Consider the following 56,259-nt stretch of genomic DNA (forward strand, 5'->3'; position numbering starts at 1 on the left):
ATGCCGGACCTTGTGCCCTACGCTGCCGACCGCCTGCGCTCCTGGCAGGACCCTTTTGCCGACCCGCTGGGGGACGGCCACCAGACCATCCAGAGCCTGTACGCCATTGGTTCAGGCGGGGCCACCGGGCTGGGGCTGGGGAACAGCCGCCAGAAGCATCTGTTTGTGCCCGAACCCCAGAACGACTTCATCTTCTCCATCGTCTGCGAGGAACTGGGCTTTGTGGGGGCCTGCGCCGTGGTGCTGCTGTTCGTGCTGCTGCTCTGGCGGGGCATTACCATTGCCGCCCATGCTCCCGACCGCTTTGGGGCGCTGCTGGTGGTGGGCTTTACCGTGCAGGTGGCCCTGCAGGCTGTCCTCAATGTGGCCGTGGTCACCAATACCATCCCCAACACCGGCATCAGCCTGCCCTTTTTCTCCTCCGGAGGAACGAGCTTGATGATGTTGTTGGGAGAGATGGGTATTGTCCTATCCGTATCAAGAGGTGAGACCTGACGGAATAGAAAACATAAAGTTGAATTGCCAAAGGCTCTCCCTTTGGGAGCAACGACGACGACCACCGCCTGCGGCGGAATGAGGGAGGAGTTGTTGGGGCCGCGGCCAGCAGGACGCAAGCGCAAGGGTTTGCGCGAAGCGGATGCTGGGAGCCGCAACCCGGTGCTGGCGCGAAGCGCCTGAGAGGGCGAGGATGCTATAAATTACAAAACAAACTTGTCCGCCTCACACTCCGGCCCTGTTTTGCATACGGTGGGGTATCTTTTGCGGAATGGGGGCACGGACATGGAGGAACGGATCGTGGTGACAGGGGGCCGCCCGCTGAACGGAAGCGTAAAAATTCCGGCAGCAAAAAACAGCGTTCTGCCGCTTTTTGCGGCATCGCTGCTCTGCACGGGGGAGGTGCGGCTCAAGGCTGTGCCCCGCCTTGCGGACGTGGAACACTGCATGGCGCTTTTGCGGGGCGTGGGCTGTTCCGCCCGGTGGGAGGGCAGTGATGCGGTACTCTCCGGTCCGCCTGCCAACAGCACCCTGCCGGGGCAAACAGCGGGACAAATGCGGGCCTCCATCCTGTTCTGCGCGCCGCTGCTGGCAAGGCTGGGCCGCGCCGAGACCAGCCTGCCCGGCGGGTGCCGCATCGGGGCCCGGCCTATCGACCTGCATCTGGCGGGGCTGGCAAAAATGGGGGCGGTGGAGCTGGAAGCAGGGGAGGGGCGGCTGGTGCTGACAGCTCCCTCCGGCCTGCACGGGGCCGAGATCACCCTGCGTTTCCCCAGCGTAGGGGCCACCGAGACGCTTTTGCTGGCCGCTGCCTGTGCCAGAGGCAGGACCATCCTGCGGGGAGCGGCCCGGGAACCGGAGATCGCCGACCTTGCCGCTTTTCTGAACCGGTGCGGCGGCTGCATCGAGGGGGCAGGCAGCTCCACGATCCGCATCGAAGGGCGGCGGGGGCTTTCCGGGTGCTGTTTTTCGCCCCTGCCCGACCGTATTTTTGCTTCCACGCTGGCCTGCGGCTGTGCGGCGGCGGGCGGCCGGGTGGAACTGACCGGCTGCGCCCCTGCGCTCTATGCGCCGGTGCTGGAAATTCTGGGACAAATGGGGTGCCGGGTGGAACCGGCAGGGGATACGGTGCGAATTTCCCGCTTTGGGCGGCTGCACGGGGCAGGCCGGGTGTTCACCGGAGCCTATCCGGCCCTTGCCACCGATGCTGCCCCGCTGCTGGCGGCGGCAATGCTCTGTGCCGACAGCGAGAGCAGCATCGAGGACGTGATCTTTGAGCGCCGGTTCGGCTGTGCCGAGGGTTTTTGCCGCCTGGGCGCACAGGCCGAAACGGCGGGCAGGGTGCTGACCATTGCGCCGGGCGGCCATTTGCGCGGCACCGTGGTGGAGGCCCCCGACCTGCGGGGCGGGGCGGCACTGGTGCTGGCGGGGCTTGCGGCCCGGGGAACCACGGTCATCACCCACCCGGCGCATATCGACCGGGGCTATGCCGGATTTACAGAGATTTTGGCCGGTTTGGGGGCGCAAATTCGGCGGGAATCGGCCACGGGAAACGGGACGGTGAAAAAAACCTCTGCAAAAAAACAAATTTGTCTTGCAATCGGGGCAAAAAGATGATACGATACAGTTATATAAGTATAGTATCGAACTCTTCTTGTGCGAAAAGCGCAGGTTTACGATAACATATCCGATGGAGGACAGAAGTTATGGCACTCATGCTCGACGAAGAAATGGATGAAAACGTTACGACGATCAAGGTCATTGGCGTGGGCGGCGGCGGCGGCAACGCAGTCAACCGCATGGTCAGCGACGGTCTGCAGGGCGTAGAATTTATTGCAATGAACACCGACCAGCAGGCGCTGGCCAAGAACCATGCTGCCACCAAGGTGCAGCTGGGCTCCAAGCTCACCAAGGGCCGCGGCGCGGGCGCTGATCCCGAGATCGGCCAGCGTGCTGCCGAGGAAAGCAAGGACGAGATCGCAAATGCCCTGAAGGGCTCTCAGATGGTCTTTATCACCGCCGGTATGGGCGGCGGCACCGGCACGGGTGCGGCTCCTGTTGTGGCTGAGGTGGCACACGATCTGGGCATCCTGACCGTGGGCATCGTCACCAAGCCCTTCTCCTTTGAGGGCAAGCGCAAGATGGGCCTGGCAGAGCAGGGCATTGCAAACCTGCTCATGCACGTTGACAGCCTGATCGTTATCCCGAATGAGCGCCTGAAGATGATCAGCCAGGAAAAGATCACTCTGATGAACGCCTTCCAGGCCGCCGATAATGTGCTGCGTCAGGGCGTGGAGTCCATCTCTGCTCTGATCAATGTGCCCGCCTTCATCAACCTGGACTTCGCCGACGTGCGCTCCATTATGAAGGATGCCGGTTACGCCCACATGGGCGTGGGCAGCGCCAAGGGCGCGGGTAAGGCAGAGAACGCCGCCAAGGCTGCGATCTCCTCTCCGCTGCTGGAGACCAGCATTGCCGGTGCACACGGCGTGATCATCAACATCACCTCCAGCCCCGATATCGGCCTGGAGGATGTCGAGACCGCTGCCGGCCTCATCACCCAGAGCGCTCACCCCGATGCAAACATCATCTGGGGTACTGCGTTCGATGAGAACCTGTCCGATGAGATGCGCGTTACCGTTGTAGCCACCGGCTTTGACAACAAGGCCGCCGATGGCCTGCGCAGCAGCCTGAACAACGCCGCCGGTGCCGGTGCTTCCACCCCCAGCGCAGTGTTCAGCTCTGATGTGTCCGGCGCGGGTGCCGCAAAGCAGCAGCCTGCTGCCACCGCAAACAGCGCTGCAAAGCCGGTGGAGGAAGAGAGCAGCGACAACCGTTACTACGATGAGCTGCTGGCGATCCTGAATAAGCGCAAGTAAGTTTGTAAGTTACAGTGTGAACCGCCCGGGAGGGGGCGTGGTCTCTTGCGCGCGTGAGCGGGAGGAGCAGAGATGGTACCAAACGACATCTGGCTGCGCACCGAATGGCTGAGCTGCCGCAGGACCAGTGTGCTGCGCTGTGTGGAGCGTTATTGTGCCGCCGCTGCCCGTGAATACCGCCGCGCTCTGCGCAGGGTGCAGGAAGTGGAGGAAACGATGGCGCAGGTCGAACCGGAAACCGGGAGACGGCTCCCGAGCCAGCCCGCTCAGGCGGAGCTGTTGAACCGCCGTCTTGCTGCTGCCAATGCGGAGATCCGCCGTTACCAGACCCGGCTTTACGCCTGTGAGCGGGAGATGGTGGCACTGCGGCAGGAGAACGCTGAGCTGGAAGCTCTGTGTGAGCAGGCGCGGGCAAACAGTTTGCTGCCGCCCGTGCCCCCGCAGCCCAAGGTGCTGGAACAGCCCGGCCTGCCGGTGATCGTGTTCCACCCGGCGGCGGATGCTCCCAAGGCAGAGCAGCTCCAGCCGGATGCTGTACCGGAACAGAGCGCACCGGAGCAGGAGCCTGCCCCGCAGGCCGCACCGCCGGAACCGGAGGAGGAACGCTGCCCCTTTGCGCAGCCGGACTGGAAGCCCACCACGGCGCTCGACCATCAGGCGGTGGATCTGGTACATCAGCTGGAAAGCTTAATGACTGTATAACAAAAAGACGATGCACAAACGCTGTGCATCGTCTTTTTTGCGTCTTGGGGATGTTACCGCACGGCGCTGGTGCGGTGTTCCATGAGGTAGGTGGCCTTCAGGTCGGCAATGTGGAGCTTGACGGCAAGCGGGTATTTGTCGTAAGCCTCCGAGATGGCGAAGCAGCCGCCCTTGGCTGCATCGTCAAAGCCGCCCATGTGCCAGCGGATGGCTACCGCTTCCTCGACCTTCAGCTTCATAAACCGCTCGATCAGGAACACGCTCTTCTCGCCGTGGCCATAGGGGAACAGATCCTCCACGCTGTAGCTGGGGACCTTTTCCCACTGGCCGGTGGCATCGTTCTTTACATTGCGGGTGCCTTTTTTGTAGTAGTTGGCCTTGCACAGATCGTGCAGCAGAGCACAGATAGCATAGCTCTCCTCACTCTCGCCCTCGGTGAAAAAGCCATCGTGGAGGGCATGGTAGACGTTCAGGCTGTGCATGCACAGCCCGCCGTCACAGGCCCCATGGAATCGGGTGGAGGCCGGAGCCGAGAAGAAATCTGTCTTGTTGTCCAGCCAGTCCAGCAGCTTTTCGCTGCCCGGGCGGGAGACATGCTGGTGCCAGATCTGCAAAAACTCCTCGCGGTAGTCCATCTTACAGCTCCAGATCTTCCAGAATGCCCTTGAGGATGGCCAGCTCTTCGCCGCTCAGGGAAATGCCCTTGCCCATGCGGGTACCGTCCGGGGACCAATCACGGATGTCGTACTTGGGTTCGCCGTCGTTCCAGCTGATGAGGTTGAGCTGGCGCTCCCAGCCGCGGGGCCGCTGAGACAGCACTGCAATGCGCTGGACCACTTCGTATTTGATTTCTGCCATGTTTCCTTACCTGCCTTTGCTTTGTTTGTTATCATAATATAAGAACGCGGCGAAGATTTCAACAGGTAATTGGAAAATAATTTGAAAATTTTGAATTTACTTGCAGGAGCCGGATGTGATATCCGCAAAACGGTACATTCTGCCAAGGGCTCCCCTGCGAGGGGCGATGGCGCGCGGAGCGTGACGGAGGGGGTCAACCATAAGGCTCCTCTTCCCGCAGGCGAACCAGTTCTTTTACCGCCTCCGGGTCATCCGGTGCGGGCTGGCGGCTGTTTCGCTTTTGCTCAGTGCTGAACAGCCCGGGGGCATACTGCGCCATTACCCCGGGTGTATTTCCTGCCAGAAATTCCTTGGCGTTTTTCTGCATACAGGCTGCCGGTGTGCCGTCTGTCATGGGGACCGCCTGGATCGGCGGCAGATCCGGTTCCGGCGGCAGCTGCACCTCCGGGCTGTCCGGCTGGCTGGGCAGCGCCCCCAGCGGCGGACTCACCCGGCTGGATGTGGGGCCGACATGCTTTTGCTTGTGGGACATAAGAAACACCTCCGCAAATAATTTTCCCTTTTAAAGGCTTATTATTCTGAAAGGGAAAGCTGTCCCACAACCAGGCTTGCCCTCTCAGTCTGCTTCGCAGCCAGCTCTCCCGAAGGGAGAGCCAAAAGTGCCTTGCCCTTTAGCAGATGCCTGCGGTAAACTCGCCAAAGGCTCCCCCTTTGGGGGAGCTGGCATCGCGACAGCGATGACTGAGAGGGTGAGTCTGCTTCACGTCACGATCTCCACCCAGCTGCCTCCGCTCCGCTCCTTGTGCACGACCACCTGCCGGTCGATGCGGTCCTTCAGGGCGGCGACATGGGAGATGATGCCCACCAGTCGGTCGCCCTCGGTCAGGCCGGAGAGCACCCGGATGGCCTGCTCCAGCGATTCCTCATCCAGCGAGCCGAAGCCCTCATCGAGGAAGAGGGTGTCCAGCCGGATGCCGCCTGCGGTGCTCTGGACTTCATCAGAAAGGCCCAGGGCCAGCGCCAGCGAGGCCTTGAAGCTCTCGCCGCCGGACAGGGTCTTGACACTGCGGCGGGTGCCGTTGTAGTGGTCGATGACTCCCAGGTCAAGGCCCGACTGGCTGCGCTGGTTCTCGGCACCGATGCGCTCCAGCTCGTACTGGCCCGCCGTCATCTGCATCAGGCGGGTGTTGGCGTGGACAAGGATGCGGTCGAGGTAGTTCATCTGGATGTAGGCCTCCAGCCGGATTTTCTGCTTGCTGCTCAGGGTGCCGCCCGCCGTGGAGGCCAGCGCGTTTACCCACTGCCAACGGGCATCCAGCGCGTCCCGCTGGTCGGCAAGCTTCCGGTGATCGGTCAGCGCCCTCCGGTTGGGGAGCAGCCGGGCGTTCAGGTCTTTCTCCTGTGCGGCAAGGGCTTTGCGCCGGGCCAGCAGCTCGTTCTGCTCTGCCTTGAGCGCCGCAATCTTCTGGGGCTGTGCGGTATGCTCCGCAGCCTGCCGGGCTTCCAGTGTCTGCACCGCAGCCTGGGCGGCGGCAGAAGCCTGCTGGGCTGCCGTCACCTGCGCTTCCAGAGCGGTGCGCTGTTCTGCCTGTGCTTTGCGCTGGGCTTCCAGCTCTTTTTTGCGGTGGCAGTCGGTATGGTTTTTGGTCTGGCGCTGCTTCAGGCCAGCCTGTGCGGTGTGCAGAGCATCGTTCTCCTCGGCCAGCGCAGTCTTGAGCAGGCTCACGGTCAGGGGCACCGGCCCCTCGGGCGAAGTGAACCGCTCAGGCAGAAGCGCTTCGGCATCCTTCCGCAGCTGGGCACGGCCCTCCTGCTCCCGCGTCAGCGCTTCCCGTGCGGCGGCACTGGCCTCCTGTGCGGCGCTGTCGGCCTGGGCGGCGGCCTGCTTGGCTTGGTTCACCTGCACTTCGGTGGGGGCGGTGCGGGGCAGGTGGGCTTTGGCCGGGTGGTGGGTGCTGCCACAGACAGGGCAGGCGGCTCCCTCTTCCAGCGTCTGAGCCAGCAGGCCCGCCTGCGCATCCAGAAAGGCCCGTTCCAGCGTGTCCCGGGCAGAATGGGCTTCGGTCTGTCTGCCTGCCGCCTGCCGGTAGGCCTCCTGCGCGGTGCGTGCGGCGGTGTTCCGGTGCTGGCACTCTGTCAGGCTCCGGGCCAGCTCGTTCAGTGCGGTTTCCCGCTGGGCAAGGCGGGCCGCTTCTGCCTCCAACTCTACCCGGCGGGTGTCGGCATCGGCCAGAGCGGCAAGTTCTGCTTCAGAGGCCGTGAGTGCCGCATCCAGTGCTTCCAGCGTTTTGCGCCGGGTGCTGGCCTTGGCGGATTCCAGCTGGGCGGTGCTTCGGGCCTTGGTCAGTTCTCCGGCAACCTCCTGCCGCTGGCGCTCTGCCTGCTCTGCCGCGCCCAATGTGGTCTGTAACGTGCTCAATTGCCTGTCCAGCGCAGCCAGCGCGTTTGCGGCCTGTGCGGCGGCAGCTTCCTGCCGGGCGGTCAGCCCCTCCAGCAGGGTGGCCACTGCATCCGGCGGCATCTGCGCCGAAAGTATCCCCAGTGTTTCGGCCTCCGGGTCTGCGGCATCATACGAGATGCCCGCAAGCACTGCGTCCAGCTTTGCGTTCAGGGCGGCGCGCCGGGCCGTGAGGGCGGAGTTTTCCTCAGCCAGCGCTTCCTGCAGTTTCTGATAGCGCTGGGTGCGGAACAGCTTGCGGAAGATCTTGCTCCGCTCCTCAGTGGTGGCGTTGAGCAGGCGGGTGAACTGCCCCTGCGCGATCATGGCGATCTGGGAAAATTGGTTGTAGTCCAGCCCGATGATATCAATGACAGCGGCAGTCACCTCCTTGGCTTTGGTCACAGGCGGGCGGCCGTCGGCATAGGTCAGGGCGGCATCCGCCTTTTCAGTGGTGAATCCATCGCCCCGGGCCTTGGGGCGCAGATACTCCGGGTTGCGCCGGACGGTGTACCGCTGCCCCCGCACCTCAAATTCCAGCTCCACAAAGGTGGGGGTGCCGGGGTCCGCGTATTTGCTGCGGAGCATGGCCCCATCCCGCACGCCGCCGCTGGAATGATCGTACAGGGCGTAGGTGATGGCATCGAACAGGGTGGTCTTGCCCGCGCCGGTGTCACCGGTGACAAGGTAGAGCCCGCCTCTGCCCAATTGCTCCAGCGGCAGGGTGGTAGTGCCTGCATAGGGGCCAAAGGCCGAGAGGGTCAGCTTGAGCGGTCTCATGCGTTCTCCTCCTTCCAGATGCTTTCAATGAGCTGCTGGCAGAAAGCCGCCTGCTCATCGGTCAGGGGCTGGTTGTTCTGCAGCTGGTAAAAATCTGCAAAGTGCTCCAGCGGTGTTTTCTGTTCGGCCTTTGCAGGGGCATCCAGCTCCTGCCGGGTCTGGGTGCGGCGGTTGTCGTAATCCAGCCGCATCAGGTTGGGGTAGATGACCCGCAGGCGGGCCAGTGCCTCGGGAATGTCCTGCTCATCGGTCAGGGTGATGTGCAGGTAATCATCCACGGCGGTGCCCTCGTAATTGCGGCGGTCGGTCAGCTCCATGTAGCTGCCGCGCAGCTCCCGCAGATCGTGCCGGGGCACCAGCGGTTCGGCGGCAATGGTCACGCTGCCCTTTTCGCCCAGCTCCACAAAGGTCACGCTCTTGTGCTGGCTGGCCTCCGAGAAGGAATACTTCAGCGGCGTTCCGCAGTAGCGCAGGGTGTCCCGGCCCACCTTCTGGGGGCTGTGCAGATGCCCCAGCGCCACATAGTCGAACTTGTCGAACAGGGCGGCATCCACCCAGTCTATGCCGCCCACGCTGGGCTCCTCACTCTCGCAGGAGGCAGCTCCTGCCACGAACTGGTGTGCCACTAGCACACTGCGGTGGACCGGGTCAGGCGAACAGTGATCCAGCACGCAGGCAAGGGCATCGTTGTAGCTCTCAATGGGCGCGTCCGGCCAGACGTGCCGCACCATGGCGGGCTTCAAAAAGGGCAGTAAGTACAGATCGACCGGGCCGTGTGCGTCGGTGAGGGTGATGGGCTCCGGCGGGCCGGAAAACACCGGCGAGACGTAGACCCTGCTTTCGGCCAGCAGGGCAGAGCCAAAGGCCACCCGGTCGGCGGAATCGTGGTTGCCCGAGATGGCGAACACCGGCAGTTCCCGGTGGGAAAGCTCGGTGAGGAACCAGTCCAGCAGGCGGACCGCCTCGGCAGGCGGCACGGGTTTGTCGTACAGGTCACCGGCCAGCAGCACGGCATCCACGGGGTGGGAATCGAGCAGGGATAAGATCTGCTCTAAAATATAGCGCTGGTCATCCAGCATGGAGAACTCGCAGACCCGTTTGCCCAGGTGCAGGTCGGAGAGGTGGAGAAAACGCATGGGGAAAGCCCCCTTTCTAAAAGGATGGCTCTATTATACCACGGAATGTTCTCTTTTGCGTGCCAAAAGAGAACCAGAAAAGCACCCGCTACTTTCGAAGCGCGGGAGGCACGAACTAGGGGCTGCTCGCCCCTAGTAACCCCAAAGCAGAGGGCTCCGAACAAAAATGCTGGAGATTCCCGCCTGTCGGCGTGAAGATCTCTTAACCGCATTTTTGCCCGGAGCCGATTGAAATTTTTAACTAGCGGGGAACAGCTTCTCCCAGGTGGCCTTGCCCACGGCACCGTCAGCGGTCAGGCCGTTGCGGCGCTGGAACCGCTGAACAGCGGCGGCAGTCCGGGAGCCGAACTTTCCGTCCGTGCCGATCTTCTCCCCCAGCGTGTTGAGCTTCTGCTGGATGAGCCGGATGGTGCCGCCGGACATGCCGGTGCGCATCACGATGCCGGGATAGGGTACTGCCAGCCCGTGCTTTGCGGTGTACTTTGCGTAGAGGACGTTCCAGGTGTTTGCCCCGACTTTGCCGTCCATGTTCATATTGTTCCGGAGCTGGAATTCTTTCACGGCGTTTTCGCTCCTGGTGCCAAAGCGGCCGTCTGTGGTCAGTACGGGGTAATAGCTGCACTGGTCACGCACGCCGTTCAGCCAGGTCTGCACCAGGGCTTCGTCCGGGCCGTAGGAGCCCTTTTGGATCAACGAATAATAAGCGGGGATCGCCATTGTGGTCACACTCCTTCCACGACAGCGTATGCAGCGCTGTGGGGAGGTGTGCCATAGCGTTTTTGCCCTCTCCGTCTTTGCTTCGCGCCTGAGAGGGCGAGGCTGTTTCGACCAGCACCTGATCTTCCCGGCTCGCTGTCACCCGCTGCCACCACTCCACACACTTGAACCGCACCACATACCCCCCGCACACCAGATCATTTTCCTCCGGCAGGGCGTAGGTGCCGCAGGCAGAGCGGCACAGCCCCGGGTAGAGCACGCACCACCAGTTTTTGCCGTGGCGGGCGTTGCCGCCCAGGTCGATGCGCAGAGCTAGATACCGCCCGGCGGGCAGGATGCCGGTGGAATAGCGGGTGGTGTCGAAGTACATTTCCACCAGCTGTACCGTAACGGTGGAAAAGATCCCACGCCTTGCCAGCACGGCCCGGGCCGTCAGCTCCAGTGCGGGCAGGTTCTCTGCCGCCCAGAGCAGGGCGGCAGGCTTGTCCTGTGCGGTGCAGTGGACATCGGCGTAGGCCAGAACGGCATCCCGCACGGCGAGCTTGGCGGTCTGGTCGGCAGGGGAATCGCTGTCGGCCCGGATGTGGAAGCGCAGGGTGTCGGCACAGAGGAGGGCCCCGGTGTCCAGCTGTGCCTGCCCCCAGCGCAGGGCAGCAGGCAGGGCGCTCAGAAGCAGCGCAAGGGAAAGCACGGCGCACCCCAGCGCCATCTCACGGCGGGTGAGCGTGCGGGCAAAGAATGGCAGCATAAAAACAGGCCCCTTTTCTGGAAATGATAACCAGAGAATGGGCCTGTTTGACACATTTTATTCTGATACTTGATTTTTGCAGTGAAGCCTGACTGTAATGCCAAGGGCTCCCCCTTCGGGGGAGCTGGCAATGCGAAGCATTGACTGAGAGGGTTGTTCCTTTTAGTTCTTCAGGGACTGCATGGGAGCCGGCAGGCGGCCGCCGCGGTTGATGAACACCGAGGGGTCACGCTGATTGACCGGCATGATGGGGCCATAGCCCAGCAGACCGCCGAAATCCAGGATCTCGCCAGCCTTGCGGCCGATGGCGGGAATGACGCGGACAGCGGTGGTCTTGCTGTTCACCATGCCAATGGCGGCTTCGTCGGCGATCAGGGCGCTGATGACAGCGGGGGTGGTATCGCCGGGGATGATGACCATATCGATGCCCACCGAGCAGACAGCTGTCATGGCTTCCAGCTTTTCGATGGTCAGGCAGCCGCACTCGGCGGCGTGGATCATGCCGTCATCCTCGCTGACGGGGATAAAGGCACCGGAGAGGCCGCCCACATGGTTGGAGGCCATCACGCCGCCCTTCTTCACAGCATCGTTCAGCAGGGCCAGGCAGGCCGTGGTGCCGCAGCAGCCGCAGGTCTCAAGGCCCATTTCTTCCAGAATGTTGGCCACGCTGTCGCCCACAGCAGGGGTGGGGGCCAGCGAAAGGTCGATGATGCCCGCGGGCACGCCCAGAGCCTTGGAGGCCAGATTGGCCACCAGCTGGCCCACGCGGGTGATCTTGAAGGCGGTGCGCTTGACCAGCTCCGCCACCTCGTCGATGGGAGCATCCTTAGGCAGCTTTGCCAGCGCGGCGCGCACAGCGCCGGGGCCGGAAACGCCGACGTGGATCTCACAGTCGGGCTCGCCGGGGCCGTGGAATGCACCGGCCATGAAGGGATTGTCCTCGGGTGCGTTGCAGAACACCACCAGCTTTGCCGCGCCGATGCACTGGCGGTCGGCGGTCAGCTCGCTGGCCTTCTTTACGGCTTCGCCCATCAGCTTGATGGCATCCATGTTCAGGCCCGCCTTGGTGGCACCGATATTCACCGAGCTGCACACGATGTCGGTCTCGGCCAGTGCGCGGGGGATGGACTCGATCAGGCGGCGGTCACCGGCCGAGAAGCCCTTGTGCACAAGGGCGGTGTAGCCGCCCACAAAGTTCACGCCCACCTTTTTGCCTGCGGCATCCAGTGCCTTGGCAAAGTCCACGGGGTCTGCATCGGGGCAGGCACCCAGCAGCATGGCAATGGGGGTGACGCTGATCCGCTTGTTGATGATGGGAATGCCGTACTCGGCGCTGATATGCTCTACGGCGGGCACCAGATCGGCTGCCTTGGTGGTGATCTTATTGTAGATTTTTTCGCAGGCCTTCTTCGGGTCCGGATCAATGCAGTCCAGCAGGCTGATGCCCATGGTGACCGTGCGCACGTCCAGATTGTCCTGCGTGAACATCTCGATGGTCTCGAGGATGTCGCCGGTATTCATCATGCTCATAAGAGTATCCTTTCTGAACCTCTCCGTCATTGCTTCGCAATGCCACCTCTATTAAGGGGGCTGGCGCAAAGCGTCTGAGAGGTCTTGTCTGTTAGATGGTATGCATCGCGTCAAAAACTTCCTGACGGGTCAGATTGATCTGCATCCCCATCTCCTTGGCCAGAGCATCGGTGCGGGCGTGCAGCTCCTCATGGCTGACGCTGCACTTGGAGATGTCCACCAGCATAATCATGGCAAACATGCCCTGCAGAACGCTCTGGGTCACATCCTCAATATTGATGTTCAGCTCGCAGCAAAGGGCGGCCACTTTGGCAACAACGCCCACGGTATCGTGTCCGATGACAGTGATAAACGCTTTCATATTCCTTACCCCCATTGTTTCTGGTAAAAACCCCTCAGGCGCTTCGCGCCAGCCCCCCTAGTAGTGGGGCCTCTGGCGTTGCGTGGAGTTTTGCAAGTTCCCCGTTCCGCACAAACTGTATCATTCTGCCAAGGCCGCCCCTATTAGGGGAGGTGGCAAAGCCGTCAGGCTTTGACGGAAGGGTTTAATTTCAGTATAGCAGATTTGCCGATTTTTGAACACTCTTTTTGGAAAAAAGAGCAGTTTTCAGGCGGAAAAGACATTCTATACCGCTTTGATGTAAAAAACAAGATGCAAAGCGGCGATTCTTGTGCTATACTGAAAAATAACAGCGGGGCGGGTGCGCCCACCCGCGCAAAACAAAGGAGAAACGACCATGGAACAGCTTTTGAAGATTCTGGAAGACAATGCGCGGCTGCCCATTGAGGACATTGCCACCATGCTGAATAAATCCCCCGCCGAGGTGGCGGCTATGATCGACCTGGCCCGGGCGCAGGGCATCATCAAGGGCTACAAGACCCTTGTGGACTGGGAAAAGGCCGGGGTGAACCGGGTGGAAGCAGTCATCGAGCTGAACGTCAGCCCCAAGAAGAGCCGCGGCTTTGATGAGATCGCAGCCACCATTGCCGCCTTTGACGAGGTGGAGAGCGTGCTGCTGATGAGCGGCGGCTATGACCTGCAGCTGGTCATCAAGGGCCAGACTTTCCAGGAAATCGCCCTGTTCGTGGCAAAGCGCCTGAGCCCGCTGGACGATGTGCTGTCCACTGCCACCCATTTTGTCCTGCGCACCTATAAAAAAGAGGGCCGCCTGTATCAGGACGAAGAGATCGATGAAAGAGAGTGCACGGTTCTGTGATGGATTACGATAAACTGATCGCGCCTGCCGCACGGGAGATGCGCCCCTCCGGCATCCGCAAATTCTTTGATCTGGCAGCTGATATGCCCGAGTGCATCAGTCTGGGCGTGGGCGAGCCGGATTTCAAAACACCGTGGGCTGTGCGGGAAGCAGGCATCGAGAGCCTGGAGCATGGCCGCACCCGCTACACCGCCAACGCAGGCCTGAAAGAGCTGCGGGCGGAGATCTGCAGATATCTGGAGCGCCGGATGCACCTGCACTACGACCCCCTGCGGGAGGTGCTGGTGACCGTGGGCGGCAGCGAAGCCATTGATATGTGCATCCGCGCCATTGTGCAGCCCGGGGATGAGGTGATCATCCCGGAGCCCTGCTTTGTCTGCTATGAGCCCATCACCACCCTGTCCGGCGGTGTGCCGGTGCATGTGCCCTGCCGCCAGGAGGATGAGTTCCGCCTCAGGCCCGAGGCCCTGAAAGCCGCCATCACCCCCAAGACCAAGCTCCTTATCATGCCGTTCCCCAACAACCCCACCGGTGCGGTGATGGAGCGGGAGGATCTGGAAGCCATTGCGGAGGTCCTGCGGGATACCAACGTCATGGTGCTTTCGGATGAGATCTACGCCGAGCTGAACTACGGCCTGCGGCCCCATGTCTCCATTGCCACCCTGCCCGGCATGGCCGAGCGGACCATTGTGGTGAATGGTTTTTCCAAGAGTTATGCCATGACCGGCTGGCGCTTGGGCTATGCCTGCGGCCCGGCTCCCATCATCAAAATTATGACCAAGATCCACCAGAGCGCCATTATGAGCGCCCCCACCACCAGCCAGTATGCGGCCATCACCGCCCTGCGGGAGTGCGACGGCGAGATCGACAAGATGCGGGATGAGTACAACATGCGCCGCCGCCTGGTGGTGCACGGCTTTAACTCTATGGGCCTGACCTGCTTTGAGCCGCGGGGCGCGTTCTACGCCTTCCCCTGCATCAAGAGCACCGGTATGACCAGCCAGGAGTTCTGCACAAAGCTGCTGGAGCAGAAGCATGTTGCACTGGTGCCCGGCGATGCCTTTGGCGCATCCGGCGAGGGCTACTGCCGTGTTTCCTATGCTTACAGCGTGGAGCACCTGACCGAGGCCATGAAGCGCATCCGGGAGTTCCTGAAAGAAAACGGCATCAACAGCGGAGAGCAGTGAGGAGGAAGAACGATGGCAAAACTGAACTGCGTGACCGTTCTGGCCCCGGCCAAGCTGAATCTGGCGCTGGATGTGGTGGGCCTGCTGCCCAACGGCTACCATAACCTGGATATGACGATGCAGGCCATCACCCTGTACGAGCGGGTGGTGCTGCGCCGCAGCCAGAACCTGAGCCTGACTCTGCCGGGCAGCCCGGTGGCCGCCAACGATTCCAACACGGCCATCAAGGCGGCGCTGGCCTTCTTCCACTATACCGGCCTGCTGGCGGGTGTAGAGATCACCATTTATAAGAATGTGCCGGTGCGTGCCGGTATGGCAGGCGGCAGCGCCGATGCCGCTGGTGTGCTGGTGGGCCTGAACGTCCTTTACGGCGCAAAGCTCTCCATGAGTGAGCTCTGCGCGCTGGGGGCAAAGATCGGCGCGGATGTGCCCTTTGCCCTGATGGGCGGCACCTGCCGGGTGCAGGGCGTGGGCGATGTGATGAAAGCCCTGCCGCCCTGCCCGGACTGCTGGTTCACGGTGGTCATGCCCGATTACGGCGTTTCCACCCCGGAAGCCTTTGCCGCTTATGACAAAGTGGGCAGCAGCACCCACCCCGACTGCGAAGCCCAGGAAAAGGCGGTCCGCGCCGAGGATCTGGCGGGTGTGTGTGCCGCCGCAGGCAACGCGCTGGAGGAATGCAGCGGAGCCAGAGACAACGAGGCCATCAAGACCGCGCTGAAAGAGAACGGCGCTGTCACTGCCCTGATGACCGGCAGCGGCGCGGCTGTGTTTGGCATCTTTGAGAGCGAAGAAGCTGCCCGAAGCGCTGCCGAGGCTGTCAGGGCGCAGTGGCCGCAGGTGTATGTGGCCCGGCCCGATCGGGGCGGCGCGCGGGTCATCAGCCCGAAGTGGATGCTGTAATATGTATAACCTCCTTTCCAATGGGGAAAACTGCCCAAAGGAAAGGAGGTCTTTTTGTGCAGACCTTTTATAAAGTATGCCTGATCCTGATGATCATTGGCGGCATCAACTGGGGGCTTGTGGGCCTGTTCCAGTTTGACTTTGTGGGCTGGCTGCTGGGCGGCAGCAGTTCAATCTGGTCGCGCATCGTGTTTACGGTGGTGGGCGTGGCCGCTGTCTGCGGCATCCCGGGGCTGTTTGCAGAGGAAACGGAAGAATGAAAAAACGGCTGCTGCACGGAAAATGTGCAGCAGCCGTTTTTGTGGATCATTCAGTTATCCCAACCCACCAGATCGGGCAGGGTAAGGGTCTCGTCCGAGCAGTGGGGGTCTGCGGGGCCGTCGGTGGGGGCGGTGGCCTTTTCCACAGCCCGCACGATCTCGCTGATGGCGGCGCAGTCCTCGGGCAGGTCGGTCTGGCTGCGGCCCGAGTGGGTGAACAGAATCTTGCCCAGGTGGCCCACCACCAGCGTCAGCGGCAGCAGCTGAGGGGCTTTGGTGTCGTAGTGGTAACCGGCATCTCTGGCGGCCTTGTAGATCTTCTGGGCCGCAAAGCTCCAGCTCAACAGGCCGCGGGTCTGCTCTACGCCCAGGTAGCCGTACAGCACGCCGGGGCCGTCGCAGATGACAGGAAAGGGGAAATCTGAGCCGTGGGTGGCTTTTGCCACCGCCTGCGCCGAGGAACGCACCACACAGACAAGCCGTGCCCCCTTGAGCTGGGGCAGCGTTTTTAGGTAGCGGGTGATATATTCGCGGCTGACAGGGTGGTCGAACCCGGGCAGGAAGATCATGCACAGCGGATGCTCCCCCTCGCACAGGGCGTAAAAATCATTGCCCGGCACCGTGGGGGTGTCGTAGGTGAAACGGGGGATGCTCGTCCCCACAAGATGTTCGCTTTTCATACCGCAATGCACATCCTTTCCATCATCACCAAAACCTCTCCGTCATTGCTGCGCAATGCCACCTCCCCTAATAGGGGAGCGGGGGCATCAGTGCCTGAGAGGTCGTCCTATAAAAAAATCCACACACTGGCCTTGTGGCAGGCCAGCGGTGGATGCAATGCTATAAAAAGATCCCGCCCGGTCGTCTGCGGCAATCAAACCTACCCTTACGGACAGGTGGGTGCCCTGTCGCCGGATTCACGCTTCCTCATCGAACCTCCATGGTCGACCCATGGCGGGGAGGTCTGCAATCCGCCGGAGAACTCCGGGCTCCCGTTGAATGATTAGTAGGATCATATAAACCGCAACAAATCGCGCCGGGCAGGAAGTCTTGCCTGGGAATCTGTCTGTGCAGGGAAATTACTCGATCTCGAACTGGTCGCTCAGGCGCTGCTCAAACAGCTTGCTGACTTCCATCAGAGTCTCGTCATCCTCCACAACGTCCAGATATTCGCCCTCGCTGTCCTCGCCCACGCTCAGGATGACCAGCTGTGCGTCCTCGTTGACATCCTCTTCATCCTCTGCGTATTCGACAACTGCAAGGTAATGCACGCCCTTATGGTCCAGTGCATCGATCACTTCAAACGTGACCTCATTGCCGTCCTCATCCTCAAGAGTCATCAGATCGGGCTGATATTCCTCTTCGGTGTTCGGGTTCTTGATCTCTTCTGCCATAAGATACGTTCTCCTGTCTATCCAAACCCAATCAAAGGGATGGTACTCAAATAAAATTACGCACACAGCCCGGGATCTGCTGCGTTCCTGCCGTCCCTTGCTGTGCTTATAGTGTAGCGTTTTTTTGCCTGCTCGTCAAGATGTTTTTCGCACAGAAAATGCACGACAAATTTTCACGCATTTCCCTCTCGCTTCCCGGGCAGAAATATGCTATACTGAATTCTGCGTATCTCCCGCGTGCGGGGGAACTGCTATCAGAATATGAACGGAGGGATCTGTTTATGAATAAGACCCGTGTCCGGCTGGCGGCGCTGCTGCTGGCCGTGAGTTTTGCACTGTCCGGCTGCAGCCTTGTGAAAAACATCGGCGGCAGCAGCGGAGCCGGAACAAAGACCATCACCCGCCCGGCGGTGGAATCGGCCGAGCTGCAGTTCACCCACCCGGCGGCGGGGGAACCCGTGGCGGTGTTCGATACCACGGCAGGTGTGTTCAAGGCCGTGCTCTTCCCGGAGCAGGCCCCGCAGGCCTATGATAACTTTGTGGGTCTGGTGCAGGCGGGCTACTATAACGGCCTGACCGTGACCCGTGTGGAGCAGGACTTTGTGGTGGAGGCCGGTCAGGGTGCTGACGGCAAGGGCACCACCATCTGGAATGGCAGCCGCTACCCGGCTGAGGCCACCGACAAACTCCACCATTATTCCGGTGCCCTCTGCATGGCGGCGGACTCCTCCGGCCAGTGCGCCAGCGTCTTTTATATCATGTCCACTCTGCCCGGCGGGGATTCCATCACCCAGGAACTCACCGACCAGATGAACAGTGCAGGCTACCGCGCTGAGGTCGTCTCGGCCTATCAGACCGCCGGCGGCGCACCCTACCTCGACTACACCGATACTGTGCTGGGCCAGGTGTACGAGGGGATGGACGTGGTGGACACCATCGCTCAGGCCGCCGTGGATGAGAACCAGAAGCCCACGGAACCGATCACCATCAACAGCGTCAGCATTGAAACATATCAGGCGCAGTAACAACTGAAAATGACAAAACCGGCTTTCCTGTGGCTGTGAACCTGCGCAAAGAAAAAAGCGCCCTGATGGTCTCGGTGACCGATCAGGGCAGCTGCATTACCGTGACATTACCCATATAAACGAAAAAGAGGCGCTGAAAAGCGTCTCTTTTTGCTTCCGGTTTACATTTCGCCGGGGTGCTCCTTGCGCCAGGCGAGGTAATCTTCCAGAATGACCGTGGCGCTGACGGAATCCAGAATGGCCTTGCGGTGAGCACCAAAAGTCCCCACCTCGTCCAGGATATCGGCGGCTTCACAGGTGGACTGCCGCTCGTCCCACATCCGCACGGGCAGGCCGCTCCAGATCTGCAGGGTCTTGCCCAGCTTGCGGCTCTTCTCGGCGCGCTCGCCCTCGGTGCCGTCCATGTTGAGCGGCAGGCCCACCACAATGAGCTCTGCCTTCTGCTCCTGGGCAATGCGGCAGACCTCGGCAGCCACCTTGGGCCGGGCCTTCAGGGTGATCTGGGGGGTGATGGGCGTGGTCAGGAACTCGGTGGGGTCGCAGACCGCAAGCCCCGTGCGGCTGGCACCGTAATCAACTGCTAGAATCTTCATGGGGAAGTGCCCCTCCTGTTTTGCTGTTTTTCCTCAGTTTACCACAGAATAGATTTTTCTTCAATTTTGCGGTAGAATAAAGTGGAACTCTGCGAGACTGAGAGGTTTGATTCGTTTATGCTACAACTACTATTAGGCGGTTCCGGCAGCGGAAAAACAATGCTGTTGTACCAGCGTATCCGTGCCCGGGCCGAAAAAGGGGAAAAAAGCATCCTGCTGGTGCCGGAACAATTCACTTCCAGCACCGAGGGCCGCATCTACCGTGAGCTGGGGGATGCCCTGTCCGGCATGGTGGAGAGTTTTTCTTTTACCAGTCTGGCAGAAAAGATCCTTTCCACCGAGGGCGGCGCGGCGGTGCAGACCCTCTCTGATGCAGGCCGTGCCGTGCTGGTGCGCCGGGCGCTGGAGGAACTGCAGGACAATGTCCACTATTATCACCGCCACCGGCGCAGTGCGGCCTTTTGCCAGATGGCGGCTCAGACCATCGACGAGCTGAAGAGCGCGGGCCTTTCCGGCCAGCAGCTGGCACAGCTGGCCGGTGCCTGCGGAGCCGAGAGCGGTAAGCTCAGTGAGCTGGCTCTTATCTTTCAGGGCTACGAGACCCTGCTGGCCCGCAGCGGCATGGACCCCTCTGACCGGCTGGAGCTGGCCGGAGCCCGGCTGGAGGAAGCACTGGCCCGGCACAGCCTGCCGGAGTTTCTGCGGGACCGGGCGGTGTTCATTGATGAATTCGATACCTTCAACGCGCCCAAAAAGCGGCTGCTGGGGGCCATGCTGGCGGCGCTGCCCAGCGTAACGGTGGCCCTCTGCGATGACGGTGCCCCCCTGCTGCCCGGTGACCTGAGCCTGTTCTCCGGGGCCAAGCAGGTGGCGGCGCAGCTGCGCCAGCTGGCCCGGAAAAATGGGGCGGAGGTGGCCGTTCCGCAGCTTTTGCGCAAGGATCTGCGCCACCGGAACGCCCCGGGCCTTGCCGCAGTGGCAGAGCTGCTGGAAACCGGCAGCTGCACCGCGGATGCCCCGGCGGGCGAGGTGCGGCTTTTTGCCGCGCCCAGCCGGGAGGAGGAGGCCCGTGCCGCTGCCGGTGCCATCCGGCGGCTGATGCGGCAGGGCGTGCGGTGCGGAAAGATCGCGGTGGTCTGCCGCGATATCGCCAAGTATCGTGCCGCAGTCCGGTATGAATTCCGGATGGCGGAGATCCCTCTGTACTGCGATGAACCCACTACCCCGGAATTCAGCGCCCCGGCCACGGCGGTGCGGGCCCTGCTGGAGATCGCCCGGGGAGCCGACCTGACCGAGAACCTGACCACCCTTGCCAAGACCGGCCTGTGTGCCCTGAGCGAGGAGCAGGTCTGCGCGCTGGAAAACTATGCCTACACCTGGGCCCCCACAGCGGCGGCCTGGCGGGAGAAGTTTGAGCGCAGCCCCAAGGGCTTTGGGGAACAGGAGCTGACCGAAGAGGACCTCCGCAACCGGGAGCGGGCAGAATATGCCCGTGCCCTGCTCGTGGGGGCGGTGGATGCATTCCGGGCCAAGGTGCGCGGGGTCAACGCCGAAGCCATCAGCCGGGCGGTGTATTTCTGCCTGAAAACGCTGGGAGCTGAGGAACAGCAGGCCGCTCAGGTAAAAGCCATCCGCGCGGGCCGGGGCATCCCGGCGGCGGAGGAAGCCGCCCGGGAGTGGAACGTGGTCATGGGGTTGCTGAACGAGATGGCCCATCTGCTGGGGGAGCAGACCGTTACCGTGGCCGAATACGAGGATCTGTTCGGGCTGCTGCTCCGCTCGTCCGACCTGGGGCACATTCCCCAGACCCTGGATGCGGTGGTGCTGGCCAGCGCAGGCAAGATGCGTCTGGACGCGCCGGACTATGTGTTCGTGCTGGGGCTGGCCGAGGGGGAATTCCCGGCCGCGCCCGGCGAGGTGGGTCTGCTGACCCACGCCGACCGCGATGCCCTGATGGCGCAGGAGATCGACCTGCCCGACTGCTTTGAGAACCGTGTGGTGCGTGAGCAGGTCTGCTTCTACAAGGCCCTGACCGCCCCAGCAAAGGGGCTGTGGCTCAGCTGGCCCAAGGGGCAGGGGCTGACCCTCTGCGCTGCGCTGGAACCCCTCGTGGAAGCGCTGGCCCCCGCTGCTCCGGAGCTGGAACTGACGGACCTTGCGGCCACTCCCGCAGATGGGCTGGACTGTCTGGGCGGCGGCTGGCCCCTGACGGAGACTGAGCGTGCCAGCCTGACAGAAGCCCTGCACACCCCCGGCGAGACCGAGCCGCAGGGCCTTGCCCTGCTGCGCCGGATGGCCGACACGGCCCCCCGGCAGGTGCATGACCTGCCTGCGCTGGAAGCGCTGCTGGGGCGGAAGCTGCGCATTTCGCCCAGTCAGCTGGAAAAATATTATACCTGCCGCTACGGCTACTTTTTGCAGTATGTGCTGGGGCTCAGGCCCCGCCGCCGGGCCGAGCTTTCCGCCGACCAGAGCGGTACCCTGATGCACTGGGTGCTGCAGATGGCGCTGGACCCTCACCCCGGCCCGGACAACCCCATGGCGGCGCTGGAGCCCTTTATGGAGCTGGACGATGAGGCCATGGCGAGCCTTGCCGCGCTGCTGGTGGACGAGTACGCCAAGCGCTATCTGCCCGAGGATACCGCCCGCTTTGCCTATCTGCTCTCCCGCTTGAAAAAGAGCATGACAAGCCTGCTGCTCTACCTGCGGGATGAGCAGCGGCAGTCCAGCTTCAAGCCCGTGGCCTGTGAGCTGAAGATCGGCCGGGGCGAGGATGCCGTGCCTGCCCAGGTGTATCACCTGTCGGACGGGCGCACCGTCCAGCTGGTGGGCACCGTGGACCGTGCCGACGAGTGGGTGGAGGAGGACGGCACCCGCTGGGTGCGGGTGGTGGACTACAAGACCGGCACCAAAAAGCTGGATCTGAAGGAGGTCTACTGCGGTCTGGACTGCCAGATGCTGCTCTACCTGTTCAGCCTGACCCGGGATAAAAGCGGCCGCTTTACAGGGGCAGAACCGGCGGGTGTGCTCTATCTGCTGGCCGACCCGGCCCCTGAGACCACCACCCGCGAAAAGGCGGCTCACAGTGTGGAATACAAACTGGACGGTCTGGTGCGGGACGAGCAGAAGCTGTTCGATGCCATGGATGCCGACGAGACCGGCAGATACCTGCCTTTCTCCTATTACAAAGGCGCGCCCAGCCCCTACCAGAAGGACAAGCGGGCAGACATCGCAAAGATGAACCGCATCCAGCTGCATCTGGATGATCTTGTGACCCGGATGGGCCAGCAGCTCTATGAGGGTCAGATCGCCGCCGAGCCGCTGGTCACGGGCCGGAGCCCCTGCCAGTGGTGTGATTACGGCTTTGTCTGCTGCCACGAGACCGGCATCGGGGAGCGGGCGCTGGAGGCCCCCGCAAAGCCCTTTGAGGCTTCCGGGCAGCCCGAAGAGGGAGAGGAGGAACAGGCATGAGTGAACCCAAGTGGACCCCCGCCCAGCGGGCTGCCATCGAGGACCGGGGCGGCGCGCTGCTGGTGAGCGCGGCGGCGGGCAGCGGCAAAACGGCTGTTCTGACCGAGCGGGCTGTCCGGCTCATCACCGACCCGGAACATCCCGTGGATGCGGACCGTCTGCTCATCGTCACCTTTACCAATGCGGCGGCGGCAGAGCTGCGGGCCCGCATCGGGCAGGCGCTTCTGAAGCGCAGCCAGGCGGAACCCGGCAATGGCGCGCTGCGCCGCCAGCGGATGCTGCTGCAGCGCGCGCCCATCTGCACCATCGATGCCTTCTGTCTGGACCTGCTGCGCAAGCACTTTCAGGCGCTGGATATCCCGCCGGATTTTTCCCCCGCAGACCCCGGCAGTGTGGAGCTCCTGCGGGCCTCTGCCCTGAGCGAGACGCTGGAAAATGCCTACCGCGACCCGGATTTCTGCGCCTTTGCCGACCTCTACGGCAAGGGCCGCACCGACCGTGCGGCGGGCGAGACGATCCTGCATGTCTACGATTTCCTGCGCGCCCTGCCCGATTACGACAAAAAGCTGGACGAATTTCTGGCTCCGTGGCAGGAGGAAAATGGTTTTGCCGCCACCTGCTGGCATGATCTGCTGCTGGCCGAAGCCGCCCGCAGTGCCCGGGCGGCAGGGGAGCTGTTCCGCGCTGCGCTGGCTGACTGCCCGGGCGACCGGGAGCAGGAGCTGGCCGATGCCGAGGAAAAGAAAACGCCCTCTGCCCGGGAAAAGGCAAAGAGTGCCGTGCTGGAAAAATATACCGATGCACAGGAACGGCTGGACAAGGCTGCCGCCCTGCTGGGCAGGGTGGAACAGCTGGCTGTGGCGGGGGAGTGGACTCCGCTTTACGATCTGCTGACCCCCTATGTGCTGGGCATGGAGGAGCTGCCCGGCCTGAAAGGAATGAAAAAGCGGCTGAACGGCGAACACAAAAAAGTCATCCGCACCCGAGCCGATGAGGGCGCGGCCCTGTTTGCGCAGATCCTTGAGCTGATCCCCTGCAGTGAGGAGGAGGCTGAGGCAGACCGCAGGGCCGCAGAGCCCCGCCTGCGGGCGCTGTTTGCGGCGGTGCGGGATTTTGATGCCCGGTTCTCGGCCAAAAAGCGGGACCGGAAGCTGCTGGAGTTCAGTGACTTTGAGCATCAGGCCCTCCGTCTGCTCCGTGACCCGGACGGCACCCCCACCGCGCTGTGCGGGGTCATCCGGCAGAACTACGCCGCCGTGATGGTGGATGAATATCAGGACACCAACGCCCTGCAGGATGCCTTGTACCGGTGCCTTGCATCCCCGGCGGGGGACGACCTCTTTCTGGTGGGAGATCTGAAGCAGAGCATCTACCGCTTCCGGCAGGCAGACCCCAGCATCTTCCGGGAAAAACTGGACAGCTGGTCCGCCCTGCCCGGCAGCGCAGCGCGGCCCCGCCCGGCAGAGGGAGCCCCCGGCACCGATGCCATGCTGGCGCTGGATGCCAACTTCCGCTCGGCTCCGCAGGTGGTGGAAGGGATCAATTTCCTGTTTGAGCGGCTCATGTCCCCGGAACTCGGCGACACGGCCTACGGCGACGGCCAGCGGCTGGTCTGCGGGGCACCCGGGGAATACACGGGCAGCGTGGAGGCGCATTTCCTGCCCGATGACACCGCCGAAACGGACGCGGGCTGGATCGCCCGGCGCATCGAGGAGATGGTGCAGAGCGGTGAGCCGGTGCGGGACGGCAGTGCCACCCGCCCGGTGCAGTACGAGGACTGCTGCATCCTGCTGGCGGCGCGCATTGATTTTCCGGCCTATGTGGAAGCGTTGACCGCCCGGGGGATCCCGGTGTATGCGGATGCCCGCGAAAACCTGCTGGATGCCCCCCACATCCGGCCCCTCATCGCCCTGCTGAAGGTCATTGACAACCCGGCGCAGGATATCTATCTTGCCGCCGCCATGCTGGGCCCGCTGTTCGGTTTCACCGATGACGACCTTGTCCGCCTGCGGGCCAGAGCCGAAGAGATCCAGAAGCAGCAGGGGGAAAACGCCCCCCAGCGCATCAGCCTCTACGGCGCGCTGCTGCTCACCGTGAACAGCGGGGAGGACACCCCTTTTACTGGAAAAGTCCGGGCGTTCTATGCCCGGCTGACCGAACTGCGACGGATGGCCCGCAGTGCCCCGGCAGAACAGCTGCTGGAGGAGATCTTTGCTTCCACCGGCTACCTTGCCGCACTGGGCGTGATGGAAAACGGTGCCCGCCGCCGGGAGGATGCCCGGCGGTTTGCTTCCTTCTGCGCCGGGGCCGGTTCCGGCGGCATCTCGGCGCTGGTGCGGGCCATTGACGCTGCGGCGCTGGCAGGCTCCACGGGGCAGGATATCGTGCCCGGCGGCTCCCGCCCCGGCTGTGTGACCGTGATGACCATCCACCGCTCCAAGGGCCTGCAGTTCCCGGTGGTGTTCGTGGCCGACACGGCCCGGCGCTTCAATGCCGCCGATACCCGCCAGCCGGTGCTCCTGCATCGGATGTATGGGGCGGGCCTGCGCCTGCGCCCCGAGGAGGGCGAGGGTGCATACAAGACAGCGGCCTACACGGCGCTTTCCAATGTCCACGCCGCCGAGATGCGCAGTGAGCAGATGCGCCTGCTCTATGTGGCGCTGACCCGCGCACAGGATAAGCTCATCCTGACCGTGCCGCTGGGCATCGGGAAGACCTCCAACCCCTTTACCAGAGCGGCGGCCTTCCTTGAAGCAGGGGCGGGGCAGACGCTCTGCCGGCAGGCGAACAGCTTTGCCGACTGGCTCCGCGCGGCCCTGCTCGTCCACCCCAACGGCGGCCCGCTGCGCCGGCTGGCCGAGGATCTGGAACTGCCCTTTGCGGATACCGGGAGCACCATCACCCTGACAGTGCAGCAGGCACTGCCCGAGGGCGTGGAGCCGCCCGACCCGGAACTGGAGGAAAGGCCGCTGACCCAGGCAGACCCGGCTCTGACCGAGGCACTGCGGCAGGGCTTTGCCTGGCAGTACCCGGCGGCGGAGCTGGCCCAAGTGCCCGCCAAGGTCAGCGTGACCGGCATCGTCCACAAGGCAGAGCAGACCACGCTGGAGCGACCGGGCTTTCTGGCAAAGGACGGCCTGACCGCCGCCGAGATGGGCACGGCCCTCCACGCCTTCCTGGAGCACGCCGATTTTGCGGCCCTTGCGGCGGCAAAGCAGGCGGGCACGCTGGAAATGGCGATCCCCGCCGAGCGTGACCGGCAGGTGGAAGCAAAGCTCACCGCGTCCGAAATTGCGGAGAAGCTGGATGCAAAGCGCATCCGCCGCTTTGTGGAGAGCGAAGCCTTTGCGCGCATCTGTGCCGCAGATGAGGTGCTGCGGGAGCTGGACTTTATCACGGCCCTGCCTGCCGCCGAGGTGCTGGCCGCTCAGGGCACTGCCCCCGCCGACAGCGCTGCTGTGGCACAGGCAAAGGTGCTGGTGCAGGGCATCGCTGATCTGGTGCTGGTGTTCCCGGACCACCTGGAGCTGCTGGATTACAAGACGGACCGCCGAAAATCCGAAGCGGACTTCCTTGCCGCCTATCGCGCCCAGCTTGACCTCTATGCCCTTGCCATCAGCAAGCGCTTTGCCCCGAAACCGGTGACCTATAAGGGCATCTACTCGCTGGAACTGGGGAAGCTGATCGAGGTCAAGTAATGCTCTGTACGAATATTTTATTGCAAAATCGCGTAAAAGTGCTTGACAGGGCTTTGTGGGTGTGGTAAACTGTTCCGGTAAAGAAAGCAGCTACGGCCTGTGCCGCGCTCGCCTTGTGGGGTCGGAATCCCCGGGCTATACCCAAACACGGTTCGATTCTTTGAACGAACTGCGCTTTTGTGTGAAATTTCGCGCGGCTGTCCTGCAAATGGGCGGCCGCGTTTTCTATGCCAAATATTGCAACACTATGGATTATTGTTTGGAGGTGCATTCATTATCGCTACCGCTGGAAAGTCGAAGGAACTGGAGATCAACGGTCAGATCCGTGATCGTGAAGTTCGCCTGATCGGTGCCGATGGCGAGCAGAAGGGCGTTGTGTCCATTCAGGTGGCCATGCGCGCTGCAGAAGAAGCCGGGCTCGATCTGGTCAAGATCGCACCGCAGGCTACCCCGCCTGTGTGCAAGGTGCTGGATTACGGCAAATACCGTTTTGAACAGCAGAAGAAGGAGAAGGAAGCCAAGAAGAACCAGAAAGTGGTCGAGGTCAAGGAGACCCGCCTTTCGCTCAATATTGACACCAACGACTTCAACACCAAGCTGAACCAGACCGCCAAGTTCCTGGCCGCTGGTCACAAGGTGAAGGCTTCGATCCGCTTCCGCGGCCGTGAGATGGCGCACAGTGCTCTGGGTGCTGACGTGCTGAAACGCTTTGCCGAGGCTCTGCCCCAGGCAAGCATGGATAAGCCGCCGGTGCTCGAGGGCCGCACGATGTCCATTCTGCTGATCCCGAAACCCAATAAGGACTAATTTTAGGAGGAAACTAAAATGGCTAAGATGAAACTGAAGACGCATTCCGGCGCTAAGAAGCGCTTTAAGCTGACCAAGAACGGCAAGATCAAGCGCGGCCACGCATTCCGCAGCCACATCCTGACCAAGAAGACCACCAAGCTGACCCGTGGCTACCGTCAGCCCAACTACGTTGACAAGACCAACGCCGCTACCATCAAGAGCATGCTGCCCTACGCCTAAGTGCGAGCCGCAGGCAAAGACATTCTAAGAGATAACTAAAGGAGATATAAAAAATGGCACGTATCAAGGGCGCAACCATGACTCACAAACGTCGTAAGAAGATGCTGAAGCTGGCTAAGGGCTTCTATGGCTGCAAGAGCAAGCACTTTAAGATGGCCAAGCAGCAGGTCATGAAGAGCGGCAACTACGCTCTGGCTGGCCGCCGCATGAAGAAGCGCCAGTTCCGCAACCTGTGGATCTGCCGCATCAACAATGCAGTTCGTCCCCTGGGCATGAACTACTCCACCTTCATGGCTGGCCTGAAGAAGGCAGGCATCGAGCTGAACCGCAAGATGCTGAGCGAGATGGCCATCAACGATCCTCAGAGCTTTGCTGCTCTGGTCGAGACCGTGAAGAACGCCTGATAAAGACCTGAAAGACGCCCGCGCGTAGTAAAATACGCGGGCGTCCTTTTTGTATATTTTAGTATCTTCTGGAGGACCGCATGGAAAAGATCACCAGCCGGGAAAACGCAAAGATCAAATATGCCTGCCGCCTTGCTTCCAGCGGGGCGTTCCGGCGCAGTGAGGGGAAATTTCTGGCCGAGGGCCGCAAGCTCTGCCCGGAGCTCTGCCGCGGCGCGGCGCTGGAGACCCTGTTCTGCACCGAGGCAGCGCTGGAAAAGTGCCCGGAGCTGGCCGGGCTGCCCGGGGAGCACTATCTGGTGGAGGACCATGTGGCCGATAAGCTGGCCGATGTAGGCACCCATCAGGGCGTGTTCGGCATCTTCCGCACCCCGGTGCACACGCTGGACGAGGCAAAGACCGGCGGGCGGTATCTGGCGCTTGAGCGGGTGCAGGACCCCGGCAACGTGGGCACGCTGCTGCGCTCTGCCGCTGCGTTCGGCTTTGACGGCGTGCTGCTGAGCGATGGCTGTGCCAGCGTGTTTGCCCCCAAGACCCTGCGGGCCTCCATGGGGGCCGCCGTGCGGGTGCCGGTGATGGAGGTGGGGACAATGCCTGCCGCCATTGCTGCCCTGCGGGCAAAGAACATCACCTGCCTTGCGGCGGCACTCTACCAGAGCCAGCCCCTGAGCGCGGCCCGGCCCGGCTACCCGGGCGGTGTCTGCGTAGTCATCGGCAGTGAGGGCCAGGGCCTGACGGAAGAGACCATTGCCGCCTGCAGCGGCACTGTGCGCATCCCCATGACCGACCGGGTGGAAAGCCTGAACGCCGGCATTGCGGGCAGCATCCTGCTGTGGCATTTCCGGGAGGAGAGCCTGTGACCGGGCCCGGCTTCGGCCAGACCAGTCTTTTCCCGCCCGAACCGGCCCCCGACCCGCTGCTCTGCTGGCTCTGGCTGGCAAACACGCTGGGGGCGGGCAGCAGCCATGCAGGCCGGGTGCTGGATGTGTTTGGCGGGGCGCAGGAGGCCTGGGAGAACCGGGATTCCGATGCGTTCCGCAAAGCGGTGGGCAGCCCGGCCTTTGCCCGGGCCAACCTGCCCGACAACACCCCAGCGCATTACCGGGCCTTTGCACGGCGGTGTGCGGCGCGGAATATCCGCATCCTGACTTATGACGACCCGGATTACCCGCTGGCGTTTTCCCGCATTCCCGATATGCCGCTGGTGCTCTACTGCACCGGCGACCCCCTCTGGCTCAATGAGCCGGGGGCTGTGGGGATGGTGGGCAGCCGCAGGCCCACCGAGTACGGCCTGCAGGCGGCGGCAGACCTGGGCAGCGGTCTGGCCAAAAACGGGGCCATCATCGTCAGCGGTCTGGCCGATGGGCTGGACAGCGCCGGGCACCGGGCCGCAGTGAAGGAAAACTGCCCCACCATCGGGGTGCTGGGCGTGCCCATTGACCGCACCTACCCGGCCTCCAACCGGGAGCTGCGGAAAAAGATCGAGCAAAAAGGCTGCGTGATCAGTGAGTACCCGCCCGAGAGCGGCCCCGTTGGCCCCAATGGCTTTTTGCAGCGCAACCGGCTCATTGCGGCGCTGTCCTCGGCGCTGGTGGTGGTGGAAGCGCAGGAAAAGAGCGGCACCATGTCCACAGTCAACCATGCCGAGCGGTATGGCAAGCCGGTGTTCGTGGTGCCGGGCAGCATCTACTCGCCCAACTCGGCGGGCACCAACGCCCTGCTGCGGGAGGGCCGGGCCAAAGCCGTCTGCAAACCCGGCGACCTGTTCGGAGTGCTGGGCCTGCGGGGTGCGGTGGCTCCGGCGGCGGTGCGCTCTGCGCCTGACCCCATGAGCGAGACCGAGCGCAGGGTGCTGGCCTGTATCGGCCCCAAGGCAAAGGGCGTGGAGGAGCTGGGCGCGGCAAGCGGCCTGCCCACCGGCCTGCTGCTGGGCACCCTGATGAAGCTGGAGCTGGCGGGCCGTGTGACCTGCCTGCCCGGCAAGCGGTATATTCTGCGCTGAACTGCGCAATTTAAATTGAAGATATGACCCTCTCCGTCAACGCTGGCGCGTTGCCATCTCTCCCGAAGGGAGAGGCAATTGTGGCTCACGGATAGCTGTTGCTAAGCCTGGGATATGCGTTGGTTCTCCCTCTGGGAGCAACGACGACGACCGCGGCCTGCGGCCGAAACAGGGAGAAGTTGTTGGGGCAGCGGCCAGCAAGACGCGAGTGCCGCCCAAGGCACGAAGCGGATGCTGGGAACCGCAACCCGGTGCTGGCGAGCGAAGCGAGACTGAGAGGGTTTCATATAGATAGTAGGAGAAGAGAACCATGGCAAAACTGGTAATCGTGGAGTCGCCGGCAAAGGCGAAGACCATTGGCAAATATCTGGGCAAGGATTACGAGGTCACGGCCAGCATGGGCCACATCCGGGACCTGCCTAAGTCCCAGCTGGGCATCGACGTGGAACATGACTACGCCCCCCAGTACATCAATATCAAGGATAAATCCAAGCTCATCAAGGAGCTCAAGGCAAAAGCCAAGCAGGCCGACGGCGTTCTGCTGGCAACCGACCCGGACCGTGAGGGCGAAGCCATCAGCTGGCATCTGGCCAATATCCTGGGGCTGGACCCCCACGAGCCCAACCGCGTGACCTTTGACGAGATCACCAAAAAGGGCGTGCAGAAGGGCATGGCCAATCCCCGTGCCATCGATGAGGATCTGTTCAACGCCCAGCAGGCCCGCCGCATCCTCGACCGTCTGGTGGGCTATAAGCTCAGCCCCTTCCTGTGGCGGAAGGTGCGCCGGGGCCTGTCGGCGGGCCGTGTCCAGAGCGTGGCGGTGCGGCTGATCGATGACCGCGAGAAGGAGATCGAGAACTTCAAGCCCGAGGAATACTGGAACGTGGATGCCACGCTGGGCACCGGCCACAAGAGCTTTACCGCCCGCCTGGCCTCCGACAGCACCGGCAAAAAGCTGCTGCCCAAAAACGAGGCAGAGGCCCGTGCCATTGAAAAGGGTCTGGAGGGTGCCGAGTATACCGTGGGCGAACTGAAAAAAGGCAAGCGAGCCAAGCAGCCCACCCCGGCCTTTATCACCAGTACCCTGCAGCAGGAGGCCTCCCGCCGTCTGGGCTTTACGGCTACCCGTACCATGCGTGCCGCCCAGACCCTGTACGAAGGCGTAGACATTGCGGGCCACGGCACCATGGGTCTGATCACCTATATGCGTACCGACAGCCTGCGCATTTCCGATGAGGCGGTCGCCGCTGCAAAGGAGTATATTGCGGACGCTTACGGCGAACAGTATATCTGCCCCTACAAGCGCACCTGGAAGACCAAAAGCGCGACCGCCGCGCAGGATGCCCACGAAGCCATCCGTCCCTCGGTGCCGGGCCTGACCCCTGACGAGGTGGACAAGAGCATCAGCGGCGATACCGCCAAGCTCTACCGGATGATCTGGAGCCGCTTTATGGCCAGCCAGATGGCAGACTGCCAGCAGGATACCGTGAGCGTGACCGTGTATGCGGGGGACTACCGCTTCAAGGCCAGCGGCTACACCGTGACCTTTGATGGTTTTACCGTGCTGTACGAGGAAGCCACCGATGAAAAGGAAAAGAAGGAGACCAGCCTGCCCCCGCTGGAACAGGGCCAGCTGCTCAAGCTCAAGGAGCTGAAGAGTGAGCAGAAATTCACCCAGCCCCCCGCCCGCTACACCGAAGCGACCCTGATCAAGGCGCTGGAGGAAAATGGCATTGGCCGTCCCTCGACCTATGCGCCCATCATCACCACCATCATCGACCGCGGCTATGTGGAGCGGGAGCAGAAAAAGCTCAAGCCCACCCTGCTGGGCCGCGCCGTGGACGGCCTGATGCTGGAGCAGTTCCCCCATATCGTGGACGTGGACTTCTCGGCTGAGATGGAGAAGAACCTGGATAAGATCGAGAGCGGCAAGGCCGATTGGCACAAGACCGTGGATGATTTCTATCAGGGCTTTGCCGCCAGCCTGGAACAGGCCGAAAAGAACATGGAGGGCAAGAAAGTCAAGGTGCCGGACGAACCTTCCAGCGAGGTCTGCGACCTCTGCGGCCGCCCCATGGTCATCAAGGTGGGCAAGTACGGCAAGTTCCTGGCCTGCTCCGGCTTCCCCGAGTGCCGGGGCACCAAGCGTCTGGTCAAGGACACCGGCGGTATCTGCCCCAAGTGCGGCAAGGGCCGGATGCTGGAGCGCAAGAGCGCCAAGGGCCGCATCTACTACGGCTGCGAGCGCTACCCCGACTGCGACTTTATGACCTGGGATACCCCGGTGCCCACCAAGTGCGAAAAGTGCGGCTCCACCCTGTTCCGCAAGGGCTCCAAGCTCTACTGCGCAAAAGAGGGCTGCGGCTTTGAGATGCCGGTGCCGAAGAAGGATTGATCAAACCGATAAACTGTCTCGCCCTCTCCGGCATCGCCTGCGCGATGCCACCTCTCCCAAAGGGAGAGGCAATGGCGGCAAACGGGCAGCTGCTGCTGACCGGGATGCTGCACAGGCTCCCCCTTTGGGGGAGCTGGACGCAAAGCGGCCTGAGAGGGCGAGGATGCTGAAGGATGAAATTATGAGTTACAAAGTAACTGTACTGGGTGCCGGTCTGGCAGGCTGCGAGGCAGCACTGTGGCTGGCAGGCAAGGGCGTTCAGGTAACGCTCTACGAGCAGAAGCCCACCCACTTTTCCCCGGCTCACAAGAGTGCGGGCTTTGCAGAGCTGATCTGCTCCAACAGCCTGAAGGCCGAGCGTTTGGATTCTGCTTCCGGCCTGCTGAAAGAGGAGATGCGCCGGATGGGCAGCCAGCTGCTGGAAGCCGCCGAGGAGGCCCGTGTGGCCGCGGGCGGCGCATTGGCCGTGGACCGGGATGCATTCAGCGCCGCCGTGACCCGGCGGGTGGAGGAGTGCCCCAACATCACTGTGGTGCGGGAGCAGGTGGAGCACATCGATGAGAGTGCGCCCATTCTGGTGGCCACCGGCCCCCTGACCGATGGTGCGCTGGCCGACGAGATCGGCCGCCTGACCGGCGATGAGCGGCTCCATTTCTATGATGCCGTAGCTCCCATCGTCACGGCCGAGAGCCTGGATTACAACAAGGTGTTCGCCGCTTCCCGGTACGACCGGGGCGAGGCCGATTACCTGAACTGCCCCTTCAATAAGGCAGAGTATGAGGCTTTCCACGCCGCGCTGGCTTCGGCAGAGCGTGCCCCGCTCCATGCCTTCGATGCCGGTGCGGAGCAGGGCGCACAGCCCGACCCCGATGCCCACGGCAAAAAAGCGGATACTGTCACGGTCTACGAGGGCTGTATGCCCATTGAGATCATGGCCGCCCGGGGTGCTGATACCATGCGCTTCGGCCCCCTGCGCCCGGTGGGTCTGGTGGACCCCAACACCGGCCACCGCCCCTGGGCCAATGTCCAGCTCCGCGCCGAAAATAAGGAGCGCACCCTCTATAATATCGTGGGCTTCCAGACCAACCTCAAGTGGGGCGAGCAGAAGCGGGTGTTCAGCATGATCCCGGGCCTGGAAAATGCCGAGTTCGTGCGGTACGGTGTCATGCACCGCAACACCTTCCTGGATGCGCCCCGTGTGCTGGACGCGGGCCTGTTCCTGAAGGAGCACCCCAATGTGTTCTTTGCGGGCCAGATCACCGGCTTTGAGGGCTATATGGAGAGCGCCGCCTGCGGTCTGCTGGCAGCCCGGAGCATCTACGCCCGGCTGGAGGGCAGGCAGCTGCCCCCGCCGCCGGTGGATACCATGTGCGGCGCGCTGATCCAGTATCTGACCACCGAGAACAAACATTTCCAGCCCATGGGCGCGAATATGGGCATCCTGCCCCCGCTGCCGGCCGAGAGCCGCCCCCGTGACAAGCGCCTGCGTTACATGGCCGTGGCCGAGCGTGCCGTGGCCAGCTTCCAACAGTGGCTGAATGCAACTGGATTCTAAACGGGAAGCGGGCTTGCCCTCTCCGTCATTGCTTCGCAATGCCACCTCCCCCAAAGTGGGAGGTCTTGACATTTCTTGCAAAGTTTAGGGTTTTGTCAAAAGCTCCCCCCTCGGGGGAGCTGGACGCGAAGCGGCCTGAGAGGGTGAGGATGCTGACCGAGAAAGGACGATGTTTATGAAAATTATCGTTGATATGATGGGCGGCGACAACGCCCCGCTGGCTGTGCTGGAAGGCACCGCACAGGCTGTGAAGGAATACGGTGTGCAGGTCATCGGCGTGGGCAGCGAGGAGCTGGTGCGCAAGACGGCTGCCGAGCACAATATCCCGCTGGACGGCATCGAGCTGGTCAACTGCACCGAGACCATTGAGATGTGCGATGAGCCTGCAAGGGCCATCCGCAGCAAGAAGGATTCCTCCATCGTGGTGGGCCTGAACCTGCTGAAGGAGGGAAAGGGCGATGCCTTTGTCTCTGCCGGAAGCACCGGCGCGCTCCATGTGGGCGCAAGCCTCATCGTGCGCACCCTCAAGGGCGTAAAGCGCCCGGCCCTGGCCACCATGGTGCCGGCCAAAAACAAGGCCTATCTGCTGCTGGACTGCGGCGCGAACGTGGAGTGCCGCCCCGAGATGCTGGCTGCCTTTGCCGTGATGGGCAGCTGCTATGTCAACAAGGTGGAGGGCCGCACCGCCCCCACCGTGGCGCTGGCAAACAACGGTGCCGAGGAGAGCAAGGGCACCCCGATGCTCCGGGAAGCCCACCAGCTGCTCAAGGCAACACCGGGCATCCAGTTCGTGGGCAACATCGAGCCTCGTGACGTGCCCAACGGTGATGTGGATGTGGTGGTCTGCGACGGCTTTACCGGCAATGTCATCCTCAAGCTGACCGAGGGCGTGGCCAAGATGCTGCTGGGGATGCTCAAGGAGATGTTCCTGGCAAACCTCGGCGGCAAGATCGCCTACCTGCTGCTCAAGAGCGGCGTGGGAAGCCTCAAGCACCAGATGGACAGCGAGGAGTACGGCGGCGCACCCTTCCTGGGCGCAAAGCAGCCGGTCATCAAGGCCCACGGCTCCTCCAAGGCCAAGGGCATCAAGAACGCCATCCGGCAGGCCAAGATCTGCGTGGAGAACGACCTGTGCGGCACCATGCAGAGCGCGCTGGATGAGCTGACAACCTCTCAGGCCGACTGACATCGGCCAGCTCCCCTGGCAGGGGAGCCAAGAAAGAACGATTTTTGACATAAAGGGAGTAAGAAATCCATGAGCCATCAGTTGGAAACAATTATTGGTTACAAGTTCAAGAATCCGAAGCTGCTGGAGACGGCGCTCACCCACACCAGCTACGCCAACGAGAGCCGCACACCGGTGCAGCACAACGAGCGGCTGGAATTTCTGGGCGACAGCGTGCTGCAGATCGTCTCGGCAGATTATCTGTTCCACGCCTACGCCGACCGGCCCGAGGGCGACCTGACCCGCATCCGTTCCAGCCTGGTCAGCGAGGGCGCATTGTTCCAGTTTGCGCAGGAGATCAATCTGGGCGAGTATCTGCGCCTGGGCCGTGGCGAGGAACGCTGCGGCGGCCGCACCCGCCCCAGCGTGGTGTCCGATGCCTTTGAGGCCGTCATCGCCGCCCTGTATCTGGACGGCGGCATGGAGGTGGCAAAGAGCTTCATCCTGCCCTTCATCACCGAGGGCAAACACGCTGAGGCCGATTACAAGACCCGCCTGCAGGAGATCGTCCAGCAGAACCCCGAGGAGCGGCTGAGCTATGTGGTGGAGCAGGAATCCGGCCCCGACCACGACAAGCATTTCGTGGTGGCTGTCCGCTTCAACTCCGATAAGGTCGCCCGGGGCGAGGGCCGCAGCAAGAAGATGGCCGAACAGCACGCCGCCCGCGAAGCCCTCAAGCTCCTGGGCGTGATAAAGGAAAAGTAAATGGTATTCAAGGAACTGGAGATCCAGGGCTTCAAGAGCTTCCCCGATAAGGTCAAGATCACCTTTGACGAAGGCGTGACCGGCGTGGTAGGCCCCAACGGTTCGGGCAAGTCGAACCTGTCCGATGCCGTGCGCTGGGTGCTGGGAGAGACCAGCGCCCGCCAGCTGCGCGCCGCCGGAAAGATGGAGGATGTCATCTTTGGCGGCACCCGGCGGCGGGGGGCCATGGGCTTTGCGCAGGTGCGCCTGACGCTGGACAACAGCAGCCACGCGCTGGATGTGGAAGCGGACGAGGTGACCATCGGCCGCAGGTATTACCGCTCCGGCGAGAGCGAGTACAGCATCAACGGGCAGATCTGCCGCCTGAAAGATGTGTATGAACTGCTGCTGGATACCGGCATCGGCCGCGATGGCTACTCGGTCATCGGGCAGGGCCGCATTGCCGAGATCGTGGCGGCCAAGAGCAGCGAGCGCCGGGAAATCTTTGAGGAAGCCTGCGGCATTGCCAAATACCGCTACCGCAAAAACGAGGCCGAGCGCCGCCTTGCCGCCGCCGCCGAAAATCTGGAACGCCTGCGGGATATCCTGAGCGAGCTGGAGGCCCGGGTGGGCCCGCTGGAAAAAGAGAGCGAAAAGGCCCGGAAGTTTCTGGAACTGAGCGCCCGGCGCAAAACGCTGGAGGTGACCCTGTGGACGGACGGCGTGCACCGGGCCAAGGAAGCCGTGCGCCGTCAGGTGCGGGATTACGAGACAGCTCAGGCTGATTATGAGCGGTTCGACCGCCAGACCAAAGCCGCCGAGAGCGAGGCTGAGGAGATCCGGATGCAGGCACAACAGCTGACCATTGCGGTCGAGCGCCTGAATGGGGATATCCGCAGCATCACCGAGCAGATCAGCGGCAGCGAGAGCCGGATCGCCGTGCTGGAAAACGACATTGCCCGCAACGAGGAAAGCGCCGCAGACCTGCGGGCAGAGATCGCCGCCGGGCAGCAGGACAGCACCGAGGCCGCCGCCGCGCTGGAACGCCACCGCGCCGTGGCAAAGAGCATGGAGCTGGCGGGCCGGAAACTGGCCGCAGAGCTGGATGCCCTGAACGATGAGCTGGTGCGCCTGACCCGGGAAAACGACCAGAGCGGTGCCCGCCGGGATACCCTGCGGGGCGAGGTGGCGGCCCTGACGGCCCGGCACACCGAAGCGCAGGTGGCTCAGGCCGCCGCCGAGGCTGCTGCTGAGACGGCCCTGAGCCGTCTGCCTGCGTTGGAAGAAGCCGCCGAGGTGCTGGCTGTCCAGCGGGACGACGCAAAGCAGGATCTGGAGGATACCGTGCGGTACCTCACCACGCTGGCCGAGAATGAGCAGCAGCTCAAAAATATCCGGGCCGGTCTGGAACTCAAGCTGAAGAGCCGCCGCGCCGCACTGGAGGAAGCCGACCGTGCCGAACAGCAGCTGAACCGGGAGCTGGATGCCGCCCGTCAGCGGCTTTCCGTGCTGCGGGAGCTGGAAAAGAACATGGAAGGCTACCAGAACTCCGTCAAGACCGTGATGCGGGCGGCATCCGCCCGGCGGCTGCGGGGCATCATCGGGCCGGTGTCCTCCATCCTGCGGGTGGAGCCGGGCCGGGAGGTCGCCATTGAGACAGCGCTTGGCGGTGCCCTGCAGAACATCGTGGTGGAGAACGAAGCCGCTGCCAAGGCAGGCATCGCCCTGCTGCGGAGCGAGAACGCGGGCCGCGCCACCTTCCTGCCGCTGGACACAGTCCAGCCCGGTGTGTTCCGGGGAAAACTGTCCGGCTCGGCAAGGCTGGCAAGCAGTCTGGTCCAGGCCGATGCACGGTACAGTGACATCGTGTCCAATCTGCTGGGCCGCATCATCGTGGTGGATGATATCAACGAGGCCTCCCGCGTGGCCCGGGACAACGGCTTCCGCAGCAAGGTCGTCACGCTGGATGGTCAGGTGGTCAATGCGGGCGGCAGCTTTACCGGCGGCAGTGTCCAGCGCAGCGCGGGTTTGTTCACCCGCAAGCAGGAGCTGGAGGAGCTGCGGGTCAAGGCTGCGAAATTGCAGAAGGAATGCCTTGCCGCTCAGGAAAAGACCGACCAGTGCAAACAGCAGGCAGATGCTCTGAACGCAGAGCTGACCGCCGCCAGCAGTGAGCAGATCACTGCCGCCAACGACCGTGTGCGGGCCGAAGCAGAGCGCAAGCGGCTGGAAGCCGCCATGGAGCAGGCCGAGACGGCCCTTGCCGCGCGGCAGAAGGAGATCGACACCCTGAACGCCCAGCTGGCTGACAGCCGGGAAAAGGCCGCGCAGGCCGAAGCACAGGAAGCTGCGCTGGCCGGGGAGATCGAAGCAAAATCGGGCGAGCTGAACCGCATTGCCGAGGGAGACGATGCGTTTCTGACCCGGCAGCGGGCGCTGGCCGAGCAGGTGAGCGCCAAGCGGCTGGAACAGGTGAGCCGCCAGAAGGATGCCGAGCTGGCGCAAGCGCAGATCGAAGCGCTGGAACAGCGCACCCGGGATGCCGAGAGCCGCCGGACCTCTCTGGAAGAGAGCCTTGCCGCTCTTGCCGCCCGCAGTGATGCCTGCCGGGCCGAGATCGAGGCCATCCGTAAGGCCAGGACCGACAGCCGGGCGGAGATCGAAGCGAAGGAAGCCGAGATCCGGAAGGCCACCGAACAGCGGCTTTCCCGCCAGCAGGCCGAGACCGAGGCACTGGCCCGGGCCCGCACTGCTGCCGACAGCCGCGAGGAGATGGGCCGGGAGATGGCCCGCCTGGCCGAGCGGAAAGCAGCCGCTGAGAGCGAATACGATGCCACCGCCGCCAAGCTCTGGGATGAATACCAGCTGACGGTGAGCCAGGCTGAGGAGCTATGCGTGGAGTTCGACAGCCTGCCCGCCCTGCGGGCGCAGGTGGCCGATCTGCGCAATCAGATCCGGGCGCTGGGCAATGTGAACGTCAGCGCCATTGAAGAATATCAGGAGGTCAGGGAGCGGTACGATGCCCTGAGCGCTCAGGTGGCCGATGTGGAGGGCAGCAGGAACGAGCTGACGCGGATGATCGCCAGCCTGTCCGGCCAGATGAAGGAGATCTTCACCGACAGCTTCCGGGCCATCAACGAAAATTTCGGACGCATCTTTGCCGAGCTGTTTGGCGGCGGCGAAGCCAGCCTTGTGCTGGAGGATGAAAGCGATGTGCTTTCCTGCGGCATCGGCATTCAGGTGGCACCGCCGGGCAAAGTCATCAAGAATCTGGAAGCCCTTTCCGGCGGCGAACAGGCGCTGGTGGCCATCAGCATCTATTTTGCGATCCTGGCCGTCAACCCGGCACCGTTCTGTATCCTGGACGAGATCGAAGCCGCCCTGGATGATGCCAATGTCAGCCGCTTTGCACAGTATCTGCGCCGGGTGAGCGACAAGACCCAGTTCATCGTCATCACTCACCGCCGCGGCACCATGGAGGCCGCCAATGTCCTGTACGGTGTGACCATGCAGGAGGACGGCGTGTCGAAATTGCTCAAGCTGGATCTGGAACAGGTTGACGCGACGCTGGTTTCGTAGGTATAATAGATTAAACCTCTCAGTCTCGCTTCGCTCGCCAGCTCCCCTAGTAGGGGAGCCCTTGGCATACCGGGCAGCACTGAGCGCAAATCGTGAAATGGCGGGTTTTGCCATCACGGATAGAAACAGCAAAACAAAGGAGAGAACCAATGGGCCTCTTTGGATTTGGCAAAAAAGAAAAAGATAAGATGAAGGACGGCCTCGAAAAGACCCGCACGGGCTTCTGGGGCAACATTATGAATACCCTCACCGGCAGCAAGATCGATGATGATCTTTACGATGAGCTGGAAGAGCAGCTCATTCTGGCCGATGTGGGCGGTGAAGTGGCCATCAAACTGGTGGACAAGCTGCGGGACCGGGTGAACGAGAAGGGCCTGAAAACCGGGGAGCAGGCCAGCGATGAACTGCGCGACCTCATTGCCGATGAGATGCGCCCCGAAGTTGAGATGGACCTGAGCGGCACGCCTGCCGTCATTCTGGTCATCGGCGTGAACGGCGTGGGCAAGACCACCAGCATTGCCAAGCTGGCCGATTTCTATACCCGTCAGGGTAAAAAGGTCATGCTGGCCGCAGGCGATACCTTCCGTGCCGCCGCCAGCGAGCAGCTGGAGATCTGGGCCGACCGGGCGGGTGTGCCCCTTGTCAAGGCGGGCGAGGGCGCAGACCCCGCCGCTGTCATTTTTGACACGGTCAAGTCGGCCACCGCACGCGGCTATGATCTGGTCATTGCGGATACGGCGGGCCGCCTGCACAACAAGGCAAACCTGATGGCAGAGCTTTCCAAGATCAGCCGCAGCGTCAAAAAGGCCAGCCCCGAGGCCAGTCTGGAGACCCTGCTGGTGCTGGATGCCATCACGGGCCAGAACGCCATCAGCCAGGCCCGGGAGTTCTGCAAGGCGGCAAACGCCACCGGCATCATCCTGACCAAGCTGGACGGCACCGCCAAGGGCGGCTGTGTCGTGGCGGTCAAGCAGCGGCTGGGCCTGCCCGTGCGGTTCATCGGCGTGGGTGAGGGCATCGATGACCTGATCCCCTTCACCCCGGAGGGCTATGTGGAAGAGCTGCTGCCCCGGCAGTGGAAGCATTAAGTGTCGAACGGATCTGCAATCAAACCTCTCAGGCCGCGCTTTGGCGCGTCCGGCTCCCCTGGCAGGGGAGCCAAGTGTAGGAGTTCGACAGGGGCAGAGAGGAGAAAAACATGAAAATTTGTGCAGCGACCGGCAACGCCGGTAAGCTCCGTGAGCTGCGGCGCATTCTGGAAGCGCAGGGCCACGAGGTGGTCAGCCAGAAGGAGCTGGGCATCACCATTGAACCCGATGAGACCGGTACCACCTTTGAGGAAAACGCCCTCATCAAGGCCGAGACCATCTGCAAAGCCAGCGGCCTGCCCACCATCGCCGATGATTCGGGCCTCTGCGTGGACGCGCTGGAGGGTGCCCCCGGCGTGTACAGCGCCCGCTACTGCGGCCGCCACGGCGACGATGAGGCCAACAACGACAAGCTGCTGGAGAATATGCAGGATATTCCGGCGGAACAGCGCGGCGCAAAATTTGTGGCCGCTGTCTGCTTTATCCTGCCCACCGGCCGGCACCTGACCTGCCGGGGCGAGTGCCCGGGCAAGGTGGCCTTTGCGCGCCTGGCGGGCGATTACGGTTTTGGCTACGATCCGCTGTTCATCCCCGATGAATGCGGTGTGGGCAAAGCGGAAAAGCGCCCCAACACCGAGGGACGCAGCTATGCCCAGCTCACCCCGGACGAAAAGGATGCCATCAGCCACCGCGGTGTGGCGCTGGCAAAGCTGGAAAAAGAATTACCTGAATTTCTGAAATAAAAGGAGAAATAATTATGTTGACGAGCAAACAGCGCGCCATTCTGCGCGGCAAGGCAAACACCATGGACCCCGTTTTCATCGTGGGCAAGGGTGAGATCGACGAGACCATGATCCAGGGCGTGAAGGACTGCCTGGATGCCCGGGAGCTGATCAAGCTCAAGGTGCTGGAGAGCAGCATGTACAACGCCCGTGAAGCTTCTGTCAAGCTGGCAGAGGCCACCGGTGCCGACTGCGTGCAGGTCATCGGCTCCAAATTCGTGCTCTATCTGCAGAAGAAGAAGGACAGCGCCTACGCTGACCTGCTGAAATGAGGCTCCTGCTGTACGGCGGCACCTTTGACCCGCCCCACAACGGCCACCTGAACAATCTGCGCGCCGCCGCTGCCCGGGTGCGCCCGGACAGGGTGGTGGTGATGCCTGCGGGGCTTTCCCCCTTCAAGCAGTCCACCGCCGCCCCCGGCAGCGCCCGGGTGGAGATGTGCGCGTGCTTCCGTGCACTGGAAGCGGAGGGGGCTGTCCCGGCGCTGTGTGTCAGCGGCTGGGAGGTGGAGCAGGCCGCGCTGGGCAGGCGCAACTATACGGTGCTCACGCTGGAAATGCTGGCCCGGACTTACCCGGAGGCCGAGCTGTACATGGCCATGGGCAGCGATATGCTGCTGAGCTTTGACAGCTGGCACCGCTGGCAGGAGATCCTGCGGCTGGCCCGGCTGGTGGTTACGAGCCGGAATGTCGGCGACGCGCCGGAGCTTCACGCCAAGGCAAAGCAGATGGACCCCACCGGGGCACGCATCCTGTTTGCACAGGTCGAGGCTCTGCCCATGGCCAGCAGCAACCTGCGTGCCCGCCTTGCAGCAGGGGAAGCGTGTGAAAATGAACTGCCCGCCCTCGTGCGCCGGGTCATCCGGCGGGAGGGGCTTTACCGGGCAGACAGAGGGGAAAGCGGAAACCATGAATCTGAAACAGGCAAAGGAGCTTGTGCGCGGCCGGTTGAGTGACAAGCGTTACGAGCATACCCTGAACGTGAGAAAAATGGCCGTCAAGCTGGCAAAGCGGTATGGCGTGGATGAGGACAAGGCCGCGCTGGCCGCCCTGCTGCACGACTCGGCCAAGGAGATCAGCAAGGACGAGATGCGCGCTATCATGCGGGCCCACCCGGAACTGGCCGAGGGCGGGGAAGAGCGCCCCACCCCGGTGTGGCACGGCATCTGCGCCGCCATCCTGGCCCGCACCGAGTGGGGCGTGGAGGATGAGGCTGTGCTTTCGGCCATTGCCTGCCACACCGCGGGCAAGCCCGGCATGAGCAGGCTGGATAAGATCGTCTATCTGGCGGATATGTCCAGCAAGGAGCGGGACTGGCCCGGGGTGAACAAGCTGCGCAAGCTGGAACTGAAGGATCTGGATCTGGCCATGCTGGCAGCCCTCAGGCAGACGAACGACTTTGTGCTCTCGCAGGGGAAGCCCCTGGACCCCATGTCCAAGGCGGCCTACGATGAGATCAAAGCAGAGGTGGATGCCCGGGCTGCAAAGGCCGGGTGAGCCTGTTTTTCTGCACACACCCTGCTCCGGAAAAGAATACCGATTGCAGATTGTGGGTAAGAATGTTATACTATGGAACATGACGACAGTCTCTGTCGGAATAAAAAAGCTGGAGGAACCGAACGAATGAGTCAAGGTCCGCGTCATATCAATACAGACCGCTCGCTGAACCGTCCCACGGAGCAGCGCCCCACGGAGGCTTCAGCCCTGCATCAGGTGTCGCTGTCCGGGCAGCCGGATTTCTTCCAGAACGAACAGCCCGCACCCCAGCGGCCGGAACCGCCCCGCCAGAGCGCGGGCGGCGGACGCGGCGGCAACGGCGGCAGTCAGCCGCCCCGGCACGCGGCCCCCGCTGATGCCCCCCGCCGCCGCAAAAAGAAGAAAAAGACCCCCGTGTGGCTGCCGATGGCTGTGACGCTGGCGGTGCTGGCCGTGATCTCGGGCGTGGTGGTCTACGCCGTGAACATGGTGAACAAGGTGGAGGATAATCTGAAGCCCGAGGAGAACGCGACCTCGCTGGTGGAGGAGATCCAGACGCTGGAGGAGTATAAGGGCGATGTGGTGAACATCCTTGTCTGCGGCATCGACTATGAGGAGGGCCGCGCCTATTCCTCGGACGGCAGCAACGACGGCATGACGGATATGATCCTGTACTGCCAGTTCGATATCAAGGGCGGTGCCCTGCGGATGCTGCAGATCCCCCGCAACAGCCTTGTTGCGACCCAGAACCGCAAAATCACCCTTTCCAACGGCAAGACCTACTCGGCTACCAACTATCAGATCAACTCGGTGGCCCTCTCCAACGGCGGCGACATTGCCGCGCTGGCGGAGGTCATCTATGACCAGTACAAGCTGCCCATCGACTACTATGTGACCATTGATATGCAGGCACTGGTGGAAATGGTGGACAACTTCGGCGGCATCGAGGTGTATATCCCCCACGATATGTCCTTTGCGGGCAGTGTCCTGAAGCAGGGCTACCGCAACCTGGACGGCGCATCGGCAGAATTCTTTGTCCGCTGCCGCCACGGCGAGGGCTACGCCAACTCGGATATCGACCGCCTGAACATGCAGCGCTATTTCTATGCCGGCCTGTTCAAGCGGGTGCGCAGCATGGGCGTGACCGATGTCATTGCCCAGCTGCCCCTGATCTTCAACAACTATATCCACACGGATATGGATCTGACCACCATTGCCAAGATGCTGGTGTCCTTTACCCGCATCGACAGTGCGAACATCATGCTGGCCCAGACCCCTGTGTTCATGGGCGTGCCCAATGTGGGCAAGACCAGCAGCTTTGACGGATACTCCTGCGTGGTGCCGGATGCCGGTTCCATTGCAGAGCTGCTGAACACCTATTTCCGCAATTACACCGGCCCCGTGAGCGCCGAGGAAATGAACCTTGTGACCAACAACTGGCCCCACGGCACCGCTTCCACCAGCGCCAACGTCCAGTTCGTGGGACAGCTGGACAAGGAGTCCGATGATGCCATCCTGAGCGGCGATACCGACGTGGCAGGTGCGACCACCACCGACGGCCAGGCCGCAGGACAGTAACAAACCAGAGAGGAGACTTTTATGGAAAACAAGATCGACAGCAAGACCCTTGCCATTGAGATCGCAAAGATCCTGGACAAGAAAAAGGCCGTGGATGTCCGCGTGCTCAAAGTGGAGAGCCTGACCGTTCTGACCGATTACTTCGTCATTGCTTCCGGCACCTCCACCACCCAGGTGGGTGCTCTGGCCGACGAGGTGGAGTACGAGCTTTCTCAGAAGGGCATCGAGCCCTACACCACCGAGGGCTTCGACTCCAAGAACTGGGTGCTGCTGGATTATTCCAGCGTCATCGTGCACGTCTTTGTGCCCAACACCCGCACCTACTATGATCTGGAACATCTGTGGGCCGATGGCGAGCCCATGGATATCTCGGAATATCTGATCCCGGAAAACAGTCTGTAAGCTTCCCTGCCTGCAAGGGCGGCTGCCGAATATGAGGAGTGATTGAAAGCTATGAAGTATGATTACAAGGCCGTTGAGGCCAAGTGGCAGAAGGTGTGGGAGGACGAAAAGACCTTCCATGTCGAGATCGACCACAAAAAGCCCAAGTTCTATGCACTGGTGGAGTTCCCGTATCCCTCGGGTGCGGGCCTGCATGTGGGCCACCCCCGCAGCTATACTGCCCTGGATGTGGTCAGCCGCAAGCGCCGCCAGAACGGCTATAACGTGCTGTACCCCATGGGCTGGGATGCCTTCGGTCTGCCCACCGAGAACTTTGCCATGAAGAACCACATCCACCCGGCCATCGTCACCAAAAAGAATGTGGATCACTTCCGTGAGCAGCTCAAGGCGCTGGGCTTCTCCTTTGACTGGGATCGCGAGATCAACACCACCGACCCCGAGTACTACAAGTGGACCCAGTGGATCTTCCTGCAGCTGTACAAGCATGGCCTGGCCTACAAGAAGGAAATGAACGTCAACTGGTGCACCGGCTGCAAGTGTGTGCTGGCAAACGAGGAAGTTGTCAACGGCGTGTGCGAGCGCTGCGGCAGCGAGGTCGTGCACAAGGTCAAGAGCCAGTGGATGCTCAAAATCACCGCTTACGCCGACAAGCTGATCGACGGCCTGGATGGTCTGGATTACATCGAGCGCGTTGCCACCCAGCAGAAGAACTGGATCGGCCGCAGCCATGGTGCAGAGGTGAACTTCGGTACCACCGCAGGCGATACCCTGACGGTTTACACCACCCGCTGTGATACCCTGTTCGGCGCTACCTACATGGTCGTCTCCCCGGAGCACGCCATGGTCAAGGAGTGGCTGGAAAAGGGCCTGCTCAAGAATGCGGATGCCGTTACGGCCTATCAGGCAGAGGCTGCCCGCAAGAGCGATTTCGAGCGCAGTGAGCTGAACAAGGAAAAGACCGGCGTGAAGCTGGAGGGCGTGATGGGCATCAACCCCGTCAACGACAAGCAGATCCCCATCTTTATCTCCGATTATGTCCTGTCCACCTACGGCACCGGTGCCATCATGGCTGTGCCCGCCCACGATACCCGCGACTGGGAGTTCGCCAAGAAGTTCGGCCTGCCCATCATCGAGGTGGTCAAGGGCAATACCGAGTCCAATCTGGACGAGGCTGCCTTTACCGATGTTGCCACCGGCACGCTGGTCAACTCCGGCTTCCTGGACGGCCTGTCTGTGACCGATGCCAAGAAAAAGATGATCGAGTGGCTGGAAGCCAACGGCAAGGGCTGCGATAAGGTGAACTACAAGCTGCGCGACTGGGTGTTCAGCCGTCAGCGCTACTGGGGCGAGCCGATCCCCATGGTCAAGTGTGAAAAGTGCGGCTGGCAGCCCCTGCCCGAGAGCAGCCTGCCCCTGACCCTGCCCGACATCACCGACTTTGAGCCGGGCCCCGATGGTGAGTCCCCGCTGGCCCGCCACACCGACTGGGTCAAGACCACCTGCCCCTGCTGCGGCGGCCCCGCAACCCGCGAGACCGACACCATGCCCCAGTGGGCCGGTTCCTCCTGGTACTTCCTGCGCTACATGGACCCCCACTGCAAGGATGCTCTGGCCTCCAAGGAGGCGCTGGAGTACTGGTCTCCCGTGGACTGGTACAACGGCGGCATGGAGCACACCACCCTGCATCTGCTGTACAGCCGTTTCTGGCACAAGTTCCTGTATGACATCGGTGTGGTGCCCACTGCCGAGCCTTACCAGAAGCGCACCGCCCACGGCATGATCCTGGGCCTGAACCCCCACAGCTTTGTCAACCTGCCCGCTGACGAGCAGGAGAAGCTGCTGAAGGAGTACGGCAGCCAGAAGGCCGCCGAAAAGGCACTGGAAGAGAAGTACGGCGAGATGGCACGCCATCCCATCGTCAAGATGTCCAAGAGCCTGGGCAATGTCATCAACCCCGATGAGGTGGTGGATCAGTACGGTGCCGACACCATGCGTCTGTATGAGATGTTCATGGGCGACTTTGAGCAGGCCGCACCCTGGCAGACCTCTGCCATTGCCGGCTGCAACCGCTTCCTCGACCGCGTGTGGACGCTGTCCGACAAGCTGGTGGAGGGCGAGGGCTATCGCCCCGCCATCGAGACTTTGATGCACCAGACCATCAAGAAGGTGGGCGCTGATATCGAGGGCCTGAAGATGAACACCGCCATCGCCCAGCTGATGACGCTGGTCAATGCCCTGTACGACAACGGCGGTGCGACCAAGGCCGAGCTGGAGACCGTTGTTCAGCTGCTGAACCCGTTTGCTCCCCACATGACCGAGGAGCTGTGGGAGAAGCTGGGCCACAGCCACAATGAGCAGCTGGCCTACTACCCCTGGCCCCAGTACGAAGAGGCCAAGTGCGTGGAGAGCACCGTGGAGATCGCCGTGCAGGTGAACGGCAAGGTGAAGGCCCGCCTGAAGGTGGCTGCCGACATCGATGCTGCTGCCGCCATTGCCGCCGCCAAGGCTGACCCCGCTGTTGCCGCCGCTCTGGAGGGCAAGCAGGTCGTCAAGGAGATCTACGTCAAGGGCCGTCTGGTCAACCTGGCCGTGAAGTAAACCTCTCAGTCACGCTTCGCGTGCCAGCGCCCCTAATAGGGGAGCCCTTGGCATGCCGGTGGGGCTGTGCTGGACGCACAAAGTGTTGTGTTGCGTAAACCAGCTGGGCCCTGCGACAGAGGCAAACAAAATCTCAAAAAAGTTTTCAAAAAAGGTTGACGAACGCATGAAAATGCGCTATACTGTCTACTGTTAGTTACCATGTAACAACGAAATTCCTGCCTCACGGTCCAAGGGAGGGAATAAGATGTCGGAAATTCGTGTTAAAGAGGGCGAGTCGCTGGAAAGCGCACTGCGTCGCTTCAAGCGCAGCACCGCTCGCAGCGGTGTGCTCGCAGAGGTTCGTAAGCGCGAGGCTTACGAGAAGCCGTCTGTTAAGCGCAAGAAGAAGTCCGAAGCAGCCCGCAAGCGCAAGTTCAAGTAATTAACTGCTTGAAATCGCACGTTGCTTTAGATTTCAAACGCGTTGCTAACGCCGATGTAGGAGAGCCTGAAACTCAGGCTCTCCTATTTTCATTTATGAAAAAGATAAACATCCTCGCCCTCTCCGTCATTGCTGCGCAATGCCACCTCTCCCAAGGGGAGAGGCTTTGGCAATCCGTGCAAAGTTATTGGTTTCGCCAGAGGCTCTCCCTTTGGGAGAGCTGGACGCGAAGCGGACTGAGAGGGTGAGCCTGTGAAAGGCAAAGAGAGGGTTCTGTATGTTAGTTACCCCCGAATATGTTTTTAAGGACGTTACCCATATCACGCCGGAGTGGCTGGCCCAAAAGGGCATCCGGGCGCTGGTTCTGGACATCGACAACACCCTGACCGCCGACCGCAGTCAGGAGCTGCCGGAAGAAGTGGCCGGGTGGCTGGAAACCATGCGCAGGGCGGGCGTAAAGCTGACCATCGTTTCCAACGGTGCCGAAAAGCGGGTGCGCCCCTTTGCGGAAAAGCTGGGCCTTGCCTACCTCTACCGCAGCGCCAAGCCCCTGCCCTTTGCGCTGGGGGTGGCCCGCTGCCGGATGCAGGTGAAGCGCAGGGAAATGGCCATGGTGGGCGACCAGCTCTATGCCGACCGGATGGCGGCGGCACTCTATGGTATTCCGGGCCTGATGGTCATTCCACGCGGACCGGATCTTGGGGCACAGGTGGTGCTCAAGCGCAAGTGGGAGAAAAAACACTGGCAGGAATACTACGACCGGGGAGGCAAGACCCTGTGAGTGAGTGGAAGATCCGGTTCGGCACCGCAGGCACCAGCGACAGCTTCACGGCCATGGGGTATAAGAACAGTCTGGACATTCCGGCCTATACCGAAAAAATGGGGTTGGATGCCTTTGAATACCAGTGCGGCCATGGAGTCCGGCTGGGGCTGGACAAGGCCCGGCAGATGGCTGACGATGCCGCCGCCCGGGGGATTTTGTTCAGCGTCCACGCGCCTTACTATATCAGCGCCTCCAGCCTGGATGAGGAAAAGCGGCTGAACAGCGTGAACTATCTGCTCCAGAGCGCGGCGCTCTGCAGGGCACTGGGCGGCAGGCGGGTCATCTTCCACTCCGGCAGCTGCGGCAGGCAGAGCCGGGAGGCTGCTCTGGAAAAAGCGCTGGACACCCTGAAGCGGGCGCAGGACGCGCTGGATGAAGCGGGCTTTGCCGAGATCATCCTCTGCCCTGAGACGATGGGAAAGATCGGCCAGCTGGGTACGCTGGAGGAGGTGCTGGCTCTCTGCGGGGTGGACAGACGCATCACCCCCTGCATCGACTTCGGCCACCTCAACGCCCGGACGCTGGGCGGCATCCGCTCCAAGGCGGATTATGCCGCTATCCTTGACCGCATCGGGGAGGCGCTGGGGGATGAGCGGGCCCGGCAGTTCCATGTCCACTTTTCCCGCATCGAGTATTCCAAGGGTGGTGAAAAGCGGCACTGGACCTTTGCCGAGACCCAGTTCGGCCCCGAACCCCAGCCCCTGATGGAGCTGCTGGCCGAGCGCGGGCTTGCGCCTGTCATCATCTGTGAGAGCGCCGGTACGCAGGCAGAGGATGCGAAAACAATGAAGCGATTTTTTGAGGCTTGTCTTTGTACAACCTCTCAGTCGGGCTTGCGCCCGCCAGCTCCCCTTGTAGGGGAGCCTTTGGCATAAAGAGAAAGCTTCACCCGGCTGCCAAGGCCTCCCCTACTAGGGGAGGTGGCATCCCGAAGGGATGACGGAGAGGTTTGGTCCGTGTTTTTTTTCTGATTTTATCGTCTTTTTTGCTCAAACCCCTTGCCAAACCATGCGGGATTGAGTAAAATAAATAGAGATATGCGTTAAGCATCAATGAGATTTTACTAATGGAGGAATTCCTATGATTTCTGCAGGCGAGTTTCGCAACGGCGTGACCTTTGAGCAGGACGGCCAGGTTCTTCAGGTCGTTGAGTTCCAGCACGTGAAGCCCGGCAAGGGCGCTGCCTTTGTCCGCACCAAGACCAAGAACGTGATCACCGGCTCTGTGGTTGAGACCAGCTACAACCCGACCGCAAAGTTCCCTCAGGCTTTCATCGAGCGCAAGGACGTGACTTACAGCTATGAGGATGGCGATCTGTACCACTTCATGGACAACGAGACCTACGATGATATCCCCGTCAACGCTTCCGATGTGCCCGATAACTTCAAGTTCTGCAAGGAGAACGAGCCGTGCAAGCTGCTGAGCTATAAGGGCAAGGTCTTCAGCGTCGAGATCCCCAACTTCATCGAGCTGGAAGTCACCCAGACCGAGCCGGGTGTCAAGGGCAACACCGCCACCAACACCCTGAAGCCCGCTACTGTCGAGACCGGTGCTGAGATCCGCGTTCCTCTGTTCATCAACGAGGGCGACCACATCCGCATCGATACCCGCACCGGCGAGTATATGGAGCGCGTCTAATTTACCGACAGACCGGGCAGCGGGCAACCGTGTGCCCGGTTTTTGCTTCACAGGCTGAACCGTGCGGTGGAAAGTTTTCCGCTATGCCAAGGGCTCCCCTATTAGGGGAGCTGGCCGCGGAGCGGCCTGAGAGGTTATTTTAAATAGGAGGTCATTCTTATGAAGGAAAAGGCTGCATACCTGCGGGGCCTGATCGAGGGCCTGGGCATCGACGAGACCACCAAAGAGGGCAAGGTCATCAAGGCCATGAGCGAACTGCTGGGCGAACTGGCAGAGGCTGTGGACGGCATCGATGAAGATGTGACCCGTGCCTACGACCAGATCAACGACCTGAGCGAGGAGCTGGAGGATCTGGAAGCCGACCTCTATGAGGACGATGAGGATGACGAGGAGCCCGAAGAAGAGGAAGAGGATACCGAAGAGGACGACAATGACGATGATATCGCCAGTGAGCCGTTCTATGAGGTGGCCTGCCCCAACTGCGGCGAGACCGTTTACGTCAGCGAGGACGACCTGGACGCGGGCGAAGCAAACTGCGCCCACTGCGGCGTGACCTTTGAGGTCGCGCTGGAGGATGACGACGAGGAGCAGGAGGAAGGCCCCGTGCAGTACGAGGTGACCTGCCCCGCCTGTGGTCAGACCACTGTGTTTGAGGAGGACGACCTGCTGGATGGCGCACCCAAGTGCCCCGGCTGCGGCAAGCCCCTGGACTTTGAAGTGACCGAAGAGTAAAGCACAACAAAAAGGACCGTCTCCTCAGCGGGAGACGGTCCTTTTTTATGCCGTTCAGCGGGTCTCGTTTGCCTTCTGCAGCCAGATGCTGCCAATGTCCAGTGCGTTGTACAGGCCATTCTTGGTGGTCTGGCGGAACACGCGGGCCTCAGGGGCCAGGCTGTCGTTGGTGGAGAAGACCTGAATGTGTACCTTATCGGCCACATCCATGCCGCCCACGGATTTGGTGCTCAGGATCTGCATCCGCAGCACATAGGGGTCGGTCATACGGCCGTAATACAGCTCGTTGTCCTTACGGACGAGGGGCTTGCCTTTATAAGTCAGTTTCGGTGTAAATGGCATCGTGAAAGCCTCCCTATCGTTTGATACACTTTAGTATAACACATCTGGCAGGATGGATGCAAGCCGCAGGGGCCGTACAGGCAGATTTTTCTTTGCGGACAGTTTCTGCTTGACAAACCACGGGCAGATGTGATATCTTTGACCAAGAAGAACGGGTTTGCCTGCTGACGGAACGTTGTGGAGCACCACAGTGCAGACAGAACCGGGTTTTTTACGCCGACCGTCTGGGCAGCCTTGCGCTATTGGTGCGCAAAGCTGTCCTTTTTGCATTTCAGGGAGGATTTGAGCATGAAGTCTGATATCGAGATCGCACAGGAAGCCAAAATGAAGCCCATCACCGAGATCGCTGCCTCGCTGGGCCTTGCCGATGAGGATGTGATCCCCTATGGCCGCTACAAGGCCAAGATCAACCACCGCCTCATCCACAAGGCATCCAAGCAGGGCAAGATGGTCCTGGTCACGGCCATCAGCCCCACCCCGGCAGGCGAGGGCAAGACCACCACCAGCGTGGGCCTGGCCGATGCCATGAACGCTCTGGGCAAAAAGACCATGCTCTGCCTGCGTGAGCCCAGCCTTGGCCCCGTGTTCGGTGTCAAGGGCGGCGCGGCCGGCGGCGGTTATGCCCAGGTGGTGCCCATGGAGGATATCAACCTCCACTTTACCGGTGACCTGCATGCCATCGGCACCGCAAACAACCTGCTGGCTGCCATGATCGACAACAGCATTCAGCAGGGCAACCCCCTGAACATCGATCCCCGCCGCATCACCTGGAAGCGCTGCATGGATATGAACGACCGCCAGCTCCGATTCATCGTGGATGGTCTGGGCGGCAAGGTCAACGGTACCCCCCGTGAGGACGGCTTTGATATCACCGTTGCCAGCGAGGTCATGGCGATCTTCTGCCTGGCCACCAGCATCTCCGACCTGAAGGAGCGGCTGTCGAAGATCGTCTGCGCCTACACCTACGAAGGCAAGCCCGTCACGGCTGGCGACATCGGTGCCGCCGGTGCCATGACCGCGCTGCTTAAGGATGCCCTTGACCCAAACCTCGTTCAGACGCTGGAAAACAACCCCGCCATCATCCACGGCGGCCCCTTTGCCAACATTGCCCACGGCTGCAACAGCGTCATGGCCACCAAGCTCAGCCTCTCGCTGGCCGATTACGTCATCACGGAGGCGGGCTTCGGTGCAGATCTGGGTGCCGAGAAGTTCCTGGATATCAAGTGCCGCTATGCCGGCATCGCCCCCAGCGCCTGCGTGCTGGTGGCCACTGTCCGTGCCCTCAAGAGCCACGGCGGCGTTGCCAAGGCTGACCTGAACCAGCCGAATCTCGAGGCTGTCAAGGCTGGTGCCTCCAACCTTGTGCGCCACATCGACAACCTGAAGAACGGCTTTGGCCTGCCTGTGGTGGTGGCCATCAATGCCTTCCCCGCCGACACCCCGGAGGAGCAGGCATACGTTGAGCAGGTTTGTGCCGAGCAGGGCGTGCCCTGCGTCCTGAGCGAGGTGTTCGCCAAGGGCGGCGAGGGCGGCAAGGCTCTGGCCGAGAAGGTGCTGGAGGTCATGGAGGATCGTCCCATCCAGTACGTCTACCCGCTGGAGATGCCCCTGAAGCAGAAGGTGGAGGCCATCGCCAAAAAAATCTACCGTGCCGACGGTGTGAATTTCAGCGCCGCCGCTTCCAAGACACTGGCGGAACTGACAGAACTGGGCTACGGCGACCTGCCGGTCTGCATCGCCAAGACCCAGTACAGCTTCAGCGATAACGCCAAGCTGACGGGTGCGCCCACCGGCTTTACCATGGAGGTGCGGGAAGTCCGCCTTGCCGCCGGTGCCGGTTTCGTGGTGGTCATCTGCGGCAACATTATGACTATGCCCGGCCTGCCCAAGAAGCCCGCCGCTGTCAATATCGACGTGGATGCCGAAGGCAAGATCACGGGGCTGTTCTGATTAAAAAAATATGAAGTCCCATGTCCGCACCGTTAAGGTGCTGGGTATGGGACTTTTTAGCTCAACAAATCGGAAGCGGTGGAGAAAAAGATGAAAGCTTACCACATGAGTCAGACACTACAAGTTGGGGATAAATTAAAAGCTGGATACAAGAGAAATGAAATTCGTTGTAGAGAGGTTATCAGCACATTAGAACAATCTGAACAGTGTCTCGAAACAACGATTGCGTCGATGAAATTGCAAGGTGATGAATGGCGTGAATATGTAAAATGGTGTGTTGAAGGAATCTTTGAATTTGTAAGAGAAACCGAATTTTCTTTTCTTCCAAGCCGTTTAAATTGCAGCTACTATTTCGACAATATTGAATATTATAAAGTGTTATATGAAGCTGGCTGGGCTCAGAAATCGGAAGAAGAGAGAGCGCAAATTCGACTTTTTGAGGTTGACCTTGAAGAAGAGAAACCTACAAAATATGATATGCTTCTTTTCGATGAAGCTTTTGATGTTATGTTGAACACAAAAAATATAAAGGGTGTAGTAGAATGCGCCCGAAAATATTTTTCTGGAGAATGTAGCGGTAACCCTGTTTGGGAAATTATGAGTGACAAACCGGCGATAGCAACAAAAGATATAACGGAAATCTTACTTGATTGCCTTGGCCGGGTCAAACAATGAAAACATTTAGTTTTATTGTTTGGCAAATCAAAATACCATTCTATGAAATCCCTGTGTTAGGCCACTCTCCCTTTTCTATATACAAATCAACTATAAGATGTTATGCAGAAATTATTCTGAGATTGAAAGTTTCCAGTGATCCGGAAGAATACAAAAACTCTATTATCACGATGTGGAGCATCAGCCAGAAACGCTTCCGCCGTCTTTTGCGTCAGAGTGAGATACTTTACAAAAAGGGATAAATGTGGTATCCTAAACATAGGATAAGAAAGGTATTTGAGGTGGTCAATTTCGTGGCAGCCACACGCCGATGGTAACGACAAGGGCTTAGGCTCTGAGAGATGCAGGAGAACGCCACGCCTGCCAAATACCAATCGATGGGGAACGGTTTAGATGCCGTTCCCCGTTCCTGTTTGTATGACAAAACCGCCCTTCCAGTTTGATGCCGGAAGGGCGGTTTTGCTATGTGAGTATTCAACTTAAGCCGTCTGTTGGCCCACGGTGTGGGTGGCGAGATATTCCACCCAGGCGGGGTAGCCTTCCGGCTTGATGTGGATGCCGTCAGGCTGCGCGTACTCGGCTTTCAGGTCGCCGTTGTCGTCGGCAAGGGCTTCCCACAGGTTCAGAAAAGCGCAGTTCTTTTCCAGCGCAATGGCAGCCAGCTCATTGTTGATCTCGCACAGCCGCTCTTTGTACAGACCGGGATGGCTGCTACGCACCTCAGGCCGGACAGGCGTGATGGACTGCACGTAGATCTGCGTGTTGGGCAGGGCCTGGGAGATCATATCCAGCATGAGCCGGTAGTAGGTGAGAAAGCTGGAATAATCCCCGTCCCGGTTGAGCACGTTGGTGCCCAGCAGGATATACAGCACCGGGGGCTGCCGGGCTGTCAGCACCTCCATGGGGACCTCGGTGCCGCCATCGGAGCGCTTGCAGGTGGTGCCATTGACCACGACGCTGGGGTTTGCGCCCCGGTAGGCGCAGAAAGAGGCCTCCGGCAGGCCGCTGGAATAGATCTGCATCCCCTGCGTCAGGCTGTCGCCCAGAAAACAGACGTTGGCAAAATAACTGCGGTCCACGGCGGTGGTGCGGTCCAGCGCGGCCAGCCGGAAATCCATGGCGGTGGACCCGGCAGAGGTGGTCTGCACGGTCAGCCGCCGCGCGGGCGTGTAGCTGATGGTGTTCCACTCGCTGCTCTGCAGCTCCTGCTGGAAGATGGTCGGGCCCTGCACGGCGGCAGGGCTCTGCTCCCGGTGGAGGCGCTTCCACAGCAGGCCCACGGCGCTGAGCAGGATGAGCAGCACCAGCAGCCCGGCAACGGCAAAATTCCTGCGCCAGCGCTTGCGCAGGATGCGGCGGCGGTATTCCTGATAATCGGCCATAAAAACACCCGGCTTTCTTTGTGTTTGTTACCCTCATTATACAGCACCCGGCGGGGCCGTGCAAGTGGGCCGTGCTACTTTACGGCGGCAGATGCTTTGTGGTATAATCATCATGGTTTAGTATGAAATCCTGTCGGCGGCGGGTGCCGCTGGCGTAACTGAGAAAGCAGGAATCAAAATTTATGCTGCAAAACCCTGAATTGCATTATCTGGACAACGCCGCCACCACCATCGTGGCTCCGGAAGTGGCGGATGTCATCAACAAGGCCATGCGGGAGCACTGGGCCAACCCGTCCAGCCTGTATGCCCCCGGTGCCCGGAGCGAGGAAGCCCTGAACGCCGCCCGCGCCGCCGTGGCCCGCACCCTGGGCTGCAAGAGCCGGGAGCTCTATTTTACCTCCTGCGGCAGCGAGAGCAACAACATGGCCCTGCTGGGCGCGGCCCTGACCCGCAGGTTCGGCAAGGGCATCGTGGTGTCCGGCTTTGAGCACCCCAGCGTGCAGAAGCCGCTGGAGCGTCTGGCCGCCATGGGGTATGATGTGACCGTGGTGGACCCCGGTCCGGACGGCACGCTGGACATCGACCGGATGCTGGACCATGTGGACAAAAACACCATCCTTGTAGCCTGCATGATGGTCAACAACGAGGTCGGAACCCGGAACGATGTGGAGCGTCTGGCCGCAGAGGTCAAGCGCCGCAACAGCCGCACCATCGTCCATGTGGATGCCGTGCAGGCCTGGATGCGGGTGCCCATCAAACTGGCGAACATCGACACGCTGGCTGTCAGCGGCCACAAGATCCACGCACCCAAGGGCATTGGTGCGCTCTACCTGAGCGACAGCCTGTATCAGGCGTTCCAGGCTCCCTATCTGGGCGGTGAGCAGGAGCGGGAGAAGCGTCCCGGCACCGAGAACCTGCCCTATGCGCTGGGCCTTGCTGCCGCGGCCACCCGCCTGAACAAGACCATGAAGAGCCGGGATGCTGCTGTGCGTGCCCTGAACCTGCGCCTGCGGGAAGGGCTGAAAGCCTTCCCGGAGGTGGTCATCAACAGCCCGGACAATGCGGTGCCCGAGGTGCTGAACTTCAGCGAGAACTGCATCAAGAGCGAGACCATGCTGGCCCATCTGGCACAGCAGCAGGTCTATGTCTCCTCGGCCAGTGCCTGCGGCCGGGGCCAGCCCAGCCACACCCTTGCCGCCATGGGCAGGGACCCGCTGGCCATCGACACGGCCATCCGCGTGTCCTTCTGTGCGGACAACACCCCCGAGGATGTGGACGCGTTCCTCAACGCCTTCGAGGACGGAATGAAGCACTTACAGAGAATCAAAAAGTAAAAAAGGAAAGCATCCTCACCCTCTCAGGCCGCTCCGCGTCCAGCTCCCCCAAAGGGGGAGCTCTTGACAAAACCGGAAACTTTGCGTGGAATGCCAAGGCCTCCCACTTTGGGGGAGGTGGCAGCGCGTCAGC

At 61.6% G+C, this 56,259-nt stretch carries 52 protein-coding genes, 1 other RNA gene and 1 riboswitch; of the genes, 38 read left to right on the top strand and 15 right to left on the bottom strand.

The genetic code is table 11. The annotated features are described in order from the left end of the window. The 4 genes from J3353_RS01790 to J3353_RS01805 form a co-directional block, all read left to right on the top strand. Positions 1–495 (top strand): FtsW/RodA/SpoVE family cell cycle protein (locus J3353_RS01790; RefSeq protein WP_207683980.1); only part of this gene is annotated, 495 nt, incomplete at its 5' end. A gap of 285 nt (positions 496–780) precedes the next feature. Continuing rightward, the gene (locus J3353_RS01795) at positions 781–2,112 is read left to right on the top strand and encodes a UDP-N-acetylglucosamine 1-carboxyvinyltransferase (protein ID WP_207683981.1); all 1,332 of its coding nucleotides are present in this window, start codon (positions 781–783) and stop codon (positions 2,110–2,112) included. An 89-nt stretch (positions 2,113–2,201) separates the two neighbouring features. Beyond that, positions 2,202–3,374 (top strand): cell division protein FtsZ, encoded by a 1,173-nt coding sequence (gene ftsZ / locus J3353_RS01800; RefSeq protein WP_207683982.1) that lies wholly within the window; start codon positions 2,202–2,204, stop codon positions 3,372–3,374. A 72-nt stretch (positions 3,375–3,446) separates the two neighbouring features. Next, positions 3,447–4,076 (top strand): hypothetical protein, encoded by a 630-nt coding sequence (locus J3353_RS01805; RefSeq protein WP_207683983.1) that lies wholly within the window; start codon positions 3,447–3,449, stop codon positions 4,074–4,076. Positions 4,077–4,129: 53 nt separating this feature from the next. On the opposite strand, the gene J3353_RS01810 is transcribed toward J3353_RS01805, so the two are convergent. The 9 genes from J3353_RS01810 to J3353_RS01850 all read right to left on the bottom strand — a co-directional run bounded on the left by J3353_RS01810 (position 4,130) and on the right by J3353_RS01850 (position 12,643). After that, positions 4,130–4,711: a hypothetical protein gene (locus J3353_RS01810; RefSeq protein ID WP_005935632.1), complete on the bottom strand. Its 582-nt coding sequence runs from the start codon at positions 4,709–4,711 to the stop codon at positions 4,130–4,132. 1 nt (position 4,712) lies between these two features. Beyond that, positions 4,713–4,934 carry a YdbC family protein gene (locus J3353_RS01815; RefSeq protein ID WP_005935630.1) on the bottom strand — a complete coding sequence of 74 codons (222 nt, stop codon included), beginning with the start codon at positions 4,932–4,934 and terminating at the stop codon, positions 4,713–4,715. A 193-nt stretch (positions 4,935–5,127) separates the two neighbouring features. Beyond that, positions 5,128–5,466, bottom strand: coding sequence for a hypothetical protein (locus J3353_RS01820; protein ID WP_207683984.1), 339 nt, complete (start codon positions 5,464–5,466; stop codon positions 5,128–5,130). A 228-nt stretch (positions 5,467–5,694) separates the two neighbouring features. Beyond that, positions 5,695–8,151: an AAA family ATPase gene (locus J3353_RS01825; RefSeq protein WP_207683985.1), complete on the bottom strand. Its 2,457-nt coding sequence runs from the start codon at positions 8,149–8,151 to the stop codon at positions 5,695–5,697. After that, positions 8,148–9,287, bottom strand: a complete 1,140-nt coding sequence (locus J3353_RS01830; RefSeq protein ID WP_207683986.1) for an exonuclease SbcCD subunit D — start codon at positions 9,285–9,287, stop codon at positions 8,148–8,150. The genes J3353_RS01825 and J3353_RS01830 overlap by 4 nt, the downstream gene beginning before the upstream one ends. Before the next feature lie 237 nt (positions 9,288–9,524). Next, the gene (locus J3353_RS01835) at positions 9,525–10,004 is read right to left on the bottom strand and encodes a peptidoglycan-binding protein (protein WP_207683987.1); all 480 of its coding nucleotides are present in this window, start codon (positions 10,002–10,004) and stop codon (positions 9,525–9,527) included. Next, positions 9,913–10,752: a stage II sporulation protein R gene (locus tag J3353_RS01840; RefSeq protein ID WP_242700813.1), complete on the bottom strand. Its 840-nt coding sequence runs from the start codon at positions 10,750–10,752 to the stop codon at positions 9,913–9,915. The genes J3353_RS01835 and J3353_RS01840 overlap by 92 nt, the downstream gene beginning before the upstream one ends. 162 nt (positions 10,753–10,914) lie before the next feature. Further along, a complete protein-coding gene (locus J3353_RS01845) occupies positions 10,915–12,282 on the bottom strand; it encodes a PFL family protein (RefSeq protein WP_082210803.1) in 1,368 nt (455 codons plus the stop codon). Positions 12,283–12,373: 91 nt separating this feature from the next. Then, positions 12,374–12,643: an ACT domain-containing protein gene (locus J3353_RS01850; RefSeq protein ID WP_098923015.1), complete on the bottom strand. Its 270-nt coding sequence runs from the start codon at positions 12,641–12,643 to the stop codon at positions 12,374–12,376. A gap of 204 nt (positions 12,644–12,847) precedes the next feature. Between J3353_RS01850 and J3353_RS01855 the strand changes: the two genes are divergently transcribed. From J3353_RS01855 to J3353_RS01875, 5 genes are read left to right on the top strand one after another with little or no spacing between them, the layout of a single operon-like run. After that, positions 12,848–13,069 carry a hypothetical protein gene (locus J3353_RS01855; RefSeq protein ID WP_207683988.1) on the top strand — a complete coding sequence of 74 codons (222 nt, stop codon included), beginning with the start codon at positions 12,848–12,850 and terminating at the stop codon, positions 13,067–13,069. Continuing rightward, positions 13,020–13,499, top strand: coding sequence for an Lrp/AsnC family transcriptional regulator (locus J3353_RS01860; RefSeq protein WP_005935606.1), 480 nt, complete (start codon positions 13,020–13,022; stop codon positions 13,497–13,499). Before J3353_RS01855 ends, J3353_RS01860 begins: the two co-directional genes overlap by 50 nt. Beyond that, a complete protein-coding gene (locus tag J3353_RS01865; protein WP_117505728.1) occupies positions 13,499–14,686 on the top strand; it encodes a pyridoxal phosphate-dependent aminotransferase in 1,188 nt (395 codons plus the stop codon). Before J3353_RS01860 ends, J3353_RS01865 begins: the two co-directional genes overlap by 1 nt. 12 nt (positions 14,687–14,698) lie before the next feature. Continuing rightward, complete coding sequence (ispE, locus tag J3353_RS01870) at positions 14,699–15,589, top strand: 4-(cytidine 5'-diphospho)-2-C-methyl-D-erythritol kinase (protein ID WP_207683989.1); 891 nt, start codon at positions 14,699–14,701, stop codon at positions 15,587–15,589. Positions 15,590–15,609: 20 nt separating this feature from the next. Beyond that, positions 15,610–15,849 (top strand): DUF378 domain-containing protein, encoded by a 240-nt coding sequence (locus J3353_RS01875; protein ID WP_005935597.1) that lies wholly within the window; start codon positions 15,610–15,612, stop codon positions 15,847–15,849. Between the two features lie 50 nt (positions 15,850–15,899). On the opposite strand, the gene J3353_RS01880 is transcribed toward J3353_RS01875, so the two are convergent. From J3353_RS01880 to J3353_RS01890, 3 genes are all read right to left on the bottom strand, one after another. Beyond that, complete coding sequence (locus J3353_RS01880; protein ID WP_098923009.1) at positions 15,900–16,529, bottom strand: hypothetical protein; 630 nt, start codon at positions 16,527–16,529, stop codon at positions 15,900–15,902. Between the two features lie 166 nt (positions 16,530–16,695). Further along, positions 16,696–16,899, bottom strand: a non-coding RNA gene (gene ssrS / locus J3353_RS01885) — 6S RNA. 29 nt (positions 16,900–16,928) lie between these two features. Beyond that, on the bottom strand, positions 16,929–17,243 hold the full coding sequence (locus J3353_RS01890; protein WP_005935590.1) for a DUF1292 domain-containing protein: 315 nt from the start codon (positions 17,241–17,243) through the stop codon (positions 16,929–16,931). 281 nt (positions 17,244–17,524) lie between these two features. Here J3353_RS01890 and J3353_RS01895 point away from each other — a divergent pair, with 281 nt between their 5' ends. Continuing rightward, entirely contained in the window at positions 17,525–18,268 is a 744-nt protein-coding gene (locus tag J3353_RS01895; RefSeq protein WP_242700814.1) for a peptidylprolyl isomerase, read from the top strand. 161 nt (positions 18,269–18,429) lie between these two features. On the opposite strand, the gene ruvX is transcribed toward J3353_RS01895, so the two are convergent. Next, positions 18,430–18,861 carry a Holliday junction resolvase RuvX gene (gene ruvX / locus J3353_RS01900; protein ID WP_156064953.1) on the bottom strand — a complete coding sequence of 144 codons (432 nt, stop codon included), beginning with the start codon at positions 18,859–18,861 and terminating at the stop codon, positions 18,430–18,432. Between the two features lie 117 nt (positions 18,862–18,978). On the opposite strand from ruvX, the gene J3353_RS01905 reads away from it, so the two are divergent. From J3353_RS01905 to J3353_RS02025, 25 genes are all read left to right on the top strand, one after another. Then, a complete protein-coding gene (locus J3353_RS01905; RefSeq protein WP_207683991.1) occupies positions 18,979–22,332 on the top strand; it encodes a PD-(D/E)XK nuclease family protein in 3,354 nt (1,117 codons plus the stop codon). After that, entirely contained in the window at positions 22,329–26,030 is a 3,702-nt protein-coding gene (locus J3353_RS01910) for a UvrD-helicase domain-containing protein (protein ID WP_207683992.1), read from the top strand. The genes J3353_RS01905 and J3353_RS01910 overlap by 4 nt, the downstream gene beginning before the upstream one ends. Before the next feature lie 255 nt (positions 26,031–26,285). Then, on the top strand, positions 26,286–26,837 hold the full coding sequence (infC, locus tag J3353_RS01915; protein ID WP_005935558.1) for a translation initiation factor IF-3: 552 nt from the start codon (positions 26,286–26,288) through the stop codon (positions 26,835–26,837). Between the two features lie 18 nt (positions 26,838–26,855). Continuing rightward, complete coding sequence (rpmI, locus tag J3353_RS01920) at positions 26,856–27,059, top strand: 50S ribosomal protein L35 (RefSeq protein ID WP_005935556.1); 204 nt, start codon at positions 26,856–26,858, stop codon at positions 27,057–27,059. Positions 27,060–27,112: 53 nt separating this feature from the next. After that, positions 27,113–27,463 carry a 50S ribosomal protein L20 gene (gene rplT, locus J3353_RS01925; RefSeq protein ID WP_005935552.1) on the top strand — a complete coding sequence of 117 codons (351 nt, stop codon included), beginning with the start codon at positions 27,113–27,115 and terminating at the stop codon, positions 27,461–27,463. Positions 27,464–27,543: 80 nt separating this feature from the next. Further along, positions 27,544–28,323, top strand: a complete 780-nt coding sequence (locus J3353_RS01930) for an RNA methyltransferase (RefSeq protein WP_207683993.1) — start codon at positions 27,544–27,546, stop codon at positions 28,321–28,323. After that, entirely contained in the window at positions 28,320–29,465 is a 1,146-nt protein-coding gene (dprA, locus tag J3353_RS01935; RefSeq protein WP_207683994.1) for a DNA-processing protein DprA, read from the top strand. The genes J3353_RS01930 and dprA overlap by 4 nt, the downstream gene beginning before the upstream one ends. Positions 29,466–29,775: 310 nt before the next feature. After that, a complete protein-coding gene (gene topA / locus J3353_RS01940; RefSeq protein WP_207683995.1) occupies positions 29,776–31,860 on the top strand; it encodes a type I DNA topoisomerase in 2,085 nt (694 codons plus the stop codon). 178 nt (positions 31,861–32,038) lie between these two features. After that, positions 32,039–33,415, top strand: coding sequence for a methylenetetrahydrofolate--tRNA-(uracil(54)-C(5))-methyltransferase (FADH(2)-oxidizing) TrmFO (gene trmFO, locus J3353_RS01945; protein ID WP_207684069.1), 1,377 nt, complete (start codon positions 32,039–32,041; stop codon positions 33,413–33,415). 175 nt (positions 33,416–33,590) lie between these two features. Next, positions 33,591–34,601: a phosphate acyltransferase PlsX gene (gene plsX / locus J3353_RS01950; protein ID WP_207683996.1), complete on the top strand. Its 1,011-nt coding sequence runs from the start codon at positions 33,591–33,593 to the stop codon at positions 34,599–34,601. A gap of 69 nt (positions 34,602–34,670) precedes the next feature. Continuing rightward, positions 34,671–35,345 (top strand): ribonuclease III, encoded by a 675-nt coding sequence (gene rnc, locus J3353_RS01955; RefSeq protein ID WP_005935533.1) that lies wholly within the window; start codon positions 34,671–34,673, stop codon positions 35,343–35,345. Continuing rightward, a complete protein-coding gene (gene smc / locus J3353_RS01960) occupies positions 35,346–38,903 on the top strand; it encodes a chromosome segregation protein SMC (RefSeq protein ID WP_207683997.1) in 3,558 nt (1,185 codons plus the stop codon). It abuts the gene before it with no gap. Between the two features lie 149 nt (positions 38,904–39,052). Beyond that, positions 39,053–39,991, top strand: a complete 939-nt coding sequence (ftsY, locus tag J3353_RS01965; protein WP_207683998.1) for a signal recognition particle-docking protein FtsY — start codon at positions 39,053–39,055, stop codon at positions 39,989–39,991. A 110-nt stretch (positions 39,992–40,101) separates the two neighbouring features. After that, positions 40,102–40,734 (top strand): RdgB/HAM1 family non-canonical purine NTP pyrophosphatase, encoded by a 633-nt coding sequence (rdgB, locus tag J3353_RS01970; RefSeq protein WP_117533525.1) that lies wholly within the window; start codon positions 40,102–40,104, stop codon positions 40,732–40,734. A gap of 14 nt (positions 40,735–40,748) precedes the next feature. Further along, positions 40,749–41,045, top strand: a complete 297-nt coding sequence (locus tag J3353_RS01975) for a YhbY family RNA-binding protein (protein WP_005932885.1) — start codon at positions 40,749–40,751, stop codon at positions 41,043–41,045. Further along, on the top strand, positions 41,042–41,728 hold the full coding sequence (gene nadD, locus J3353_RS01980) for a nicotinate (nicotinamide) nucleotide adenylyltransferase (RefSeq protein ID WP_005932886.1): 687 nt from the start codon (positions 41,042–41,044) through the stop codon (positions 41,726–41,728). Before J3353_RS01975 ends, nadD begins: the two co-directional genes overlap by 4 nt. Next, on the top strand, positions 41,682–42,269 hold the full coding sequence (yqeK, locus tag J3353_RS01985; protein ID WP_005932887.1) for a bis(5'-nucleosyl)-tetraphosphatase (symmetrical) YqeK: 588 nt from the start codon (positions 41,682–41,684) through the stop codon (positions 42,267–42,269). The genes nadD and yqeK overlap by 47 nt, the downstream gene beginning before the upstream one ends. 126 nt (positions 42,270–42,395) lie before the next feature. After that, positions 42,396–43,826, top strand: a complete 1,431-nt coding sequence (locus J3353_RS01990; RefSeq protein ID WP_242700816.1) for an LCP family protein — start codon at positions 42,396–42,398, stop codon at positions 43,824–43,826. A 21-nt stretch (positions 43,827–43,847) separates the two neighbouring features. After that, positions 43,848–44,228, top strand: a complete 381-nt coding sequence (gene rsfS, locus J3353_RS01995) for a ribosome silencing factor (RefSeq protein WP_156059700.1) — start codon at positions 43,848–43,850, stop codon at positions 44,226–44,228. 51 nt (positions 44,229–44,279) lie between these two features. Then, a complete protein-coding gene (gene leuS / locus J3353_RS02000; protein ID WP_207683999.1) occupies positions 44,280–46,826 on the top strand; it encodes a leucine--tRNA ligase in 2,547 nt (848 codons plus the stop codon). A gap of 247 nt (positions 46,827–47,073) precedes the next feature. Then, entirely contained in the window at positions 47,074–47,250 is a 177-nt protein-coding gene (gene rpsU / locus J3353_RS02005; RefSeq protein ID WP_005928271.1) for a 30S ribosomal protein S21, read from the top strand. Positions 47,251–47,527: 277 nt separating this feature from the next. After that, positions 47,528–48,031, top strand: a complete 504-nt coding sequence (locus J3353_RS02010; RefSeq protein ID WP_207684000.1) for a YqeG family HAD IIIA-type phosphatase — start codon at positions 47,528–47,530, stop codon at positions 48,029–48,031. Continuing rightward, positions 48,028–48,948 (top strand): TIM barrel protein, encoded by a 921-nt coding sequence (locus J3353_RS02015; RefSeq protein WP_207684001.1) that lies wholly within the window; start codon positions 48,028–48,030, stop codon positions 48,946–48,948. Before J3353_RS02010 ends, J3353_RS02015 begins: the two co-directional genes overlap by 4 nt. Positions 48,949–49,153: 205 nt before the next feature. Beyond that, positions 49,154–49,711, top strand: a complete 558-nt coding sequence (gene efp / locus J3353_RS02020) for an elongation factor P (protein ID WP_005932902.1) — start codon at positions 49,154–49,156, stop codon at positions 49,709–49,711. Between the two features lie 159 nt (positions 49,712–49,870). Next, complete coding sequence (locus J3353_RS02025) at positions 49,871–50,443, top strand: CD1247 N-terminal domain-containing protein (protein WP_179859130.1); 573 nt, start codon at positions 49,871–49,873, stop codon at positions 50,441–50,443. A gap of 54 nt (positions 50,444–50,497) precedes the next feature. On the opposite strand, the gene J3353_RS02030 is transcribed toward J3353_RS02025, so the two are convergent. Further along, the gene (locus tag J3353_RS02030) at positions 50,498–50,785 is read right to left on the bottom strand and encodes a hypothetical protein (RefSeq protein WP_005932907.1); all 288 of its coding nucleotides are present in this window, start codon (positions 50,783–50,785) and stop codon (positions 50,498–50,500) included. Between the two features lie 150 nt (positions 50,786–50,935). Beyond that, positions 50,936–51,022: riboswitch (ZMP/ZTP riboswitch) on the top strand. A gap of 51 nt (positions 51,023–51,073) precedes the next feature. Here J3353_RS02030 and J3353_RS02035 point away from each other — a divergent pair. Together J3353_RS02035 and J3353_RS02040 are read left to right on the top strand one after the other, a co-directional pair. Beyond that, on the top strand, positions 51,074–52,735 hold the full coding sequence (locus tag J3353_RS02035; protein WP_207684002.1) for a formate--tetrahydrofolate ligase: 1,662 nt from the start codon (positions 51,074–51,076) through the stop codon (positions 52,733–52,735). Positions 52,736–52,825: 90 nt separating this feature from the next. Next, entirely contained in the window at positions 52,826–53,410 is a 585-nt protein-coding gene (locus J3353_RS02040) for a hypothetical protein (protein WP_207684003.1), read from the top strand. A 479-nt stretch (positions 53,411–53,889) separates the two neighbouring features. Here the strand turns inward: J3353_RS02040 and J3353_RS02045 are convergent, their stop codons facing one another. Then, positions 53,890–54,792 (bottom strand): GDSL-type esterase/lipase family protein, encoded by a 903-nt coding sequence (locus J3353_RS02045; RefSeq protein ID WP_156068723.1) that lies wholly within the window; start codon positions 54,790–54,792, stop codon positions 53,890–53,892. Positions 54,793–54,974: 182 nt separating this feature from the next. Here J3353_RS02045 and J3353_RS02050 point away from each other — a divergent pair, with 182 nt between their 5' ends. After that, positions 54,975–56,126: a cysteine desulfurase family protein gene (locus J3353_RS02050; protein ID WP_097770842.1), complete on the top strand. Its 1,152-nt coding sequence runs from the start codon at positions 54,975–54,977 to the stop codon at positions 56,124–56,126. Positions 56,127–56,259 lie beyond the last annotated feature (133 nt).

The sequence above is a fragment of the Faecalibacterium sp. Marseille-Q4137 genome (genome assembly GCF_017377535.1).
GTDB classification, from domain to species: domain Bacteria; phylum Bacillota; class Clostridia; order Oscillospirales; family Ruminococcaceae; genus Faecalibacterium; species Faecalibacterium duncaniae.

What these genes read in the sequence shown, in the direction of transcription:
- J3353_RS01795 (WP_207683981.1), top strand. Translation starts at nt 781, where the DNA reads ATGGAGGAACGGATCGTGGTGACAGGGGGCCGCCCGCTGAACGGAAGC.
- ftsZ (WP_207683982.1), top strand. Translation starts at nt 2,202, where the DNA reads ATGGCACTCATGCTCGACGAAGAAATGGATGAAAACGTTACGACGATC.
- J3353_RS02025 (WP_179859130.1), top strand. Translation starts at nt 49,871, where the DNA reads ATGAAGGAAAAGGCTGCATACCTGCGGGGCCTGATCGAGGGCCTGGGC.
- yqeK (WP_005932887.1), top strand. Translation starts at nt 41,682, where the DNA reads ATGAATCTGAAACAGGCAAAGGAGCTTGTGCGCGGCCGGTTGAGTGAC.
- efp (WP_005932902.1), top strand. Translation starts at nt 49,154, where the DNA reads ATGATTTCTGCAGGCGAGTTTCGCAACGGCGTGACCTTTGAGCAGGAC.
- J3353_RS01810 (WP_005935632.1), bottom strand. Translation starts at nt 4,711, where the DNA reads ATGGACTACCGCGAGGAGTTTTTGCAGATCTGGCACCAGCATGTCTCC.
- plsX (WP_207683996.1), top strand. Translation starts at nt 33,591, where the DNA reads ATGAAAATTATCGTTGATATGATGGGCGGCGACAACGCCCCGCTGGCT.
- J3353_RS01905 (WP_207683991.1), top strand. Translation starts at nt 18,979, where the DNA reads ATGCTACAACTACTATTAGGCGGTTCCGGCAGCGGAAAAACAATGCTG.
- J3353_RS01865 (WP_117505728.1), top strand. Translation starts at nt 13,499, where the DNA reads ATGGATTACGATAAACTGATCGCGCCTGCCGCACGGGAGATGCGCCCC.
- J3353_RS01895 (WP_242700814.1), top strand. Translation starts at nt 17,525, where the DNA reads ATGAATAAGACCCGTGTCCGGCTGGCGGCGCTGCTGCTGGCCGTGAGT.
- J3353_RS02050 (WP_097770842.1), top strand. Translation starts at nt 54,975, where the DNA reads ATGCTGCAAAACCCTGAATTGCATTATCTGGACAACGCCGCCACCACC.
- smc (WP_207683997.1), top strand. Translation starts at nt 35,346, where the DNA reads ATGGTATTCAAGGAACTGGAGATCCAGGGCTTCAAGAGCTTCCCCGAT.
- J3353_RS01875 (WP_005935597.1), top strand. Translation starts at nt 15,610, where the DNA reads ATGGGGAAAACTGCCCAAAGGAAAGGAGGTCTTTTTGTGCAGACCTTT.
- ftsY (WP_207683998.1), top strand. Translation starts at nt 39,053, where the DNA reads ATGGGCCTCTTTGGATTTGGCAAAAAAGAAAAAGATAAGATGAAGGAC.
- ispE (WP_207683989.1), top strand. Translation starts at nt 14,699, where the DNA reads ATGGCAAAACTGAACTGCGTGACCGTTCTGGCCCCGGCCAAGCTGAAT.
- J3353_RS01975 (WP_005932885.1), top strand. Translation starts at nt 40,749, where the DNA reads ATGTTGACGAGCAAACAGCGCGCCATTCTGCGCGGCAAGGCAAACACC.
- J3353_RS01880 (WP_098923009.1), bottom strand. Translation starts at nt 16,529, where the DNA reads ATGAAAAGCGAACATCTTGTGGGGACGAGCATCCCCCGTTTCACCTAC.
- nadD (WP_005932886.1), top strand. Translation starts at nt 41,042, where the DNA reads ATGAGGCTCCTGCTGTACGGCGGCACCTTTGACCCGCCCCACAACGGC.
- J3353_RS01805 (WP_207683983.1), top strand. Translation starts at nt 3,447, where the DNA reads ATGGTACCAAACGACATCTGGCTGCGCACCGAATGGCTGAGCTGCCGC.
- rpmI (WP_005935556.1), top strand. Translation starts at nt 26,856, where the DNA reads ATGGCTAAGATGAAACTGAAGACGCATTCCGGCGCTAAGAAGCGCTTT.
- J3353_RS01930 (WP_207683993.1), top strand. Translation starts at nt 27,544, where the DNA reads ATGGAAAAGATCACCAGCCGGGAAAACGCAAAGATCAAATATGCCTGC.
- J3353_RS01840 (WP_242700813.1), bottom strand. Translation starts at nt 10,752, where the DNA reads ATGCTGCCATTCTTTGCCCGCACGCTCACCCGCCGTGAGATGGCGCTG.
- J3353_RS01815 (WP_005935630.1), bottom strand. Translation starts at nt 4,934, where the DNA reads ATGGCAGAAATCAAATACGAAGTGGTCCAGCGCATTGCAGTGCTGTCT.
- J3353_RS01830 (WP_207683986.1), bottom strand. Translation starts at nt 9,287, where the DNA reads ATGCGTTTTCTCCACCTCTCCGACCTGCACCTGGGCAAACGGGTCTGC.
- ruvX (WP_156064953.1), bottom strand. Translation starts at nt 18,861, where the DNA reads ATGAAGATTCTAGCAGTTGATTACGGTGCCAGCCGCACGGGGCTTGCG.
- topA (WP_207683995.1), top strand. Translation starts at nt 29,776, where the DNA reads ATGGCAAAACTGGTAATCGTGGAGTCGCCGGCAAAGGCGAAGACCATT.
- rnc (WP_005935533.1), top strand. Translation starts at nt 34,671, where the DNA reads ATGAGCCATCAGTTGGAAACAATTATTGGTTACAAGTTCAAGAATCCG.
- J3353_RS01850 (WP_098923015.1), bottom strand. Translation starts at nt 12,643, where the DNA reads ATGAAAGCGTTTATCACTGTCATCGGACACGATACCGTGGGCGTTGTT.
- J3353_RS01990 (WP_242700816.1), top strand. Translation starts at nt 42,396, where the DNA reads ATGAGTCAAGGTCCGCGTCATATCAATACAGACCGCTCGCTGAACCGT.
- rplT (WP_005935552.1), top strand. Translation starts at nt 27,113, where the DNA reads ATGGCACGTATCAAGGGCGCAACCATGACTCACAAACGTCGTAAGAAG.
- J3353_RS01910 (WP_207683992.1), top strand. Translation starts at nt 22,329, where the DNA reads ATGAGTGAACCCAAGTGGACCCCCGCCCAGCGGGCTGCCATCGAGGAC.
- J3353_RS01860 (WP_005935606.1), top strand. Translation starts at nt 13,020, where the DNA reads ATGGAACAGCTTTTGAAGATTCTGGAAGACAATGCGCGGCTGCCCATT.
- J3353_RS01825 (WP_207683985.1), bottom strand. Translation starts at nt 8,151, where the DNA reads ATGAGACCGCTCAAGCTGACCCTCTCGGCCTTTGGCCCCTATGCAGGC.
- J3353_RS01835 (WP_207683987.1), bottom strand. Translation starts at nt 10,004, where the DNA reads ATGGCGATCCCCGCTTATTATTCGTTGATCCAAAAGGGCTCCTACGGC.
- J3353_RS02045 (WP_156068723.1), bottom strand. Translation starts at nt 54,792, where the DNA reads ATGGCCGATTATCAGGAATACCGCCGCCGCATCCTGCGCAAGCGCTGG.
- rpsU (WP_005928271.1), top strand. Translation starts at nt 47,074, where the DNA reads ATGTCGGAAATTCGTGTTAAAGAGGGCGAGTCGCTGGAAAGCGCACTG.
- leuS (WP_207683999.1), top strand. Translation starts at nt 44,280, where the DNA reads ATGAAGTATGATTACAAGGCCGTTGAGGCCAAGTGGCAGAAGGTGTGG.
- J3353_RS02035 (WP_207684002.1), top strand. Translation starts at nt 51,074, where the DNA reads ATGAAGTCTGATATCGAGATCGCACAGGAAGCCAAAATGAAGCCCATC.
- J3353_RS01845 (WP_082210803.1), bottom strand. Translation starts at nt 12,282, where the DNA reads ATGAGCATGATGAATACCGGCGACATCCTCGAGACCATCGAGATGTTC.
- J3353_RS02030 (WP_005932907.1), bottom strand. Translation starts at nt 50,785, where the DNA reads ATGCCATTTACACCGAAACTGACTTATAAAGGCAAGCCCCTCGTCCGT.
- rsfS (WP_156059700.1), top strand. Translation starts at nt 43,848, where the DNA reads ATGGAAAACAAGATCGACAGCAAGACCCTTGCCATTGAGATCGCAAAG.
- rdgB (WP_117533525.1), top strand. Translation starts at nt 40,102, where the DNA reads ATGAAAATTTGTGCAGCGACCGGCAACGCCGGTAAGCTCCGTGAGCTG.
- J3353_RS01820 (WP_207683984.1), bottom strand. Translation starts at nt 5,466, where the DNA reads ATGTCCCACAAGCAAAAGCATGTCGGCCCCACATCCAGCCGGGTGAGT.
- J3353_RS02040 (WP_207684003.1), top strand. Translation starts at nt 52,826, where the DNA reads ATGAAAGCTTACCACATGAGTCAGACACTACAAGTTGGGGATAAATTA.
- J3353_RS02010 (WP_207684000.1), top strand. Translation starts at nt 47,528, where the DNA reads ATGTTAGTTACCCCCGAATATGTTTTTAAGGACGTTACCCATATCACG.
- J3353_RS01890 (WP_005935590.1), bottom strand. Translation starts at nt 17,243, where the DNA reads ATGGCAGAAGAGATCAAGAACCCGAACACCGAAGAGGAATATCAGCCC.